This window comes from Jeotgalicoccus meleagridis (assembly GCF_903994045.1).
GTDB classification, from domain to species: domain Bacteria; phylum Bacillota; class Bacilli; order Staphylococcales; family Salinicoccaceae; genus Jeotgalicoccus; species Jeotgalicoccus meleagridis.
Window position 1 is genome coordinate 284,947 of record NZ_CAJEWD010000003.1, and the last position, 57,671, is coordinate 342,617.

48 protein-coding genes, 2 tRNA genes and 1 pseudogene (1 of these 51 running past the window's edge) are annotated in these 57,671 nt (G+C 36.2%); 22 read left to right on the forward strand and 29 right to left on the reverse strand.

Annotation, left to right across the window (positions count from 1 at the left end; translation table 11 throughout):
• Positions 1 to 1,044, forward strand: the 3' portion of a protein-coding gene (locus JEOSCH030_RS01575; protein WP_185124868.1) for a hypothetical protein. The gene continues 3 nt to the left of window position 1, outside the view; the window shows 1,044 of its 1,047 coding nt (coding positions 4-1,047); its start codon lies off the left edge, out of view; it ends in the stop codon at positions 1,042 to 1,044.
• A 60-nt stretch (positions 1,045 to 1,104) separates the two neighbouring features.
• The gene (locus JEOSCH030_RS01580; protein ID WP_185124869.1) at positions 1,105 to 2,310 is read left to right on the forward strand and encodes a hypothetical protein; all 1,206 of its coding nucleotides are present in this window, start codon (positions 1,105 to 1,107) and stop codon (positions 2,308 to 2,310) included.
• Positions 2,311 to 2,434: 124 nt separating this feature from the next.
• Here JEOSCH030_RS01580 and JEOSCH030_RS10980 read toward each other — a convergent pair.
• Positions 2,435 to 2,843 (reverse strand): annotated as a pseudogene (locus JEOSCH030_RS10980) (IS30 family transposase); the annotation flags it as partial.
• A gap of 186 nt (positions 2,844 to 3,029) precedes the next feature.
• Between JEOSCH030_RS10980 and JEOSCH030_RS01590 the strand changes: the two are divergent.
• Positions 3,030 to 5,078 (forward strand): DNA-methyltransferase, encoded by a 2,049-nt coding sequence (locus tag JEOSCH030_RS01590; RefSeq protein ID WP_185124871.1) that lies wholly within the window; start codon positions 3,030 to 3,032, stop codon positions 5,076 to 5,078.
• A 120-nt stretch (positions 5,079 to 5,198) separates the two neighbouring features.
• Here JEOSCH030_RS01590 and JEOSCH030_RS01595 read toward each other — a convergent pair whose 3' ends face one another.
• On the reverse strand, positions 5,199 to 6,374 hold the full coding sequence (locus JEOSCH030_RS01595; RefSeq protein ID WP_185124872.1) for a BstXI family restriction endonuclease: 1,176 nt from the start codon (positions 6,372 to 6,374) through the stop codon (positions 5,199 to 5,201).
• 135 nt (positions 6,375 to 6,509) lie between these two features.
• Between JEOSCH030_RS01595 and JEOSCH030_RS01600 the strand changes: the two genes are divergently transcribed.
• Both JEOSCH030_RS01600 and JEOSCH030_RS01605 read left to right on the forward strand, forming a co-directional pair.
• Positions 6,510 to 7,043 carry a hypothetical protein gene (locus tag JEOSCH030_RS01600; RefSeq protein WP_185124873.1) on the forward strand — a complete coding sequence of 178 codons (534 nt, stop codon included), beginning with the start codon at positions 6,510 to 6,512 and terminating at the stop codon, positions 7,041 to 7,043.
• A gap of 153 nt (positions 7,044 to 7,196) precedes the next feature.
• A complete protein-coding gene (locus JEOSCH030_RS01605; protein WP_185124874.1) occupies positions 7,197 to 7,466 on the forward strand; it encodes a DNA methyltransferase in 270 nt (89 codons plus the stop codon).
• Between the two features lie 109 nt (positions 7,467 to 7,575).
• On the opposite strand, the gene JEOSCH030_RS01610 is transcribed toward JEOSCH030_RS01605, so the two are convergent.
• On the reverse strand, positions 7,576 to 8,721 hold the full coding sequence (locus JEOSCH030_RS01610; protein ID WP_185124875.1) for a hypothetical protein: 1,146 nt from the start codon (positions 8,719 to 8,721) through the stop codon (positions 7,576 to 7,578).
• Positions 8,722 to 8,885: 164 nt separating this feature from the next.
• Positions 8,886 to 9,035, reverse strand: a complete 150-nt coding sequence (locus JEOSCH030_RS10935) for an abortive infection family protein (protein WP_185124876.1) — start codon at positions 9,033 to 9,035, stop codon at positions 8,886 to 8,888.
• Positions 9,036 to 9,220: 185 nt separating this feature from the next.
• Between JEOSCH030_RS10935 and JEOSCH030_RS01620 the strand changes: the two genes are divergently transcribed.
• The 12 genes from JEOSCH030_RS01620 (at position 9,221) to JEOSCH030_RS01675 (ending at position 20,803) form a co-directional block, all read left to right on the forward strand.
• Positions 9,221 to 10,678 (forward strand): hypothetical protein, encoded by a 1,458-nt coding sequence (locus JEOSCH030_RS01620; RefSeq protein ID WP_185124877.1) that lies wholly within the window; start codon positions 9,221 to 9,223, stop codon positions 10,676 to 10,678.
• A 183-nt stretch (positions 10,679 to 10,861) separates the two neighbouring features.
• A complete protein-coding gene (locus JEOSCH030_RS01625) occupies positions 10,862 to 11,959 on the forward strand; it encodes a DNA polymerase (RefSeq protein WP_185124878.1) in 1,098 nt (365 codons plus the stop codon).
• The gene (locus tag JEOSCH030_RS01630; RefSeq protein ID WP_185124879.1) at positions 11,952 to 12,311 is read left to right on the forward strand and encodes a hypothetical protein; all 360 of its coding nucleotides are present in this window, start codon (positions 11,952 to 11,954) and stop codon (positions 12,309 to 12,311) included. The genes JEOSCH030_RS01625 and JEOSCH030_RS01630 overlap by 8 nt, the downstream gene beginning before the upstream one ends.
• Positions 12,298 to 13,878, forward strand: coding sequence for a DUF5906 domain-containing protein (locus JEOSCH030_RS01635; RefSeq protein WP_185124880.1), 1,581 nt, complete (start codon positions 12,298 to 12,300; stop codon positions 13,876 to 13,878). Before JEOSCH030_RS01630 ends, JEOSCH030_RS01635 begins: the two co-directional genes overlap by 14 nt.
• Before the next feature lie 20 nt (positions 13,879 to 13,898).
• On the forward strand, positions 13,899 to 14,399 hold the full coding sequence (locus JEOSCH030_RS01640) for a hypothetical protein (RefSeq protein ID WP_185124881.1): 501 nt from the start codon (positions 13,899 to 13,901) through the stop codon (positions 14,397 to 14,399).
• A 171-nt stretch (positions 14,400 to 14,570) separates the two neighbouring features.
• Positions 14,571 to 15,953 (forward strand): recombinase family protein, encoded by a 1,383-nt coding sequence (locus tag JEOSCH030_RS01645; protein ID WP_185124882.1) that lies wholly within the window; start codon positions 14,571 to 14,573, stop codon positions 15,951 to 15,953.
• Positions 15,950 to 17,611 carry a recombinase family protein gene (locus JEOSCH030_RS01650; RefSeq protein WP_185124883.1) on the forward strand — a complete coding sequence of 554 codons (1,662 nt, stop codon included), beginning with the start codon at positions 15,950 to 15,952 and terminating at the stop codon, positions 17,609 to 17,611. The genes JEOSCH030_RS01645 and JEOSCH030_RS01650 overlap by 4 nt, the downstream gene beginning before the upstream one ends.
• 30 nt (positions 17,612 to 17,641) lie before the next feature.
• Positions 17,642 to 17,944 (forward strand): SAUGI family uracil-DNA glycosylase inhibitor, encoded by a 303-nt coding sequence (locus JEOSCH030_RS01655; protein ID WP_185124884.1) that lies wholly within the window; start codon positions 17,642 to 17,644, stop codon positions 17,942 to 17,944.
• 75 nt (positions 17,945 to 18,019) lie between these two features.
• A complete protein-coding gene (locus JEOSCH030_RS01660; protein WP_185124885.1) occupies positions 18,020 to 18,472 on the forward strand; it encodes a JAB domain-containing protein in 453 nt (150 codons plus the stop codon).
• A gap of 108 nt (positions 18,473 to 18,580) precedes the next feature.
• Positions 18,581 to 19,105, forward strand: coding sequence for a DUF1643 domain-containing protein (locus tag JEOSCH030_RS01665; protein ID WP_185124886.1), 525 nt, complete (start codon positions 18,581 to 18,583; stop codon positions 19,103 to 19,105).
• A gap of 1 nt (position 19,106) precedes the next feature.
• Complete coding sequence (locus JEOSCH030_RS01670) at positions 19,107 to 19,469, forward strand: hypothetical protein (RefSeq protein WP_185124887.1); 363 nt, start codon at positions 19,107 to 19,109, stop codon at positions 19,467 to 19,469.
• Positions 19,470 to 19,636: 167 nt separating this feature from the next.
• Entirely contained in the window at positions 19,637 to 20,803 is a 1,167-nt protein-coding gene (locus tag JEOSCH030_RS01675; protein WP_185124888.1) for a hypothetical protein, read from the forward strand.
• 70 nt (positions 20,804 to 20,873) lie between these two features.
• Here the strand turns inward: JEOSCH030_RS01675 and JEOSCH030_RS01680 are convergent, their stop codons facing one another.
• A complete protein-coding gene (locus tag JEOSCH030_RS01680; protein ID WP_185124889.1) occupies positions 20,874 to 21,098 on the reverse strand; it encodes a hypothetical protein in 225 nt (74 codons plus the stop codon).
• 174 nt (positions 21,099 to 21,272) lie between these two features.
• Between JEOSCH030_RS01680 and JEOSCH030_RS01685 the strand changes: the two genes are divergently transcribed.
• From JEOSCH030_RS01685 to JEOSCH030_RS01700, 4 genes are all read left to right on the forward strand, one after another.
• Positions 21,273 to 22,787, forward strand: a complete 1,515-nt coding sequence (locus JEOSCH030_RS01685; protein ID WP_185124890.1) for a class I SAM-dependent DNA methyltransferase — start codon at positions 21,273 to 21,275, stop codon at positions 22,785 to 22,787.
• Complete coding sequence (locus JEOSCH030_RS01690) at positions 22,777 to 24,048, forward strand: restriction endonuclease subunit S (protein WP_185124891.1); 1,272 nt, start codon at positions 22,777 to 22,779, stop codon at positions 24,046 to 24,048. The genes JEOSCH030_RS01685 and JEOSCH030_RS01690 overlap by 11 nt, the downstream gene beginning before the upstream one ends.
• The gene (locus tag JEOSCH030_RS01695) at positions 24,023 to 27,151 is read left to right on the forward strand and encodes a type I restriction endonuclease subunit R (RefSeq protein WP_185124892.1); all 3,129 of its coding nucleotides are present in this window, start codon (positions 24,023 to 24,025) and stop codon (positions 27,149 to 27,151) included. Before JEOSCH030_RS01690 ends, JEOSCH030_RS01695 begins: the two co-directional genes overlap by 26 nt.
• A gap of 304 nt (positions 27,152 to 27,455) precedes the next feature.
• Complete coding sequence (locus JEOSCH030_RS01700) at positions 27,456 to 28,445, forward strand: hypothetical protein (protein WP_208454272.1); 990 nt, start codon at positions 27,456 to 27,458, stop codon at positions 28,443 to 28,445.
• A 356-nt stretch (positions 28,446 to 28,801) separates the two neighbouring features.
• Here the strand turns inward: JEOSCH030_RS01700 and rlmH are convergent, their stop codons facing one another.
• The 19 genes from rlmH to JEOSCH030_RS01795 form a co-directional block, all read right to left on the reverse strand.
• Positions 28,802 to 29,281 (reverse strand): 23S rRNA (pseudouridine(1915)-N(3))-methyltransferase RlmH, encoded by a 480-nt coding sequence (rlmH, locus tag JEOSCH030_RS01705; protein WP_185124894.1) that lies wholly within the window; start codon positions 29,279 to 29,281, stop codon positions 28,802 to 28,804.
• Positions 29,282 to 29,584: 303 nt separating this feature from the next.
• Positions 29,585 to 30,385 (reverse strand): MBL fold metallo-hydrolase, encoded by an 801-nt coding sequence (locus tag JEOSCH030_RS01710; RefSeq protein ID WP_235962186.1) that lies wholly within the window; start codon positions 30,383 to 30,385, stop codon positions 29,585 to 29,587.
• Complete coding sequence (gene yycI, locus JEOSCH030_RS01715) at positions 30,382 to 31,125, reverse strand: two-component system regulatory protein YycI (RefSeq protein ID WP_185124895.1); 744 nt, start codon at positions 31,123 to 31,125, stop codon at positions 30,382 to 30,384. Before yycI ends, JEOSCH030_RS01710 begins: the two co-directional genes overlap by 4 nt.
• Positions 31,125 to 32,438, reverse strand: a complete 1,314-nt coding sequence (locus JEOSCH030_RS01720; RefSeq protein WP_185124896.1) for a YycH family regulatory protein — start codon at positions 32,436 to 32,438, stop codon at positions 31,125 to 31,127. Before JEOSCH030_RS01720 ends, yycI begins: the two co-directional genes overlap by 1 nt.
• The gene (gene walK, locus JEOSCH030_RS01725) at positions 32,431 to 34,281 is read right to left on the reverse strand and encodes a cell wall metabolism sensor histidine kinase WalK (protein WP_185124897.1); all 1,851 of its coding nucleotides are present in this window, start codon (positions 34,279 to 34,281) and stop codon (positions 32,431 to 32,433) included. Before walK ends, JEOSCH030_RS01720 begins: the two co-directional genes overlap by 8 nt.
• On the reverse strand, positions 34,282 to 34,983 hold the full coding sequence (yycF, locus tag JEOSCH030_RS01730) for a response regulator YycF (RefSeq protein WP_185124898.1): 702 nt from the start codon (positions 34,981 to 34,983) through the stop codon (positions 34,282 to 34,284).
• Between the two features lie 120 nt (positions 34,984 to 35,103).
• Positions 35,104 to 35,176 (reverse strand) — tRNA-Asp (locus JEOSCH030_RS01735).
• 22 nt (positions 35,177 to 35,198) lie between these two features.
• Positions 35,199 to 35,270: transfer RNA gene (locus JEOSCH030_RS01740), tRNA-Glu, on the reverse strand.
• A 134-nt stretch (positions 35,271 to 35,404) separates the two neighbouring features.
• A complete protein-coding gene (locus tag JEOSCH030_RS01745) occupies positions 35,405 to 36,691 on the reverse strand; it encodes an adenylosuccinate synthase (RefSeq protein WP_185124899.1) in 1,287 nt (428 codons plus the stop codon).
• Between the two features lie 116 nt (positions 36,692 to 36,807).
• Complete coding sequence (gene dnaB, locus JEOSCH030_RS01750; RefSeq protein ID WP_185124900.1) at positions 36,808 to 38,193, reverse strand: replicative DNA helicase; 1,386 nt, start codon at positions 38,191 to 38,193, stop codon at positions 36,808 to 36,810.
• 23 nt (positions 38,194 to 38,216) lie between these two features.
• Positions 38,217 to 38,663, reverse strand: coding sequence for a 50S ribosomal protein L9 (gene rplI, locus JEOSCH030_RS01755; RefSeq protein WP_185124901.1), 447 nt, complete (start codon positions 38,661 to 38,663; stop codon positions 38,217 to 38,219).
• Positions 38,664 to 38,665: 2 nt separating this feature from the next.
• Entirely contained in the window at positions 38,666 to 40,633 is a 1,968-nt protein-coding gene (locus JEOSCH030_RS01760) for a DHH family phosphoesterase (protein ID WP_185124902.1), read from the reverse strand.
• A gap of 2 nt (positions 40,634 to 40,635) precedes the next feature.
• A complete protein-coding gene (locus JEOSCH030_RS01765; protein ID WP_185124903.1) occupies positions 40,636 to 41,556 on the reverse strand; it encodes a DUF2232 domain-containing protein in 921 nt (306 codons plus the stop codon).
• Between the two features lie 66 nt (positions 41,557 to 41,622).
• Entirely contained in the window at positions 41,623 to 42,900 is a 1,278-nt protein-coding gene (serS, locus tag JEOSCH030_RS01770) for a serine--tRNA ligase (protein WP_185124904.1), read from the reverse strand.
• A 290-nt stretch (positions 42,901 to 43,190) separates the two neighbouring features.
• On the reverse strand, positions 43,191 to 44,423 hold the full coding sequence (gene hutI, locus JEOSCH030_RS01775; RefSeq protein ID WP_185124905.1) for an imidazolonepropionase: 1,233 nt from the start codon (positions 44,421 to 44,423) through the stop codon (positions 43,191 to 43,193).
• Entirely contained in the window at positions 44,423 to 46,078 is a 1,656-nt protein-coding gene (gene hutU, locus JEOSCH030_RS01780; protein ID WP_185124906.1) for a urocanate hydratase, read from the reverse strand. The genes hutI and hutU overlap by 1 nt, the downstream gene beginning before the upstream one ends.
• 21 nt (positions 46,079 to 46,099) lie before the next feature.
• Entirely contained in the window at positions 46,100 to 47,590 is a 1,491-nt protein-coding gene (gene hutH, locus JEOSCH030_RS01785; RefSeq protein WP_185124907.1) for a histidine ammonia-lyase, read from the reverse strand.
• A gap of 96 nt (positions 47,591 to 47,686) precedes the next feature.
• On the reverse strand, positions 47,687 to 48,130 hold the full coding sequence (gene hutP / locus JEOSCH030_RS01790) for a hut operon transcriptional regulator HutP (protein WP_185124908.1): 444 nt from the start codon (positions 48,128 to 48,130) through the stop codon (positions 47,687 to 47,689).
• A gap of 117 nt (positions 48,131 to 48,247) precedes the next feature.
• Complete coding sequence (locus JEOSCH030_RS01795) at positions 48,248 to 49,369, reverse strand: tyramine oxidase subunit B (RefSeq protein ID WP_185124909.1); 1,122 nt, start codon at positions 49,367 to 49,369, stop codon at positions 48,248 to 48,250.
• Between the two features lie 169 nt (positions 49,370 to 49,538).
• Here JEOSCH030_RS01795 and JEOSCH030_RS01800 point away from each other — a divergent pair, with 169 nt between their 5' ends.
• A complete protein-coding gene (locus JEOSCH030_RS01800; protein WP_185124910.1) occupies positions 49,539 to 50,384 on the forward strand; it encodes a MurR/RpiR family transcriptional regulator in 846 nt (281 codons plus the stop codon).
• 43 nt (positions 50,385 to 50,427) lie between these two features.
• Here JEOSCH030_RS01800 and gyrA read toward each other — a convergent pair whose 3' ends face one another.
• From gyrA to dnaN, 5 genes are all read right to left on the reverse strand, one after another.
• Positions 50,428 to 52,938, reverse strand: a complete 2,511-nt coding sequence (gene gyrA / locus JEOSCH030_RS01805; RefSeq protein WP_185124911.1) for a DNA gyrase subunit A — start codon at positions 52,936 to 52,938, stop codon at positions 50,428 to 50,430.
• 16 nt (positions 52,939 to 52,954) lie between these two features.
• Positions 52,955 to 54,874, reverse strand: a complete 1,920-nt coding sequence (gene gyrB, locus JEOSCH030_RS01810; RefSeq protein WP_185124912.1) for a DNA topoisomerase (ATP-hydrolyzing) subunit B — start codon at positions 54,872 to 54,874, stop codon at positions 52,955 to 52,957.
• 14 nt (positions 54,875 to 54,888) lie between these two features.
• Positions 54,889 to 55,992: a DNA replication/repair protein RecF gene (recF, locus tag JEOSCH030_RS01815; protein ID WP_185124913.1), complete on the reverse strand. Its 1,104-nt coding sequence runs from the start codon at positions 55,990 to 55,992 to the stop codon at positions 54,889 to 54,891.
• Positions 55,989 to 56,207: an RNA-binding S4 domain-containing protein gene (locus JEOSCH030_RS01820; RefSeq protein WP_185124914.1), complete on the reverse strand. Its 219-nt coding sequence runs from the start codon at positions 56,205 to 56,207 to the stop codon at positions 55,989 to 55,991. Before JEOSCH030_RS01820 ends, recF begins: the two co-directional genes overlap by 4 nt.
• A 199-nt stretch (positions 56,208 to 56,406) precedes the next feature.
• Entirely contained in the window at positions 56,407 to 57,540 is a 1,134-nt protein-coding gene (dnaN, locus tag JEOSCH030_RS01825) for a DNA polymerase III subunit beta (protein ID WP_185124915.1), read from the reverse strand.
• Between the last annotated feature and the right edge of the window lie 131 nt (positions 57,541 to 57,671).

Genomic DNA, 57,671 nt, shown 5'->3' on the forward strand with positions numbered 1-57,671 from the left:
GTTCTTACTGCCTGTAGTAATGAAGAACCAGAAGTTACTACAGAAAGCGAAGACAGTGAAGAAGTTGCGCGTTTGAAAGAAGAGAATGAAGAATTAAAACGTCAACAAAAAGATCAAGAGAATGATGCAGAACACGAAGGTAGTAAAGAATCTACAAAAGATCAGGATATTGACAATCAAGACACAGCAAAACGCTCTGATGAGAAGCAAGAAACTTCCAGTAATACATCATTAGCTTCTAATGATAACTACGTCAATGAGATATTAAGTCAGCCTGACTATATGAGTAAATATTCTCAAGCCAATACGGCTGATACAGAACGGTATTCAATGCTAGTGGAGGAATATATCTATCGATTAGCAGGATATTATAAATCAGGTCAAAGACATGCTAAAGATGTATTCTTTTACCTAGAAGAAGGTTCCACCCCGTACAACACTGTAATTGAAAACCAAAAGTCTGGAAACTTCGCTAATTATGAAATTGAAGAGGTTGTTGCCTATCAAGTATTTGATATTGGAGATGGTAACGTTATCGTTGATACTTATCGGACATATACTCATGCTAATACTAACGGAGTTCAAGGATCTGATGTCACATACATCATGAACAAAGATTCTTATAAAGTTTTGGGTTGGATTGAAACGGATACTTATGATATTTCTGAAGATGGTCATAAACATGGCACTTATGGATTAACCAGTTATGGTGATGAACAAGGGGATAGTTTTGCAAATCAAATGTCTACTATAGTCCAAGAATATATTGTTGCATTAGCAAGTTATTACAACAACGGCGAAGAGACTGTATTTAATTATACTGATGGAAGCGTTGAAAATACTCTTAAAAACAATTATAAAAATGGAAACTTTAATAATTATGAAAACCATGGGATGACCATACTTTCCGTCTCTAGCACAATGGATGACGATGTATTTGTAGATGTTGAAAGAGCTTATTCTCATGCTACTTCTGATGGTATAAAAAGTTCTAAAATCCAATATCATTTAGTAAATGAAAAAATAGTAGGCTGGACAGAATAACCACATTACAGAAGAAACTTCAATAGGAGTAAATACACTATATAGAAAGGGATGAAGTGAGTGAAAAAGTATTTATTATTGATTTCATTATCTTTAATCCTCACTGCTTGTAATACTGAAGAGCCGGAAACGTCTTCAGAAAACGAAGACAGTGAAGAAGTTGCGCGTTTGAAAGAAGAGAATGAAGAATTAAAACGACAACAAGCTGAACAATCGAAAGAGCAGGAAACTGAAGATGAGCAAACTGAAGAAAAATCTGAAACATCAAAGGACGAAGAAGATTCAGCAAGTGTTGAAGACACCGACTCAGAAACCAGTGATCGTTCATCATTAAACTTTGACATTGATTCTCCTGAAGTTCAAGCTTATATTAATAAAAATGATAACTATGACGATGAGGGTAACTTTATACAAGATGCCATATCAATAGGAATGACTCAAACTGATATAGAAGCTTTATATGGTACACATGATTTTATAATCCCTTCCCCATCTACTGAAGCAGCAGCGATTTATGAAAATATTGCTGTAATATATGAAGAAAGAGGACCTTATGTTGCAGATACAAACAGTAATATTAATCCTGATAAAAATAGGGTGAAGAGGGTTTTATACTTTCCAAATATGACTACTGATGCAGTGCTCAATGTAATGGGTAAACCAGACCAACAGCTGGAGAATTTAATGGGTACACAAAATTATATTTATGAAGGAGAAAGCTCTAACGATGAATGGGGGACTGTCATACTCAGCGAAATCGAAACACCTGAAGGTTTAAAAATTGGACCTCTATCAGTTTTTAAAGATGAGATATCTTCAAACGACGATAGTGCTTCAAATACTTCAAATGATAGCGATATTGATAATGAAGAAGATATACCAGTCACTGAAGCACCGAATCCAGATGCTGAAATTCAGGATAGAATGATATATGAAGGTGCAATAAATGAGTATCTAGGTCGCTTAGCGCAATATTACAATCATGATAATTACGATAATATATATTACTACCTGAAAAAGGGCAGTGCTGCCTATGATAAAATAACAGCCAACAAAGCTTCTGGTAACTTCACAGGACATAAAACAGAAAACGTAGAACTGGTAGAAATGACAGACTTAGGTGATGGTACTGTGAAATTAAATGTAAATCGTGTTTACTCACATGACAATTCAAATGGTCGAAGAATTGCTAATGTAGATTACATTGTTAATGCTGAAACATATGAGGTATTGAATTTTGAGCAGATTTCTGATGCCGCATATTAAGTATATCTATAAAGAAGTACTGCGTTTAACGTGGTATTTCTTTTTTGTCTTTTTCTCCATCTTTATTCTGTATCGAAGCCGGGTAGTCATTCACACTTTCAAAAATATTTCCCTTGAATGCTTATCTCCCCCGGTGTTCTTTATGACCGTTTAATTTCCTCTTATCATTCGTTGGCAATGTAGAAAGGTTGAATATCTGACGTTCAAACCATCGATACAGCGTACGCACTGAACAACCAATATGATGTTCTTGACGACCGACAATCACAGTCGGCGTCCAGCCTTGTACGGATTTCATCTTAGACGTAAGCCTGTTGCATTGCGGATAAGACAGTGATCCTTCGACCGCAGAGTTTATTTTTCTTGCAGCGACTGAAATAATCAAGTGCAGTATGCTCAGACCTTAGAAACGCGACGACATTATATACAGTTTGATGGGCACGTCCAATCAATCTAGATAGTTTTGAAATAAGAACATTCGGATGAAAATAGGTTTCTATTATTACTAATTTATCCGTGCTAAGATGGTGCAGGTCACTCGCAATCACTCCTATGGTTTCTTTGGTTAAAAAAACATTTTGAGTGTATCACGAGTGATTTTTTGTGTATTTAGCTTAATTTTACAATCGGCGAAATTAATAGCATCGTTAGTTTTTGGTTACTATATGAAACCATCTTATTATGATATAATATTACTCTATGAATGGAAGGAAGATAATATGGATAACGTTAAACGTGAAAAAATAAAGCAAACTCTCGAAAAGATGAAAAGTTATAAAATAGAAGATTCATTACTAGATACTATAGTATTAGACATAAGCAGAATAGCTGACAAAGAGATTACCAAAATCATTAATGAATATAAAAAAAAAACAGACATTATTATTACGACTCCTGAGAAAGAGTTACTACGTAAGTATTTACTAGGATATGATGTAGACATTTCAAATTATGATAATCTTGATTATACCAAATTATTTTTTAATAAAAATGATTATTTAGAAGAAGCTTATGCTCTCATAGAGCATGGTCTTTTTAGAAATCTTGACTCGGTCATAGGCACTATTTATTCAAGAACTACTTTAAATAATGACGTCGATTATAAATACAAAAACTATATTAGTACTATAGAGAAAAAATATAGTCAGTTACTTTACTTCAAAGTTCAAAATAATGATGAAATAAAAACAATGTTTGAATCTATCACACAGTTATACGATTCTTTAGAGAATTACCATTACTGTGCTATTGAATTCGATGAAGCATGTGATTGGAATTACATTTATAAAATTGGTCTTTACGTGGAAAATTTTAAATCTGAAAAAAAATTGAAAGCCTTTAAACAGGAAAAGCAGATTAATACAATGGTAAATTTTTTAAATGATATAACTTCTGTATCTGATGAACTAATAAACTCCATAAAGACTTTTTATAGCGGAGTCAATTATGGTTTTCAATTCCAAGATTTAATCATTACTAAAGATGGTAAGAGGAAGTTGATGGTATTACAAAAGGTCGAGCTGAATGAAAATCCGGTTCCTTGTCCTTCTTGTTTTGAAACTCTTGTTCGTGGCAACTCTTATCCTAAAATGTTGTATAAAAGTTTTGAATGCAATAATCCTACTTGTCCTTCGCGCAGCAAGATTGGAAGAGGAAAAAGGTTTGATTATTATTCGGTTAAAAGAAATAATAAGTTACTATTAAATTCAAAAGAAAATTATATAGAAAATAAATTACGTAATCAGTATCGAAAAGATATTGTAGATAATGATAGTGACTTCTTAGAATTTATGATTAATTTTTATACTTGGTCTGAAAATACTATCTCTTATATAAGTAATAATAAGTTAGATAAAAGTAATATTTTTGATAGAAAGATTGATAATATAAATATTAATAATTTCATTAAAAACGAAAGTAAATTTTATGATTTACCACTTGTTGATTTAATTACCGAGTTTAATAATAATTTAAGTGAAAAATTAAATGATATTGAATCTCTGAATGTTAATCATCTAATAAATCAATCTACAATTATAAATGGAAATTCTACTACACTGCTTAATACAAATTTGTATAAAGAAACATTCGATCTCTCAGTAACATCACCGCCATATTTTAATGCTAGGGAATACTCACAGTGGGATAACCTAATATTATACCTGTTTGACATGTTAAGAAATGCAAAAGCTGTATATAGCTCTTTAAAGAAGAATGGTGTTTATGCTTATAACATTGGGGATATAGTTGATAAAGATAATGTATATGTTACATCTAATATGTCTAGCAAACGTCAGATATTAGGATTCTACAGTATGCTAATATTTGAAATTGTTGGTTTTGATATTATTGGAAATGATATTTGGGATAAAGGTGAAGTGCAATCGAAACGTAACAGTTCCAGTAATTCTTTTCCTGGATTTTTAAGACCTATAAATTGTTATGAACACATTATTTATGTTCAAAAAAATAAAACCTTAAGTCTTCAAACGAAGGTAAAGGAAATAGATACTGTGAGGAAAATAAATTCTAAAGGTGAAAATAAATATGGACATACAGCACCTTACCCAGAAAAACTAGTGCAATTTATATTTAATAGATTAAAAACTAGTGAGCAAGAAAATATCTTAATATTAGACCCGTTTCTAGGTAGTGGCACAACCTCTATAGTTTCTGAAAAAAATAACTTTAAATCGGTAGGTTTTGAGTTAAATGAGTCATATTTCCAATTAGCGAAAGATAGAATTTATCATGCTTTAAATAATTGATATTAAAAATAAAAACGAGCAAGTAACTGATGCTAATGAACTGCCCCTCTCTAACATAGATACTTAAAAAGTAAACAATCTAAGGGCAGCATGTCGCAAATAGTACTTGCTTGTTTTTTTTTATTGATTTCTTTGTTCTTCTAAAATATCATTCTTATTTTTTCTGTTCTGATTTTTATTTAAAATACGTTCTAATAGCTCAAGTGTTTCTTCTAAGCTCATGTCTTCTTGTATAGTATTACACATCCTATGACCCCACGCTAAATTGTAAGTCCTATGATTAAATGCACCAGGTCTAAGAGCATTTACGTGCATTAATGCAATCTTTGATCTAGTATTGTCTTCTTCTTCTCTCCCTTCAACTTGTTCAGCAATTTCTAAAAATTCTGCAGGATTTAAAGAGTCTAGGCATAAAGGACATACTGGTAAGAAATCTTCATTAGATGATATTGCTCTAATATTCTTTAACTCTGAAGTATCTATCACACCGTTTGCTTCACATTCTTTTTCCAATTTAGAGAGAGTTTCGCTATACAATTCTTTATATTTTTCGTCGCTTTCATTAAGCGCTTTAACTGCCAATGGTTTGAATTTTGACTCTTCACCAAACTCTTTATAATACGCTATTAACTGTTCATCCATACCAGGAACCTTCATCAATAAGTAACTGAGTTGAAGTATTACTCTATTCATCTCATCATCAGTACAATAATCGTAGTCAAAATTCCCAAGGCCAGATTGTTTAGGCATGCCACTTTGGTAAGGTTTATAAGTACCATTGATACGCTTGATAAAATCTGGTTTTAACTCACCATTAAATTTATTATTTGATGAACTACAAATATGACTTGTTATTTGGGGAACAGTATTTTGAATAAACGCAGCATACTGTCCAATCCATTCAGGATTTCTTTTACTTTTATCGGATGATGTATGAAGTTCAGCTACCTGTTCCCATCCTTTTTTTGGTGGATATTTATTAAAATCATGTATAGATTTGTAATAAACAAAAGCATTTTCCCCCAAGGATATTCTTTCATCACTACGAGCTTTACCCTCAAAATATTCAGCTGGTTGTAATCGTACTACGTATCCATTTTGATACTTGTTTAGCTCTTCTTGCCCCTTTTCATGCAACCTATTGAAAGTATTATAACTCATAATCACTCGATAGTTTCTAGAATTCCTTCTCTTATATATACCTTTTCCACTGCGAGCTTCTCTAGTTTTATCTAACTTTTTTGTTAAAATATATGGTAATACATCATATGCAATTTTCGATTTTATTCTACTCAAGTTGACACACTCCTTTTGTTTAAGAATATCATTTAAAAAATATTAAACAATTTCAAACGCGATATTGTGAATAATAATAGTGATTTTTTAGAATTCGCTATTAACTTCTATACATGGTCAAATAATCTAGTCACTATGATTAGCAATGAAGAAAATTACTCGTCAAAATTCTTTAATCGTAAAGTTAGTCATATAGATCTTAAAAACTATAAATCAAGTAGTGAAGAGTTTTATAATCTAACTTTTTATAAACTTTTGAAATCTGTATTTGACAATACCAAAACCCATATTGATGAGATAGAAAATATAAATACAGTCCATATAAATAAAGCTACAATTATGAAAGGAAATTCAACTCACATACTTCATAAAAATTCATTTAGTGAGCTACACGACTTGGGAATAACCTCACCTCCATACTTTAATGCTCGAGAATATTCTCAATGGCCAAATTTGATTCTTTACTTGTTCGATATGTTATTTAATGCAGAGGCTATATATAAATCTTTAAAATATAAAGGAATCTACGCTTATAATATAGGAGATATAGTAGATAGAGACAATATCTATATTAATTCACAAATGTCTATTAGACGCCAAATGTTAGGATTTTATAGCATGATGATTTTTGAAATTGTTGGATTTCAGATTATAGGAAATGATATTTGAGATAAAGGAGAAGTACAGTCGAAAAGGAATAGCAGTAGTAACTCATTTCCAGGATTTTTAAAGCCTATTAATTGTTATGAGCATATTATTTATGTACAAAAATCTAAAAATAACGAAACTAATATAACTTGTCAAGTTCGTAGAATCGAAACTGTGAAAAAAATCAACTCGAAGGGAGAAAATAAGTATGGACATACAGCTCCATATCCAGAAGAGCTGGTCCAATATGTTATCAATAGAACCATTCCATATTTAAAAGAAAATATACGAATAATAGATCCTTTTTTAGGAAGCGGTACGACATCAATAGTTGCTAACAGAATGGAATACAATTCAACAGGAATAGAGTTAAATGAAAATTATTTCACCCTTTCTTGTGAACGTCTAGAAAACAACTTTGAGAATCTATCCTTTAATTTTTAAAAATCTAAATGATCAATAAGTATATTGAAAATCCTCAGAAATTTATGCTCATAGTAAATTTCTGAGGTCTTTATCTATAACTTTTTTTAAACTAAAATCATTTTTTATTTTAGTCATTGTTACTCAGCAATTCTTTTCTTCGAATAGTAATTTTTTCTTGATGTTCAAAATACTCCTCTAATGTGAAGTTTTGTTGCATCATATTTGACAATTGCCTTGACCAAAAAATATTACTAGGACGTGCGGCACTCAATAATACATTTTTTTCATCATCCCAATAATACCTATCTTTATTAACTGCTTCATCATGAGCTAAATTAAGATTACGGTCATCATATTTATCAAAAATTTCAAAGTCCTTAGCTTTTATAGGAACTACTTGTATTGGATCATATAATTCTCCTTTTTTCATAGACGTAGACGGGTGATTTTCACAATAAGTTAGGAGGTTTCCTTTAAATGCTTCGGATGAATATATGCATTTTTCCAGCACATATCGCAAACTGTTCAACACATTTTGATATTCAACTATTTCTGCTTTCATGTTTTTATCAATTTCAAGGCTAACTAATACAAAATAATGTGATACTAATTGTAGCTCAACTATTAATTCTTCGTTTAGATATTCACAAGCTGGATTAAATAGCGAGAAGTCGGTTGATTCCTTATGGCTCTGTAGTGTTTCTTGCTGGCCACCTTTAATAGAGAAGTAAATGAAGCCTTCCCAATGCTCATTTCCTTTATTTTGATAGGATGTTCCTGGTTTTCTTCTAATGATATAATCTCTGAGATTGTTCTCATTTATAATTATTTCTTTCCCTTGATAATAAACTCTAGTATTATTGATTAGTTTCTGATAGTTTTCCCTTTGTAAACGCGAAGATGAACTTCCTATTTCTGATCTAATAGAAATCATTGAGGATACCTTTTCGTCTGATCCCACGCGATTGACTAAATATTGAAAAAGCTCATTTTCAAAGTTCTGTTCATTAAAATAATCATCATTAATAAATTCAACAACGACTCCACCATCAAAAGTCATAAGATGTTTTAACTTGAGATTATTCTTTTTTACTGTCTTCCACGAAATTAACACACGGTTTGCTCTGGAAGTCCTTTTTTGGTATAACTCTGCGGGCACATTGTATCTTCCTGTTTTTCCAGTAACATTAGTAAGTTTAGTGGTTGCAGTCTTTTTTAGATGCCTTTTTAGATAACCTTTAACTTCGCCAAGTATTTTCTCTTTTTGCTTCATTAATATCCTTCCTAATTTTTGATTGTTATTATTATAATACTATAATTTACATTATTTTATAACTTTATAAAACCTCATCATCGATGATATGCTTCTCCTTATCATATGAATGTGCGTGTTAACCGAATAATTTCACTTCAAAAGGTATCATTGGAAATAATCCCTTAGAAATCAGTTTTGCTTTCCTCGTAAGTTTCCCATAAAAAATATACTACTGTTATTGCTGCCCCAACCGCAAGCCTCGCATAACGTGACGGTAGTGATTTAAAAGATTTAGTTTTTCCGTGCCCATCACCATATGCATTTCTTAACATAGATATGAAATATTTGCTTTCAGAATGCAAATACAAAAATTTGAGACTATAAATATAAAGATTTCACATTCTTTCGTAATAATACAACGGGAACCTTATATTCATACCTCTACTTCTATTCGTTGCAACTGGTTTACCTTTAAATATATATTATTATAAAGAAGATTCTAACAGGAGTGAATAAGATGAAATATATAAATCATAAAAACAATGCCTTGGAGCTAGTAATTGAATTACTTTTATCTTTGGAAAGTTCCAAGCTTATCAATGATTTCATACAGAAAGTAGAAGTTTTTGATATAAGTGAAGATGAAAATAAGAGTTCAACAGAAAATTACCTCGTTCTCAACAGCAGACATTTAAATGAGCTAGCCACAACAGATTATATTTCTGATGAAGATTTTAACATGTTAGTGATAAATCGCTTTATCGAAGATTTAAAACACTATATGTATATAGTGGAAAAGTCAAATCAAGATTACATTAGACTTCGTCTTGTTGATTATGCAGATATTACCCGTGAAACCTTAAGAAAGAAATCACTCAGAGAACTTTTTATTTTGGAAAAATTAAGTTGGCGTTACGAGGAATTCCATAGCCTTAAAAAACGTCTTTTAATGGAGGAACAACTCACTGATGAACCACAACTGTTTTCAAGAAAAGAAGCCCTGAATCGTTTATGTGGCTCTTTGAATGAAGACAAAGACGGAATCAACTCCAATAATCGTGATTTGGATGATGCCGAAAATCAATTGAAGAAAATTAATGATTTTATAGAGGGAGACAGCCCATTAAAGTTTATCAAAGTACCTCACATGTTTGTAACAGATTCAAAATCAAAAACATATCAATCGTTAAACTCTTCTCATAAATTTTACAAAAAGTACATATCACCTCTAGTTCGTCATTCAAATGAAAAAGAATACAAATATTATTACACCTCGCAAAAAACTCAGCAAAATATAGATGCCTTCAACGACTTATCAATTTTTGGAACTTTTAAAAAATTAGATGAATATTTATTAATCTTACCAGATTATGAAAAGGCCGATGATAAGCCTAAAAATACTTTTAAGAAAGCATTAAAAAGAGATAACCGACGTACACTTAACCCCATGACTACAGAGACACTATCAAAAGCAGCTAATGGTGAAAAAAAATATAATGTAAAACCGGTAGATGGTTTACTTGTGCATTGTTTCTGGGCTATCCACAATGAGAGTGATATCTTTAAATCCTTTACCAGGATGGAGAGACATAATAATGTAACTGATTATCTTGATACGTTGATTCGTTACTACATATTTATTAATGAAGAGATTTTACAGAATGTGTTACCTAAATTTGCGCAGAAGAATGAAGCCTACTATAAATCATTAATTAAAAAAAGAGAGACAGCATTGACTCTTGCCGATACTACAGAGCCAATACGTGAGGATGAAAGAACACGTCGATTTAAAAAATATACAGAGTTCCATAAAGAAGCGAAAAAATTTAATTCCTCTTTTAATGAGGTTAAAGAATTAGGAGAAAAAATTATTAAAGACCATTTTCATTACGATATCTTAAAAGAAATAATCAGCTTGTATGTCAATGCCATTGAGCAGCATCAAATTATCCTAAAAGACACTGGATTAGAATAGCTTTCAATATGGCAAGTGGAATAATTTTTTTATTTAGTTTAGCCAAACCCTTTCATATCAAGGGTTTGGCTTTTTATATGGACAATTTGATTAGCGAATTGTCCGAATAAAGCATAAGTGCTCGGATAATCATAATCAAGAAGTGAAGATATTTCACTTCAAAAATTATCAGGAGGATTTCTTATGGATCACATTAGTTTACTCGGACCGGCAGCATCACCGTCGGAACACAAAGTATTAACAACTGAAGCTGGGAACATGGAGGTAGCAAGTATGCAGGAAAGATTGAGACAGCATATTGAACAGAAGCACAAGCACCTGCAATATGATCTCGAGAGCTTAACGAAACTACAGCAAGAAGAAACAGAAGCATTTAAAGTATTGCAGAACCGTGGGTTAACACTCGATATCGATGTTTTTACCCGTGAGATGAATACTGTCATCGACAGTTATCAGCAACAAGGTAAGACGACAGAAGCACATCAACAAACGATGCGACGAGATAAAATTTTGCAGTTGCATCCTCAAACTGAAGTCATTCATCCGATATTGAGCACACAAAGCAGTCGCACTGGAAGAATTACTGTCCGTAAACCAGCACTTCAAAGCTGGAAAAGCACAGTTCGGTCGGCCCTTTTGCCCTCAACTGAAGGTTACGATTATATTTATTCTTTCGATTGCAAGGCGTATGATCCAACCGTATTAGGCGTACTGTCAAAGGACGAAAATCTGCAGCAGGATTTACGTGCCGAAGATTTCTATACGGAGCTACTCAATCAAATCGGCGAAGGGGATAAAGACGAGAATTATCGCAAAGCTTTTAAACATTTATTTCTCGCATGCTTCATTAACGGAGGCGACGTGGCATACCATTTACAGAAAAACGCTCTGCCATTAACCAGGGCGCAATGGCAGAAAATTGAAGAACGCTATGCGACAGCCGTCAAATACCGAGATGATATTGAGCAGTATGGCACTGCAAAATCATTAAACGGTATTACGTATCTATTCAAATCGGAGGATAATGCGAAGTTCGCCAAATTTATACAACATGAAGCTGCATACGTGTTCCGTCATATTTTTACGACAGTCTTCAACCAGGAAACTGCTCTAGATATGCAGGTGATTCTGCCCGTGCATGACGAGATTCTAGTAGCGGTGAAAGACTCCAAAAGCATCGGGAAAATTTGTGAAATGATGATCAATGCATTTCAAATGGTGACGGGTCAGTCGGCTTTAAAAATAAAAACGGCTCCTGTCCGAGGTGGTCACAATGAATAGCTGGAAAAAGGGCATATTCAATAACACAGAATCGTTGAAGCCCAACGCGCTATATACTGCAAAATTCATAGGCGCAGAAGAGTTCGAAACTGATGCTATTCCAAAAGTACGCTTCAGCTATACCGTTGTTGATGACAATGGTGAATATCATAATGTAAACCGATCATTTTCGGTCAAAGACAAACAGTTCATAAGGAAATGGTTACAGGCTCATAGCAGTTTCGATACTACAGACCATGAAATGCGACGAATGAAAGATTCAAAGCACCTGGTGACAATTGCATATTATAAGGACTACGCATTTATTCAAAAAGTGTATCCAATGGACGGTGATCTTCATGTCGATGCGTAAAGAATATTTTAAACACCTGTGTCGTATGCGGGCATCGTTCAATACCGAAAAGTGGACTGAGATTCTGGAGATGAACAGCGGTAAACCCGCTGCTTCATCTTCGATTGAATTAAAGGAACTGATGGAAATCCTTGGCATTAATTGTTCAACAGGAGATAGTCCATTTAGCGCCTTAGTAAAGTATTTTAACCTGCAGTATAAAAATGACGGGATACTCGATGTAAATGACACGCAGCTCAGCATTGTGGTCATGACTCTATTGCACATCCGGCAACAACAAGGTCAACTGATACTGTTCTCGGATACAGGGTGGAATACTATCAGTGAACCAGAACTCAACGAACTTATTGTTGCTGTATCTGTTGTTATCTTAGAAATTAGTCCGCCGGGTAGTTCTAAGCAAAAACAGGTGCGTGAGTACTTGGAGGTTAACGCGGTCAGTTCAGACAAAAATTTAACACGTGATTATATCCAAGTAATTAACGGGTGTTTCCATGGTCAACTCGGAAAATTAGTATCACATTCACCAGAACTTATTCCTGTAGTCAGGTTAAATGTCGATCTATCTTCTTTAACTGACCTTGAACATGTAGAGATACCACCTGTGTTTGAAAAGTTCATAATGGATGTTACTGGTCACGAAGGCAAGTATTTTGAATATCTGCTGGATGTTTACGCGGCATTGCTTGACCTATCGGCGCCGACATTAGCAAAAGGAGTAATCCTTCACGGGCCTGGAGGCAATGGCAAGAGCGTGCTGATGGACCTGTTAGAAAGTTTCTTTCTCCCTGCGAATGTCGCTGTAAAGTCACTGGACGATATCGGTAAGGAGTTCGGGTTGCAGAACTTTACCAAAGCAATGATAAATGTCTCACATGAACTGTCTTCTGCTAGGCCAAAAGCGGAATCAGTTCGTCAGCTCAAAAAGCTTCTCGATTTAAAACCAGGGGCGACTGAAGTCAATGAAAAATTCAAGAGTGCGCAGAACCGCGTGATTGATTTGAAAATGATTTTTTCATCGAACACTGTCGTGGACTTCGGTAAGGGACAAAAAGAGCCTTTGAGTCGTCGGATTATTATCCTGCCTTTCAATACCACGCCTACGATTAAAGACCCTGAACTCACAGATAAGCTGAAACAACAGAAAGAAAATATTTTAGCTTATCTGTTCCAACGGCTTCATGCGATTCACTTACGGGATGGGTTTGTAGAACCGCCTGAGGTAGTTATCCAAACAAATAACCTTTGGTTTTCCAAAAGTAGCTATATTGCGAACGATCCGCAACTGGCTGCTGAGATTTCGAACTGGTTGAACATTCACACTGAAAAACATGAAGGCGAACGGGTAGATAGGGCAGATTTGAATCGACAGCTGAAAGCCGATATCCCTGAAGCCACTTCGCATGTCTGCAACAACATAATCCAGTTCGAATTCAAGTACACAGAAGTGAAGACGAACGGTCATCGGCTCTGGGAAGGTATGAGATTAAAGTCGGACAGTCACGTAGACACTACACGGTCAGAAAGTTCTGTCGAAGATGATTATATATCCGATGAATATTATTAAGCTGTAACACTGACGGCAACATGAGTTGCCGTCTCATTAAAAATATGGAGGAAATTCAAATGAAATTAAAAGTATTAGCAGTTGTTATCGCAAGCAGAACGTATAAGGTGCAGCACGCATTAGGGCCCTCAAGAACATATACAATTCACGATTACGAGAAGAAGCATGGGTACAAAAGTATTAACCCTACAGATGTCCAGGTCGATCAATATCATATCGTGCCAAAAGTGAACGCCTTCTATATGTACACTCAAGCATTTCAGTTACAGCATTATTTGAACAAGTACTCATATGATGTAGTGCATTTCTACTTCGAATACCCGGGGATAACTCAGTACGGTAAATCTTACTGGCAACGCATGTTCTCTTTTGCTTTTGCTACTGAAAACAAGAGTGGCCTGACACCGTACTTCTTTACGCGTTCTAATTACGATATACCGTTACGTCAGGTGACAAACGGACTTTTTTACAGCATACCTTCTGTTGGGTACTCGGATTTCATGGATTCTCTGCAGTATTAAGCAGCAGAAATAAAATTTATCAATAACGAGGTGAGACATGTGGCGGAAGAAATGCAACCGTATGATTCCATCGCAAGGCTAATTGCACTTTTACTTGTAGAGCAAGCTGAGCAGGGAGAGTCACAGGCAGACGGGGTTTAACCGTCTGTCTTTTTTCTTCGCCACATAATTATGATGAGAAAATTAAATATTTCGTATGCCCGTCAGTCGTTTAAGCGTACAGAAACTGATTCATCCGTGATATGGCAGAAGCAATTAATTTCCGAATATGCCGCCAAGCAGGGGTACCGCCTTGATGCACATTTCGATGATATCAAGTCTGGTAATCGAACCGATCGAAGCGGCCTACTAGAGGTACAGCGCTTAATTAACGATGAGAAAGTCGTCAGCCTTACGGTTTATCGTATCGACCGTATTTACCGGAATTATCGACAATCTCTAGAGTTTTTTCAGTTATGTGCTGAAAAAGAAATCGTCCTTCATAGCGTTGAAGATGGCACCTTCAACTTCCAGAAACCAGAAGAAAGACTGGCTTTACAGGTTTTATCAGCTACAGCTGAGAACCAACGTGAACAATCCGTTCAGCAACGGAAAATGAATAATAAAAGAAAGTTCGAGAGCGGCTTGCCGGTGAATTATGAAGCGCCATTCGGCTATCGTTACAAAGACCATCGTTTCGTACTTGAACCTATTGAAGCTCAAACCGTAGAGTTTGTCTTCAATTCCTATATATCGGGGCAAGGCTATAAGAAGATATCGGGGCTGACGAAAACAGTACCCTGGGTCTATCGATCTCCGGCTCAAATAAAGAACATCATCATCAATCCGAAGTATTATGGTGATTTTACCGGTATTCACGGCACCTTAAAGAATTTCTTACCGGCTATTGTTTCCCAGGATTTATTTGAGCATGCACAAGCTATAAGACAACGCAGAGCTGAAGACAGAAGGTCTACCGGTACGGTCAAAGCATATCTTCGTACTAAAATTATATGTCCGTACTGCTCATCAAAACTAACGCCGCATCATAACAAAAGTCAGAAGAACTCGACAGCAAAGTATGTCTGTCAGAAGCGGTTGAGCGGTCATTATAATGATTGTCTTTTAAAAGCAGTAAATCTAAAGACCCTTGAACACCATGTACAGATGTCTGTCATAAGATTACTGTCAAGTCCTGATGAGATACGGAAATTAAGTGACAGGGTTCGCCACGAATTAAGCAATCGTCAAGCGGAGCAAGTGCAAAAGGGCAAAAGTTTTTCTAATTTTAAACAAGTGAAAGTAGATCAACTCGCAAAGGGTGAAATTTCTGTCTTAGAATTTAAGCAATGGTTAGATGACCATGTAAATAAGTTAGACAGAACTGTTCCAGATCTTAAAGTGAATACGGCTGAAGTTAAGAAATTACTTCAAGTAGATATGCGCGTGAAACAAGAAATATTCGATCTCGTCGAAAAAGTACACATTAATACCGATGGTAAACCGACAGATATTCGTATAAAGGGATTAAATAAAAACATTTTGAAATTCACAGGGGAGGAAACAGTACTATGAATGTTGCTAAGAAAATAGTTGCAGGTTATATCCGGGTGTCAACAGGACGTCAAGCCAAAGAAGGTAAAAGTCTTCAGTTCCAGGAGGAAATCATTCGACAACAGGCAAGCAGTAATGATGAAGTCATATATAAAATTTATAAAGATGAAGGGATTAGCGGCGGTAGTATTGAAAAGCGTGAAGGTTTGAAGTCGCTGCTGGCAGATGCCAAGCAAGGTGAATGCTTCAGCAAGCTTTATGTATGGGATTTGTCGAGGCTCACTCGCTCACAACTTGATCAGTATAAAATTGTAGACGAGCTGCATGCAAATAATATTGAATTACTCTCGCTGAATAATCAGGGCGCTGATTTTACCACTGCATCCGGAAGATTAATGACGGGAATCTATGGTTCGATTAATGAATACTACCGATATCAGTTGAAGGAGAATATCGCTCAGGGCATGAAAACTCGAACGAAAAATGGCTATACTTCTTCTAAAGCTGCGCTGGGTTATGACAGAGGGCGCAGCAGTAAAGAGCCTTTGCAGGTGAACGCACACGAAGCCGATATCATCCGTCTTATATTTGATTCAGCTGAGTCTGGTCAGGGTTACCGCGCAATCGCAAACTCTTTAAATCAGCGAGGATTTTTAACAAAGAACGGGAATCATTTTGATACCGTCGCTATTAAGTATATTTTAAACAATAAACTGTATTGCGGCTATGTCATCTGGGGCACTTATAAGGATTGGAATAAGAAGCGCAGAAAAGGTAAAAGTGACCCCTTAATTGTAGAAGGACAGCATGAAGCGATTATCAGTAAGGAGCAGTTTGAACGCGTACAACAAGTTCTCCAGACGCGCAGCAAACAACCTCAGTACACAGAACATGGTAACAAACTGACTGGCTTACTACGCTGTCCACAATGTCGGGGTGCGATGGAGGTATCACATAACACGTCACGCCGGAAAAATAAACCAGATGTAAGATACAAACTATACTCTTGCGCTAAAAGCCGACGGTCTGGTGCTGCTGTCTGCAGTGCCAATAGTATCCGCGCGAGTGAAATCGAGCCTATTGTTAAAGACATGTTTCTTCAGTTAATGAACAATGAAGAATTACTGATAAAAGCTGTCGGTGAAGCAAATACACTCATTGAAAACCGTAGTCAAACTATACCCATGCCTAATAAGAAACTTCAAAACGACATTGATGAACTGGTCAGTAAAATAACTCAATTACAGACTTTGTCAGAATCTGACGATAGCTTAACAGACGTTCTGGCACAGCCAATTGAAGAATACACTGCTGAACTTAAAAAGAAGCAACAACGACAAAATAAAACCATAACAGACGTAGATAAAACATATTATAAATATAGTACAGAGAATCTTTCTACCGCGCTAGAAGGGGTTAAACGAGCATTATCCGGTGAGAATACAGGTTTAATTAAAAAAGCTTTCAGTGAAATTATTGAACGCATCGAATTCAAGAAAGTAGGCCGCCAGAAAGTGGAAGCGGTGAAGATATATCTTTATCCCGATGTTGCAACATTAATCGAACAAAGAAACGAAGTCGAAGGTCCAACCGGATCTTCGGCTTTTTTATTTACTCAGGGTATCGTACTTTCATATATCGGAGAGCGTAACAAAATAAAAGTTAAAAATATATTATAAATATGGAAAAATTAAAAAGGAGGTCTCTGCATGAATACAAAATTAAAAATTTATATTAAGAAGTATTTCCCCGAGTTGTCTACGTTAACTTGGTCAGATGAAGCAGTCTCAATGTCAGGTGATGAGTTATTTGAAGATACGAAATTAAAATCATTGTACGAAAATGAATCATTAGATACCAGGCTGTACTACCCAATTGAAATTAATTCTGCCATTTTGCCATTTGAGATATATAAAGAAGAAACGTTGGTTGCCCTAGGTTACACGAACGACGAATCACAAAAAATTATATATTTCAAACATGGCGCCGAAACGCTCATTAACCACCTGTAATCCGTACACTCTACAGAGATTTATATCCTTGGAGCGTACGGATTATTTATTACTATTCAGGAAGAAGGAATGTAAATGCAAAAGAAGACTACCATCATACCTATTAATCGTATATTTCAAAGACTAGTTCAAGAACACCCTGTAGCAACGAACCAGATACGTAGCCCACGAGACGGCGCTGATATCGTGAAAGAGTTGATCAGTGACGCGGACCGTGAGCATTTTGTCGTATTGAGCTTAAATAATAAACACGAAGTGACCAGTATTGAAATCGCCCATACCGGCTCTCTGAACACATGCATTGTTCATCCTCGAGAAGTATTTAAAAATGCCCTCCTCTCTAATGCTGCTGCGATTTTCATTGCGCATAACCACCCGTCTCATCATCTTTCCCCGTCAGATGAAGATATTACTATGACCCAGCGCCTAGTTAAAGTTGGCGAAATCCTCGGAATTGAAGTCTTAGACCATGTTATCGTCAACAGCAAAAACGAATACTATTCTATGAAATCATTTGAAGATATTTAAGGAGGTGGTGACATGAACTGGATTCAAGTCGTTCAGATTGGCATTATTGTTGCAACAGAAATCATCAAAGTTGTTGAAGAGAAGAAAAAATAAAAGGAGTGTTGAATTTTGAAATCATTAAAAAGTGTACTACGTTCAGAAGGTATTTTTAGCGAAGATGACGTGCACAGATTATCACTGAAGAAAACATGGAACACGAAGCAACCGATGGTCACAGTGATTACAAAGTATCCACGATTTGAAGGTGGAGTAAAAATAGACCTCACGACACAACTCATTGTTAACAATGCGAGCGAGATGGGCTATGGGGGAGTTTATTTAATGAACTTATTTACCAACGTTAATATCAACGATGCGGTGGATGATATTGAAGTACTGACGCATGAAGATGCGGATAATTACCTGCTAAAAGCAATCGAAGACAGTAATGATATCATTTTAGCTTGGGGATCGAGTTCCTCTAAAATAACATCCCATCGAATTGAAGAAGTTCATCATCTGCTGAAGGATTTTTCTGACAAGGTTAAGATGCTGATGAATCCTTCCACGAAAAAAATATCGCATCCACTGAATCCTAAAAGCCGGAGCTTCTGGATGGTAGAACAACTAAAAGAGTTACAGAAGGAGACGTAACATGCCCTTAAATATATATTTGCTGATAGAAGATAAGACGACAGGGGAGACAATCGGGTATAGTTACTATCGTAATTTTAACGCTCTACAAGGGTATTTCGACCGGAAATTCGACCTAAAAAATGGCGATGAAGTGCTACTCTCTTTCCAAGCTATCAGTACCATTTATGACATCTTAAAGACCGTTGACTATACGTCTGAACGTGCTGAGGAATTGTTACCTACCCATGCTGACCCTGACTTTGGATCCTATGAGTATGACGAGCGATACTTTTCTTTTATATCACAAGCCACATCAGACTTTCATCATGCGAAGTATATAGATTTTAATAAATATAATCTATATTTCACCTCGAATTGGTGAATAAAAGTGCGAGTAAGACATATTAAGTCTCACTCGTATTTTTTTGTCAACTACGTAATTACGACAATATATTCAGTTTATTCAACCCAATCTTAAAATAATCTGACAATAAGTATTCATCTATCTTATAATGGTAGTAAATACAATATATAGAAGGACTGAAGTGAATGAAAAAATATTTATTACTGATATCACTATCGTTAATTCTTACTGCGTGCAATACTGATGAACCAGAAACAACATCGGAGAATGAAGAGAGTGAAGAAATCGCACGTTTGAAGGAAGAGAATGAAGAACTGAAGAAACAACAAGGTGAACAATCGAAAGAGCAGGAAACTGAAGATGAGCAAACTGAAGAAAAATCTGAAACATCAAAGCACGAAGAAGATTCAGCAAGTGTTGACGACACCGACTCAGAAACCAGTGATCGTTCATCATTAATTTTTGACATTAATTCTCCTGAGGTTCAAGCTTATATTAATAAAAATGATAACTATGACGATCAAGGTAACTTTATACAAGATGCTATATCAATAGGAATGTCTCAAACTGAAGTTGAAGACCTATATGGTAAGCATGATTTCACAATGATGGATCCGGGAAGTGTAGCTGCTGTTTATGAAAATCTCGCGGTTCTCTATTCAAGTCAAATGCCTCATGGTGACGGTTCAGATAGTACTGACAGCAGTATCGACCCAGATTCCAACAGTGTAGAAATGATATTGTACTTTGCGAACATCACATCAGAAGAGCTTAAAAATGCACTCGGCTCTCCAGATAATCAACTTCAAAATTTACAAGGTAATCAGAATTATATCTACGAAAGTAATGGATGGGGAAACTTAATATTTAGTGAAACTGGAACACCTGACGGTACAAAAATAGGTACTATGCGTGGACGTGAGGTCAATACCGCAAACCAGGAAACAGTAAATGAAGAAGATATACCAGTCACTGAAGCACCGAATCCAGATGCTGAAATTCAGGATAGAATGATATATGAAGGTGCAATAAATGAGTATCTAGGTCGCTTAGCGCAATATTACAATTATGATAATTACGATAATATATATTACTACCTGAAAAAGGGCAGTGCTGCCTATGATAAAATAACAGCCAACAAAGCTTCTGGTAACTTCACAGGACATAAAACAGAAAACGTAGAACTGGTAGAAATGACAGACTTAGGTGATGGTACTGTGAAATTAAATGCAAATCGTGTTTACTCACATGACAATTCAAATGGTCGAAGAATTGCAAACGTAGACTATATTGTTAATGCTGAAACACATGAAGTATTAGATTTTGAGCAAATTTCAGATGCTGCACATTAATATTTTTCTATTAAAAAATATCTAAAAAGAAATACTGCGTTTATTCGCAGTATTTCTTTTTTTTCTGCTTCTATGACTGGGCTAAATCTTCAAAGTAACCATCGGCTTTTAATTCTTTCAAAAGCTCCGCATCCCATCGCTTCTCTTCTGTAGTAGACATCGCCTCTTTGTACGAACGATATCCGACAGCAAGAGCTGCTTCTTTTAGGCTGACACTATAAGTGGTCATGTGGTCTACCACTCGATCATCCACATTACCGTATCCCTTTACATAACTACGTTCTCTTATATCCATATTATTACCTCCGTTATCATCTTGCATACACTATACCCCAATGGTCAAAATAGGTCAAATTATGTGGTTTGACTCCTGTATAAAACGATACATGCGCGATCAGGAGGTGATGCTTACAATTGCATAGTTTCTATTATAGAATTGAGGTAAATCACTATATAGGAGCGATACATTATGGCAAGCATTGGATTTGAAGAAAAGCTCTGGCAAGCTGCAGATAAGTTACGCGGCAGTATGGATGCGTCAGAATACAAGAGTGTAGTACTGGGACTTATCTTCCTGAAGTATGTTTCAGACTCATTTGAAGAAAAGCACGAAGAGTTGTTACAAGATGAATATGCTGATGAAGAAGATAAAGATGAATATATGGCAGAGAATATATTCTGGGTACCGAAAGAAGCACGTTGGACATACATAAACAGCAATTCTAAAAAACCTGAAATCGGACAGATCATCGACAAGGCAATGATTGCGATAGAAAAAGAAAACGAATCATTAAAAGGTGTGCTACCTAAAGATTTCTCACGTCCTGGGTTAGATAAATCTAAGTTAGGTGGAATTATCGATATATTTACCTTCCCAGTAGGTGACTCAGAAAGTAAAAAACAAGACGTTCTCGGTAGGGTGTACGAGTATTTCATCGCGAAATTTGCGAGTGCGGAAGGTAAAAACGCTGGGGAATTCTACACACCTGCATCAATTGTGAAATTGTTAGTTGAAATGATTGAGCCATATAAAGGTAGAATCTATGACCCATGCTGTGGTTCAGGTGGCATGTTTGTACAAAGTGAACGTTTCATTGAAAATCATCAGGGCCAACTTGGTGATGTTGCGATCTACGGACAAGAATATAACTTAACAACTTGGAAGTTAGCAAAAATGAACTTAGCAATTCGTGGTGTAGATAATAATCTAGGTGACACACATGCTGATACTTTCCATTACGACCAGCATAAAGGATTAAAAGCAGACTACATTCTTGCGAATCCCCCGTTTAATTCAAGTGACTGGGGTCAAGAAAGAGTTCTGGATGACTATCGTTGGAAGTATGGGTTACCACCTAAAGGGAATGCTAACTATGCGTGGATACAACATATGGTCTCTAAATTAGCACCTACGGGCACAGCTGGCTTTGTATTAGCTAACGGATCAATGTCCACAAGTTCAACTGCAGAACTTGAAATTAGAAAAAATCTGATTGAAGACGATTTAGTAGAATGTATCGTTACTTTGCCAGGACAGATGTTTTATTCCACACAGATTCCAGTATGTTTATGGTTCTTAACAAAAAACAAAGAGAAAAATGGAAAAAATGAACGTAAAAATGAAATATTGTTCATCGATGCAAGAAATATCGGCCATATGGCTACGCGTACGCTTAAAGAATTCTCAGATAAGGATATTACAAAAGTAGCGAGTACTTTCCATGCTTGGAGAGGTACAAGCGATGATCAGTATGAAGATGTAAATGGCTTCTGTAAAGTTGCCTCATTAGATGAAGTTAGAAGCCACGAATATATCCTAACACCAGGTAGATATGTTGGTTTAGCTGATGTTGAAGAAGACTCTGAACCATTTGAACAGAAAATGGAAAGAATTACTGCTGAACTGAGTCAACAGTTTGTAAAGTCTAAAGAACTCGAGGACAAAATTCGGAAGTCACTGGAGGGATTAGGTTATGGAGTATAATTTAGAAGATTTAATAAAAAGTGTATCTGTTAAACATAATTTTCCAAATGACCAAATCATTTTTTTAAATACTTCCGATATTGAAGATGGCACAGTGCTGAATCACAGTTATAGTGATGTAAAGACCTTACCAGGACAAGCTAAAAAATCAATAATGAGAAATGACATTTTATACAGTGAAATACGACCAAAAAATAAACGATTCGCTTTTATAGATTATGATCCCGAAGAATATGTGGTTTCAACTAAATTAATGGTATTGAGAGTTAACGATACTGCTCAATTACATCCAAAATATTTATATTATTATTTAACAAATAAACCTATTATTAATCACTTACAAAATTTAGCAGAATCACGTTCTGGAACTTTCCCACAGATAACATTTAATGAGTTAAAAAAATTGAAAGTGAACCTACCGACTATAGAAAAACAGCACAAAATAATTTCTTTTATGGATTCAATCAATGGTCTAATCACTAATAATAACCAATCGATTGCAAACCTCGAAGAATTATCCCAAACACTTTTCAAAAGATGGTTTGTTGATTTTGAGTTTCCTGACGAGAATAGAAATCCGTATAAATCGTATGAAGGAGAGTTCCAATACCTAAAAAATCGAAAACTCCCATTAAGTTGGACGATAAATACTATAGCTGATAATGCTTCAGGAGGCATAATAACAGGGAAAACACCTAGTACCAAGATAAAAGAAAATTATGCTCCCCACGGCATTCCTTTTATTACTATTCCAGATATGCATAAAGATGTTTTCGTGTTAAATACTGAAAGATATATTAGCGAACTTGGTATGAGTAAATTAAAAAACAAAATTTTACCAAAAAATTCTATAAGTGTTAGCTGTATTGCAACTCCAGGATTGGTAACTATTACTTCAAAAGACAGCATAACTAACCAACAAGTCAACAGTTTTCAGCCAAATAAAAACAAACTCTATTATTTATATTTCACCTTAAAGAGAATGAAAGGATATATTCGCGACTTAGGCAGTGGAGGAAGTGCAACACTCAACTTAAATAAAAGCCAATTTTCAAAGATTGAAGTAGTTTCGCCAACAGACGATATTTTAGATAATTTCAATAAGCTAATAGAACCAAACTTCCATAAAATATTAAATTTACAGAAGGAAAATATGAATTTATCACATTTAAGAGATACACTTCTCCCCAAGCTAATGTCAGGAGAAATTGAACTCCCAGATGAACTGGAGGTAGATGAACATGCAGAGCTTCTTCAATGAAGATGATTTAGAACAGTTATCGCTAGAGTGGTTCAAAGAACTCGGTTATGAAATTAGACATGGTAATGATATCAGTCATGTGGGGCTCGCATCAGAACGCGATAATTATGAAGATGTCATTTTAGATCAACGTTTAGGTGCGGCATTAAGAAAAATTAATCCTGATGTAGCTGATGAAGCAATTAAGCAAGCCATTCATCTAATTTCTATTGAACAGTTTCCAAGTTTAATTGAAAATAATCGTACGTTTCATGAATATATGACGAATGGAATTGAAGTGGAGCACTACAATGAAGACGGGGAAACCTTAGTTGATTTAGTAAATATCTTTGATTTTAAACATCCAGAGAATAATGACTTTTTAGCGGTGAAACAATTAGTAGTAGATAAAGGGAACATTCAAAAAATTCCTGATATCGTACTTTTTGTAAATGGTCTAGCATTAGTCGTCATCGAACTTAAAAACGCGACGAATGAATCTGTAGGGATTTATCAAGGATTTAATCAGCTTCAAACTTATAAAAGTAAAGTACCGCAATTATTCAATCACAATGCCTTTGTAGTGACGTCTGATGGACTGAATACTAAAGTCGGTTCATTAACGGCTGATTATGATCGTTTTATGCATTGGCGAACAAAAGATGGTGAGACTGAAGCCACACTGTCTATCCCCAGTTTGGAAGTCCTGATCTCAGGAATGTTAAATAAGCATGTTTTATTAGATATGCTTAAAAACTTTATTTTATTCCAAGATAAAGGTGATGGCAAAGTCGCTAAGATAGTTGCTGCATATCACCAGTACTATGCAGTAAATAAAGCAGTAGAGAGCACGCTTAAGGCCTCGTCAGATGAAGGTGACGGTAAAGCGGGGGTAATTTGGCATACTCAAGGTTCAGGTAAAAGTCTAACGATGGTCTTCTTTAGTGGAAAACTCATTCAAGAGATGAATAATCCCACAATAGTCGTACTGACAGATAGAAATGACCTGGATAACCAGTTATTTGGAACGTTCTCAGATTCTAAAGGCCGACGCGGAAAAGGATTACTTCGACAATCACCGAAACAAGCAGAAAGTACGAAAGATTTGATTGACTTGTTATCTGTTGAATCCGGAGGCATTATATTTACGACCATGCAGAAATTTGCACCCGAAGAGGGTGAGGCATACATGCGTACTTTATCTAATCGGAAGAATATTGTCGTAATGGCAGACGAGGCGCATCGGACTCAATATGGCTTTAGTGCAAAAATTGGTACTGAAGGTGAAGATATCACATATGGGTATGCCAAGTATTTAAGAGACGCGTTACCTAATGCATCATTTGTTGGATTTACAGGGACACCTGTGGCCTCGACTGATAAAAATACAGAAAAAGTATTTGGGGATTATATTGATATTTACGATATGACGCAATCAGTCAAAGATGGCTCTACAGTTAAAATATATTATGAGAGTCGCATTATCCCTTTAAATATGCCTGATGACGTTAAAATCGACGATGCTTATGGAGATATTACCGAAGGACAAGAAGACAATGTAAAAGACCGATTGAAGTCTAAATGGTCCCGTGTGGAAGCACTAGCTGGTTCTAAACCAAGAATTGAAACGTTAGCTAAAGACATTATCGAGCATTTTGAAACACGACAGAAAGCGATAGAAGGTAAAGGTATGATTGTAGCGATGAGCAGACGGATCGCTGTCGAATTGTATGATGAAATTGTCCGGCAAAAACCGGAGTGGCATTCGGATGATGATAACAAAGGGGTCATAAAAGTGGTGATGACAGGTCAATCGAGTGATCCTGAAAATTTCCAAAGACATATTGGTCCAAAACAGCGTAGAGTGACATTGGAGAAAAGGATGAAAGATGAAAATGATGAACTTAAATTAGTCATTGTTCGTGATATGTGGCTGACTGGTTTTGATGTTCCGTCACTCCACACAATGTATATTGATAAACCGATGCAAGGGCATAACCTCATGCAGGCGATTGCCAGAGTGAACAGAGTGTTCAGGGATAAACCGGGTGGCTTAATCGTAGATTATATCGGCATCGCAGATAGCCTGAAAGAAGCCTTAAAAGAGTATACTGCTGACGACCGAGACCAAACAGGTATTGATACAGAAGTAGCGATAGAATTGATGCTGACCAAGTATGATATTTTACAGGACTTATTATACGAACACGATTATGCAGGATATGAGTCTGAGAATCGTAGCGAACGTTACGCTGCTTTCAATGACACAGTGAACTATGTACTGGCACTAGGAGACAGTGACAAGAAATTATTTATCAATACAGTGACTGAGCTAGCTAAAGCATACGCACTCTGTGCAACTGAAGCAGAAGCACAAGAACTGAACAGTGAAATAGCATTCTTCAAATCTGTTAAATCAGGTGTACTAAAACTAATCGCTCCACCCGGTCCAGGGGGGCAGAGAACGAAGACATCTGCTGAAATCGAAGCAGAACTGAACCAATTAGTTTCTAAATCAGTCGTAACGGATGAGGTCGTCGATATCTATAAAACATTAGGATTAGAGAATCCAGACATATCGATTCTTTCAGATAAATTTTTAGAAGACGTTCAGGCCTTGCCACAGAAAAATGTTGCGGTAGCCTTACTGGATCGTCTACTAAAAGGGAAAGTGAAATCTTTAATGCGGACCAATGCGACACAGTCGAAGAAATTCTCTGAGATGCTTGATAAAGCGGTCAATCAATACAATAAGCGGTCCATTGAAACCTCAAAAGTGATTGAAGAGCTGATTGAACTTGCAAAAAATATAGATAAAGCTGCAGCAGAAGGCGAAGCCCTCGGATTAAACGCAGATGAAATTGCATTCTACGATGCTTTATCCTCACATGACACGGCAAAGGATGTACTAGGTGACGAGAAGTTAAGAGCCATTGCGCACGAGTTAACGAAAGCAATTAAAAAAAATATGAGTGTAGACTGGCATAAGCGGGAAAGTGCACAAGCCAAAATGAGAGTAACTGTTAGAAGGTTGCTCAAGAAGTATGGCTATCCACCGGATCTTCAGAAGATAGCAGTTGATAATGTAGTTGAACAAGCAGAATTGATGGCTAGTGAGATGTAAACAATATTTTTTATTATTAGTTTTGACTATTGTCAAACTGTATAATAATAATCATTAATGGAATAATTCAGATTTCGAAAATTATTTGAAAAAAGGTATGATTAATGAAGTCATATATTTTTACAGAAAACTTAATAACATCTCCCCTTTTGTATAGAAGCATGGGGGACCTACATAATTTTAGATACGAGCAACTTTAAACCAAGACTCTAAATTTCAGTGATTAATAATCAAATTCAATACTGTAGATTATAAAATGGTAATAAAATAAATCTATATAAATACATGAAGGAGAAGGCAGATGGTGCGGGTCATAATTTATTTTTCTATGCTATGTATTTTACTACTGAGTGCATGTGCTAATGATGATCAAATGGATGTTACTGAAGAAGAAACCATAGATGATAGTGTTTCTGAGAGTATTTACTCGAATGAAGATGAAAAATTAGAAATATATGCTATAAATACTGCTAAGGCTGTTAGAGCTGCACTGTTTGATACTAATATAACTAAAGGTTGTTTTACTAATGAACAGACCGGTGAATGTGAATATCTTCCTATAAAACCTGAAGAATTTCTAAAGATTGCTCCTTGGTTAGATTTATATGAAAATGATATTGTAATAAATAATCTTTCCGAAGATAATAAAGATTTTTATGCGAAGTCACTTTTTGCAATGAGAGAGCATAAAGACCTACTTGAATCCGCAAAAGGAGAGATGTCGACTTCATTTGATGAAGTCTATGAAAATAATGACGAAAAAGATCCAGAGGAAAGATTTTTAAGAATTGTAGGAGACCACTTCCCAGAATCTATTATGGACAGTAATTTTATACCAATTGATGAAGTTGCAGATCCAAATTATGAATTACTCGATATTCCTAAACCAGTAAAACAAGTGTCTTCAACTGATAAAGAAAATCCTACAAGATCAATCAATAACTATACTGGAGATGATGATCGGAATATAGTATTGGAAGATATCATTCTAGAAAATTGGAAAGATGAATCCTCAGACTACTTAGATATCACCTTAGATGGTGAAGATAAGACATTTTCTATTCTTTACACAAATGAAGAATTAATTAACGAAATGTTTGACTACCTAAAAGGGGATAGGCCAAATCTAAAGAACTCTTGGGAAGGTTTAATAGAATCGCACAGGGAAATAAGTGAGTTTTTATATGAAAATGGCGGTGAAGGATACACAATTGAAGTATTAAACCCAAGAAATACAGAACGCTCTCTGGTTATTATAAAAGACGGTGAATATACTTATCGTGTTGATGATTAATTAAAAGTTGTTAAATTTATAAGGTAATAGCATCCACTTCTTTAAAATGTATCAATAAATTATGAGACTCCTCCATCTTCATTGAAGAGTCTCATCTATCTTTAATACCTTTCAGTTACTGTATCTCTAATAACAAAAACACGCATCAACGGTGATAAGCTTCTGGTGGTTACCACATGTACGTATCGTGTCTCAACACGCACTACTTGTGATAAGCTTCAAATCATCATAAATAATTTTAGGAAACACGCACTAACGATGATACGCTTCTGGTTACCACATGTGCGTATTGTGTCTTAACACGCACTACTTGTGATAAGCTTCAAATCATCATAAATAATTTTAGGAAACACGCACTAACGATGATACGCTTCATTCCTCAATATCTTATTCACTCTAAACAGCTGTTCTAAAATCATCACCTTCATCATCTGATGAGGATAGGTGAGGGAGCCGAATGAAATTTCTTGGTTGCTTCTTTTCTTCATTTCTCGACCAATACCATTGCTGCCTCCGATTACAAAAACAACGTCGCTTTTGCCGGTATTCATCCAAGTTTGATATTGTTTAGCCAAACTCTCACTTGTATATTCTTTTCCTTCGATTTCCAAAGTCACCACATGCTGCGAGTCTTTGATCTTCGATAAAATTCTTTCGCCTTCTTTATCTTTAATCATTTCTATATCTTTTTCACTCGCATTATTCGGTTCTTTTTCATCAGCAACTTCTATCAATTCTATTTTTGCATATTTACTTATTCTTTTTTTATACTCTTTAACAGCATCTATCCAATATTTTTCTTTTAATTTCCCCACTGTAATCACTGTAAGTTTCATCTTTTTCTCCTATTATTAAGTTTTTATTTCCATTATACAAAACTGTGGAAAATATCGTATATATACTGCAATATTATGAGTTATTCACGACTTATCCACAGGTTGTGAATAACTTTCTCACCATTAAGCGCGTCATTATCGTCTTTTTTTGGGTCTATACCTCAGTTTTTTATGCATATATTAATAATCCACATACTTTTCCACGTTATTCTCACACTTATCCACAAACTCTAAACATACTTGTGGATAAGTCGTGGAAAGCTCAAAAAAATAGCCAAATTGCTAAGCAATCTGGCTAAATATTTATATTTGGTAAATTTCTGTTGGAACTGCTTTGTCAGTATCGTATATCAATACATCGTTATTTGTATCGATGTCATACTGGTTCAAAATTTGTTCAACACTCATGCGTGCGAGTTCTTTAATATTATTATCTAAGCTGAGATGTCCTAAGTATATACGCTTAGTGTTATTAGTAATTACATCTTTCATTGCATGTGCAGCGTCTTCGTTTGATACGTGTCCGACGTCTGATAGGATGCGTTGTTTTGTATTCCATGGATAACGTCCCATACGTAACATATCTACATCGTGATTGGACTCAAAGACAAAGACATCACTTTCTTTAATAATGCCTTTCATAGTATCCGATACATAACCCGTATCTGTGATTAACGATATTTTTTTATTCTCTTTAGAAAATGTATAAAACTGTGGATCAATCGCATCATGTGAAACATTGAAAGATTGTACATTCATACCAAATAAATCTTTTTCTTCCAGAGGATTAAAGTGAAACTTTTTCTCTGGGTTAATCAAAATATCTTTTCGCTCAATTGCATCCCAAGTTTTTTCGTTCGCATAAATCGGGATATCATATTTTTTAGAAATCACTTTTAAGCCTTTAATGTGGTCTACATGTTCATGTGTAATAAAAATAGCATCTATATCTTGGAGTGATCTCCCAATTTGATTGAGCGTCTCATTAATTTTTTTACACGATAGTCCAACGTCTACTAGTACACTACCTTGTTCTGATTCTATAAATGTACTATTTCCAGTTGAGCCACTAGCTAATACGCTCATCTTCATAATACTACTCACTCTCTCTCAATAATATCTTCTGTCTGACTTAGTGCATCAACATACAAGACGCGTTCTAAATCGCCGTCCGTAATTTCAAATTGCCATTTTGGCCGCATCATGATTTGATTTTCTTCTTCTAAGATGATGTAGTAGCCAAGTTCTGCGCCTTCTATAACAGCATTTTCTGTTATTTCTTCGTTTAAGTATAATTCTTCAACGATGACTTTAGGTGGTCTCACAGTCGTCGGGCTTGAGTATTCATTTACTTCAATATTCTCTATGTAGCCTTGGGTAACTGTTTGACTTTCTTCACTGAAAAATAAGCGGGCAGCTTCGTTTGAAAAGATAGGGTAATTTTCATAGTGTTGATTAAAAATTATCGAATCTTTTTCGCTCATTACTTCATCATAATAGTACTCATTACCTTTGTAAACTGAACTGTTTTTAAATGTTGTTAAACCTTCAGGTGCAAAGGTTACACCTTCTGAAACTGGAATTGTTATTAGCTTTTTTTCTTTATCTTCAGAAATTTTTTCTTCATTTTTAATTTTTGCAGGTTGCCCAACTAATATTTGCATTTCCGCGCTCACAGCATCGTCTAGGGCGGAAGTGTCGATATTCGTTTCATCTAAGACATCAGTGGTCTCTGCTAATCTTTCGACTTCCGCGTTTGATTCATTGTAGAGAATATAAAGTAAGATTAAATTGATCAATAAGAAGGCTGCTATAAAAATAGATTTCGATAATTTCCAATCCATTAAGACAGACCTCCCTTATTGAACTTCATCCATACACCGTCGTATTTCACATACCACTGTGGCGTATAATCGATAAATTCAAAGTCAGTATCATCATCTGCATAAGTCATCTCGTATCCTAAGACGATTTTGGATACTTTTTGTAAGTCTAACTGATCATCTAGTGCGATTTGATAACGGACATTTTCTATGTCTAGTAGTTCTACATCTTTACCATCTGACACCTTAGCGTTGGTTCTTATTAAAGGTCTATTGTACTCATAAACTGAGTTAGAGCCATACTTAACAGTTGTTTGTGATGCAATACTGTTAGAGAATATGACACGTCCTTTGAGGGTAGTTCTAAATGTTGCTGAACTGTCTTCTGCATTAAAATCAAACAAGATATTATTCTGTGATAAACCATTATGAGAGTTCAAGAAGTAATAAATATCTTGTAAGGTTCTATGAGAATCATCGGTCGCTTGAGTCGCTTCGTTTAAGTTAGTATAACTATACTCAAAGGTTTCTGGATTAAAGGTCGCAATGTGATTTTCACTTTCAAAAATAGAGACATCTTCGGATTGCTTACTTTCGTTTGGCGTATCCATAAACATAATGCTATTGATGACATCTGTATTAATTTGAGAGAGCATAAAGTTTTCAACCTTCATCGTCCCAGGTGAGGACGGACCATAAATCGACGTCATATTACTAGATGTGTTTTGATTAGTAATAATACCTGTATAGGCTTCAAAACTATCTATATGTTCATCTACTAAGCCTTTTAAAAATCCTGCATCGATATCTGTTTCGACAATCGCCACTCTTGACCGGCTTTCATCGAGTAGGTTAAAGATGACATTATCTTCTTTAATATCAACGACAATACGATCAAAATCAAAGTCTGGAATTGTTGAATCATGATTCAGACCCAACATATAAAAGAGTGATTTAGAAGGCATATCAGAAAAATAGTCGATAATTAGAAACTCTTCTTCACCAGTTTCTTCCCCTCGCACGCTCAAGTGGTTCGTCGTATTGTATATATTCATATCGGTTAAGTTAGAACCTGCTAATTCTTCTCTAACACCGATGAGTACTTCGGGATTTGTCGTTCCTTTAATTTCTTCACCATTGACTCTAACCATCTGATAGGTCGACATAACCTCTTCAAAACTTACTCTTTCATTTTGACCGACGTTATTAGTACCTTCTAAAGTAGTGTCAATCTCTGAAAACTCTGGTTCATAACTCCAAACCTGGTAAGTTAAAACAGCACTCACTGCAACAAGAATCAGGAGGATAAATGATCTGATTAAACCTCTATACATCCCACTCATCCTCCTCTATCACTTCACAAGGTAAGTTGATAAAGATAGTGGTCCCTTCATTTTCTACACTATTTGCCCAAATTTTACCGTTATGTGCTTCAACGATTTCTTTAGTAATGGCAAGACCAAGTCCTGTACCACCCATCTTACGTGCTCGGCCCTTATCGACACGGTAGAAGCGTTCAAATATACGCTCCACCTTATTACTTGGTATACCAAGTCCATAGTCTTTGATGCGCACTGTCATCCGGTTATAGAGGGTGTTTTGTTTAAGGTGAATATCAACACGTTTAGGATTACCGTGTTGGTACTTAATCGCATTTGATAAAACATTATCAAGCACTTGTCCCATCTTATCGACAGAGATATCCGTAAAGAGTGGGGCATCTGGAATATGACGTGTAAAGATAACATCATCTTTATGCGTCATTTCAAAACGGTCAATAATTCTATTGATAAATAGTTTGAAATCAACAACTTCTGTTTGTATTTCTTCTGCTTCATTGTCCATTCGAGACAGCTGTAGTAGATCCTCTACTAAGCGGCTCATACGATCTGTTTCTTCTTTTGTTACTGATAAGAACTTCGGTGCAATTTCTTCATCTTTCCATGCACCTTCTTGAAGTGCTTCTAAATAACTTCTCATAGAAGTTAGTGGAGTACGAAGCTCATGTGAAACATTCGCAACGAATTCTCGTCGCTCTGCATTGATGCGTTCTTGTTCTGTAACGTCATGCAGTACAGCGATATAACCATTGATAAAGCCTGTATCTGTGACGATAGCAGAGAAGTTAACGCGTAGCGTTATAACGCCTTCTTGAGTGTCTCTAAAAATCAAGTGACTTTCATTTGCTTCTTGAATAATATTCTCGAGGCTTAAATCTTCACCTAACTTTAAGATCTCTAACATATCTTGTCCTTGTAAATCTTCAGCAGATATATCTAAATTCATCATTCCTATCGCCATATCGTTAACGATACGAATACGACCTTTTCTATCTGTTGCAATAATTCCATCAGACATGTGAGTGATGACAGAGTCCAGTCGTTTTTTCTCACTTTCTGTATTTGCTTGTGCTTCCTGCACACGTTTAGAAAGTATGTTAAAACTACCAGCAAGCTGTCCAATCTCATCATCACTGTAAATTTGTACACGTGATGTATAGTCACCTTCTGACATAAGGAGGGCTTGGTTTCTCATATCTGTAATTGGTTTTGTAATTGTTCTAGCAACAAATATCCCAAGTATACTTGTAATTACTAGAGAGAAGAAGGTTGCAATGATAAAGATGTTGTTAATTGATTCAAGCTGTACATACACACCTTCAATATTTGATTCAACGTAAATAACACCGACAACTTCATCGTCGATGATTAAGGGCTGATTAAGAATCCACACGCGCTGATTGTCTTTATCGACGTTAACAAAAATCTCATCATTGACGATACCTGAATTTAAGGCATCCTCAGAAAGCTTATCGTTAATCCGTGAGCCAACTAGTGATTCATTTGATATACGGCTCGTCCCGATAAGGACGTTATCTGCATTGATATATCGTATTTCCTCAATATCAGGACGGTTACCATAATCTGCTAGAAGCGTTTGGATTTGATCGTACATTTCAGCACGATTATCACCAACGTCATCATTAATTTCTTTAATTCTCGTATCAATAATGGCGACTTGTGATTCAATACTGTTTTTGAAGTTACCGACCAAATCACGCTCTAAGCTATTTGTAAAATACAATCCGATAATTTGCATACCGATAATAATCAAAAGCATATAGATGATTACCAGTTTAAATTGTAAGGACTGCAGCTTCTTAAAAAACTGCTTCATCTAGTCATCACCTTTAATAAAGTAACCCACACCACGACGTGTCATTATATATTCAGGATGACTCGGGTCATCTTCAATTTTTTCACGGAGGCGGCGCACAGTAACGTCTACAGTTCTCACATCACCAAAGTAGTCATATCCCCATACTGTTTCTAGTAAATGTTCTCTAGTCATGACTTGAGACTTGTGTTTAGCAAGATACAAGAACAGTTCAAATTCGCGGTGAGTCAAATCAATATCTTTACCAAATTTCTTAATTGCATAAGAATCTGGAATGACTGTTATATCTCTAATATAAATATTTTTATCTTCAGGTTCTTCTTCCTTATTAGCTACAGCATGATTTCTTCTTAAGTTAACTTTAACTCGAGCAATTAACTCTCTAGTTGAAAAAGGTTTTGTTACATAATCATCTGCACCGAGTTCAAGTCCTAATACTTTATCTATTTCAGAGTCCTTAGCAGTCAGCATGATAATCGGCATATCATGTTTTTTCCTAACTTCTCGACATATCTCCATACCATCCATACCTGGTAACATGATATCCAGTAGTACTAAATCGGGCACGGTCTCCATTATTAAATCTAATCCATCATTGCCGTCATAGGCACAGTGGACTTCATATCCTTCTTTTTCTAAATTAAATTCTAGAATATCTGCAATTGGTTTTTCATCATCAACAACAACAATTTTCTTAGCCATCTTCATGTTCCTCCGTTTCCGCTCATACAAGAGTATACGTAAACTTATCCATCTTTAAATGTATCATTTTTTCATAAAATAAAAAAGCCTGCTAGCTTATTTGCTACAGACTTTACCAGACGGTCTCGACGGGAATCGAACCCGCGATCTCCTGCGTGACAGGCAGGCATGTTAACCGCTACACCACGAGACCAATATATATTTTTTTAAAAAAGTGACCCGTACGGGACTCGAACCCGTGTTACCGCCGTGAAAGGGCGGTGTCTTAACCGCTTGACCAACGGGCCATATTAATAAGCTAGGAATAGCACAAGATATATTATACCATGATGGTAATTTTTAATACAAGACTTTTTTTCTTATTTATAAAAAATTTGATAAACTCTCCCATCCGCTTGGATGAGGAGAGTTTATCAATATATTATGACCAGAAGTTTTTAAGAAGATTTGTCTGGTTACGATCCGGACCAACTGAGAAGATTGAGATGTTTACGCCACTTAATTTTTCAATTTCTTTTAAGTAGTTATAGGCATTCTCTGGGAGCTCATCTAAGTTTTTAACACCTGTAATATCTTCTGACCAACCTGGCATTTCTTTATAGATTGGAGTTGCACGTTTTAAATCTTCTAATGTTGCTGGATATTCAGTAATTTCAACACCATCAATTTCATAAGCAACACAGATTTTAACCGTATCTAAACCGCTTAGAACATCGATTGAGTTTAGTGATAGATCAGTAATTCCACTCACACGACGTGAATGACGTAAAACGACTGAGTCAAACCAACCGACACGACGTGGGCGTCCTGTAGTTGTACCATACTCACGACCAACTTCACGGATATGGTTACCATCTTCATCAAATAATTCTGTTGGGAATGGACCATCTCCAACACGTGAAGTATATGCTTTACATACACCGATTACATTTTTAACGTTGTTAGCAGCAACACCACAACCTACTGTTACGTTACCTGCTATTGGGTTACTAGATGTTACAAACGGATAAGTTCCGTGGTCTATATCTAACATCACACCTTGTGCACCTTCAAATAGCACGTTTTGACTAGCTGTAAAGGCATCGTCAAGAAGTTTAGATGTATCACATACGTATGGTGCTAGACGTTCTGCTGCTTTTGTATATGACTCAAATATTTCATCAAAAGTAAATCCATCATGGTCATACAAAGCTTTTAAAGTATGATTTTTAAGTTTTAAGTTTTCTTCTAAACGGCGCTTAAAGACCGTATTATCGATTAAGTCAGCGATACGGATACCGATACGTTGTACCTTATCCACATAAGAAGGTCCGATACCACGCTTAGTTGTTCCAATCTTATTATCTCCACGTGCTTCTTCTTCTAGCTCATCTTGTAAGATGTGATAAGGTAAAATCACTTGTGCACGATTTGAGATGCGTAAGTTATCAACACCTACGCCACGTTCGATTAATCCATCAAGTTCTTTTATTAAAGAAATTGGATCGATAACAACACCGTTACCGATTACTGCAAGTTTGTCATCGTAGAATATTCCAGAAGGTACTAAGTGAAGTTTGTAAGTTTCTCCACCAAACTGAATTGTATGACCTGCATTATTACCACCTGAAAAACGTGCAATAACGTGTGCATCTTCAGAAAGGAAGTCTGTAATCTTACCTTTACCTTCATCTCCCCACTGTGTTCCAACAACTACTGTTCCAGACATATGATTGCCCCCAAATGATTGATTATTTTAACCGTTACCTATCTTACCAATATATCCAGCAAAAATCAAGAAAGTCCGAACGTTTTTCTTGTTACTTTCGAAAAACATTCGGACTTTTAAGCTGGTGGTATATAATTATCACCAAAATCACGAGTATCTTGGTCGAAAAAGCTAGAGTAGGACTTATTAAAGATTAGCTTAACAGTACCGGTTGGACCGTTACGATGTTTCGCTAAAATAATTTCAATTTCATCTTGTACACTCTGTGCGCCTTCTTCATCATCTTCTCCGTCTCCGCGATTATAATAATCATCACGGTATAGGAAAGCGACTATATCTGCATCTTGCTCAATGGAGCCTGATTCACGTAAATCACTCATCATCGGTCTTTTATCCTGCCTTGATTCAACACTACGAGATAACTGACTTAAGGCGATGACTGGACACTGCATCTCACGTGCGAGCCCTTTAAGCATACGAGAGATCTCAGATACTTCTTGCTGTCTATTTTCGCCTTGGCGACTTCCAGAGCCTTGGATGAGTTGTAGGTAGTCAATGATGACCATATCAAGTCCATGCTCCTGTTTTAACCTTAAACATTTCGCACGAATTTCATTCACTCTTATACCTGCTGAGTCATCAATAAAGATTTTAGAATTAGCAAGTGTCCCAATCGCTGTCGTAAAGTTGTCCCAATCTTGATGATCCAAAGAACCTTGACGAAGCTTAGTCGCATCGATCATACCTTGACTCGATATCATCCTACTAACCAATTGATCTGCTCCCATCTCTAGAGAGAAAACGGCAACAGTATAACCATCAGGTGATGTACCAACATGACTCGCAATATTTAAAGCAAATGCTGTCTTACCCATGGAAGGGCGGGCAGCTAAAATAATTAAGTCGTTACGCCCAAAACCTGAAGTCATAAAATCAAGATCTCTAAAGCCTGTAGGAATACCAGTAATACCAGTATTATTTCCTGCTAGTGCTTCAATTTGTTCATACACTTCATGGACGACATCTTTCATCGATTTAAAGCCATCATTCCGACGTCCTTCAGACACACCCATAATGCGTGCTTCTGCTTCAGATAAAAGGTCATTGATATCCACATCATTTTGGAAACCATCATTTGCAATCTCATCTGCAACTCTAATTAATTTGCGACGAAGTGATTGACGTGCAATAATCTCAGCATAGAACTGCCAGTTTCGACTAGTTGGAGTCACACTCGCTAGCTCTGCTAAATAACGCGGATTGACAGTTTGAAGCTTATCCATCGTTTTTAAACGGTCGATAATAGTGACAGTATCAAGTTCAGCATTCTCTTCGGATAAGAGCATCATTGCCCTAAAGATATCCTGGTGTTCAGGACGAAAGAAATCCTCAGGTTCTAAAATTTCTGTCACATTTAAAAAGATGGAGGAATCGATAAAGATTGCCCCAAGCACCGCTTGTTCTGCATCATTATCGTGCGGCATTCGGCGATTCATTTCCATTATCGATTCCTCCATTCATAAATTTACTGTTCAACAACGTGTACTTTTAACTCGGCTTCAACTTCATGATGAAGTTTAATATTTACCTTGTGATAGCCTAAGCTCTTGAAAGGTTCAGGCATATCTAGTTTACGCTTATCTAATTTGATATCGTGTTGTTTTTGATATGCTTCAACAACTTGTTTAGAAGATACTGAACCGAATAGTCGGCCATCTTCTCCAGCTTTTGTTTTAATTTCTACTTCTTTACCTTCTAGTTCAACTTTAAGATCTTTTGCTGCTTGAAGTTCCGCAGCTTCTTCTTGGCGAACTTCTTCTTTTTGAGCTTCTAATTTCTTCAAGTTAGCTGGTGTTGCTTCTTCAGCTAGATTTTTTTTGAAGAGAAAGTTATGTGCGTAGCCCGTTGCTACTTCTTTAACTTCACCTTTTTTACCTTTATTTTTAACATCTTGTAAAAAGATTACTTTCATCTTTATTCACTCCTATTTTTAATAAAAGCATCGATCGCTTCTTTAAGTTCATTATATGCTTCATCGATAGATTTTCCTTCAAGTCGTGTTGCAGCATTGGTTAGGTGTCCGCCACCATTCATCTCTTCCATAATGATTTGAACATTAACCTTACCTAAAGAACGGGCTGAAATACCTATGGTATCATCTTCTCTAATTGCCATCACAAATGATGCTTGTACGCCTTCAATTTGTAAGAGCTGATCTGCAGCTTGAGCGACAGTCACTGGGTGATAAGTCATTGTATCGTCCGCTTTAACAATGGCAATTCCATCATTAATCTCAGCTGATTTAATTAAATCACTTCTTGCGATAAAGGTATCAATATCATCTTTTAAGAAGGTTTGCGCAAGTACTGGATCTGCACCACTGCTACGTAAATAACTTGCAGCGTCAAAGGTACGAGAACCTGTTCTTAGCGTGTAGTTTCTTGTGTCCACAATAATACCAGTCAGCATAATTGTCGCTTCGATACGTGACAGTTTCTTCTGGTTGTTTTGGTATTCAAGCAATTCAGCCACCAATTCACTCGCACTTGAAGCATAAGGCTCCATGTAGACAAGTAGGGGACTAGAAATCATATCATCTGCTCGTCTGTGGTGGTCGATTACAACTTTTCTAGTTGCTTTATTTAAGATATCTTCATCTAGTACCATTGATGGACGATGAGTATCGACGATAACAACCGTCGTATTAGGTGTCATCTTATCCCAAGCATCATCACTGTTAATAAAGATGTTGTAGAGATCTTCACGAGCTTCAACTTCCTTCATTAAGCGAGAGAGCGTGTCATCAATATCTTCATCATTTAAAATGATATGTGCTTCAATATTGTTGGAACTCGCAATTTTTGCGACCCCAATTGAAGATCCTATGGAATCCACATCTGGGTTTTTATGTCCCATGATAATTACATTCTCACCCTCTAAAAGAATATCCCTTAGAGCATGTGCCATCACACGGGCTTTAACACGCGTTCTTTTTTCCATCGGATCCGTCTTACCACCATAGAATCTGGCACTTCCATTGATCGTCTTAATGGCAACTTGGTCACCACCACGACCTAAAGCAAGATCCAAGCTCGATTGTGCAAGTTCTCCGACCTCGATGTAGTCTGCAGAACCTTCACCGATACCAATACTTAAAGTAATTTGGGCACCATGTGCATTAGAACTTTCACGAATTTGATCAAGGAGTCCAAATTTTGTCTCCTCAATTTTTTCTAAACTTTTTGCCGACATGACCATGATAAAACGATCGTTTGAAAAACGTCGTAAATAAACATGATTTTCTGTTGCCCAGTCATTAATTGTGTTGGTCAAACTATTATTTAAATCACTTTTTAAAGCTTCAGTCATATTTTGAGTCATATCATCGTAGTTATCTAAAAATAATATGCCGATGACTGGATCTTTATCCTCTAACTTTTGAGAGAGTAGTTTTTCATCTGTAATATCTAGTAATAACAGAGAATTGTGATCTTCATAATAATGCACTCGATAATTCTTATCTCCATACGAAGTATCAATCGAATGAATGTTGTTTGATTTTAAGGTCGTCATGATGTTTGGAAACACTCGGTTAACAGGTGCATTGTGAAATTCTTCTGGAATTTCGTCATAGATAAAGTTATTCATCCAAGAGATTTCCTCATCATCGTTTAACAAGATAATACCTAGAGGTAGATTATCTACTACATATTGTCTTGCACCTGCTAGGTCCTTAGATAGTTCCACCATTCTATATTCATTAAGGGCTAACCATCTCTGTAAATAGATATATACCAAGACAAGGATGGTGATGCTGACAATAATGGCAATCACACCAAACACGGTATAATTGACCACCATAGCAATGCTAAGTATTGAAATGTGTAATGCTAGTACGATAAAAGGTATGAGCATTAATTTTTTATCTAACACTTTAAACATTGCTATTTCCTCCTCAATTCCATGATAAGTCTAATTCTAAAGATCATTTCGAACAGTCCAATAAATATTGTGATTGGTCTAAGAATTGCTAGTGGTATCAAGATGAGAATTGCAACTGCTTTATTTACTTTCTTACTGAGTAAAAAGTAATAAGAGAAAGCAAGACCATGTATAAATATTGCCGATTCAACAATAATAGAGATATTGCTATATAGAGAAATTGTACTTTCTTCAAAAGAGCCACTGAATAGTGTAATCAAGATGATGATGATGTAGAGATGTAGTAGAATTCTAGGCATCATCCACTTATCAAAACTTCTATAAGGCCACATTTTAGAACTTTCAAGTGGCAACACTCTTACAATCAAGATGATGTATAGCGCTAAAAAGAAGGCGCCAATCACTAAAAAGGCTGGTAGATTTTGATAGTAAAGATCCATGGATTGTAAAATCAAATCCGGCTCAATTGCATCGGGTGTTAAATCACTGACAGCTGTCAGCTGTTCTCCGTACCATTCTCGAAATCTTGTGTAGATATCAGAGAGTGGACGCAAAAATCCCAACATTTGTAACACAACTACAGCAGCCATTGTGCTGAGTGCAAGTGTAAATGTGGCATAGAAAATCGTAATTTCTTGAGATAATTTTTTCTCTAACGTATAGGAAAGTAAGCTAGTTACCATGTATAAAATTAAGAAACAAGTCGCTGCGAGCGGAGATAAAAAAAGCAATGCTGGAATTAGGAAACTGAAAAACAGAATCCAATAATTCGTGTTCGATTGCTGCTTAAGTTTTAACAGTAAGTATACCGCAAAAGGCATCACTACAGTCCCAAAGACTAGAGTGATTTCCGTAAGCATTATATAAGCTGTAACAGCGAGCAGTGTAAGGGCTAGGGTGCCCACAGATATTTTATTATTCAATGTTACACTCCTCTTTTATAAATAAATGCTCCTATTGATTGTAAATAGGAGCATTTAGTATTTATATTATAACCTTTCGAGCTTCTCCTGACCACCCATATATGGTCTCAAAACTTCTGGAATTGTAATTGTACCATCCTCATTTTGATAGTTCTCTAAAAGTGCTGCCATGGTTCTTCCAACAGCAAGACCACTACCATTTAAAGTGTGTAAAAGTTCTGGTTTTGAGTCTTTATCACGCTTAAATTTGATATTACCACGACGCGCTTGGAAGTCAGTCATATTAGATACTGAGCTGATTTCTTTATAGTCATTATAACTAGGTAACCAAACTTCTACATCATAAGTTTTAGAAGAACCAAAACCGATGTCTCCTGTACATAAAATAACTGTACGATGAGGAATCTGTAGTAAGTTTAAAATATTCTCAGCGTGTTCTGTCATTTCTTCTAAAGCATCCCATGAATCTTCAGGACGTTCTAAGCGTACCATTTCGACTTTGTTAAATTGATGTAGACGGATGAGTCCACGAGTGTCACGACCTGCTGAACCCGCTTCACTTCTAAAACAAGCAGTTTGTGCTGTAAATTTAACAGGCAGATTTTCATCTTGCAATGTTTCATCCTTATGGAAGTTAGTGAGAGTTACTTCAGAAGTTGGGATAGTGTACATCTCTTCATCTTCAATCTTGAACAAGTCCTCACCGAATTTTGGTAATTGTCCCGTCGCATACATAGCATCCGCACGAACAATTTGAGGTGTCATCATCTCTCTATAACCATTTTGATTGTGCACATCTAACATAAAGTTCATTAAAGCACGTTCTAAACGTGCACCATCACCAGTATGATAAACGAAACGTGCACCAGACACTTTAGCAGCACGATTGAAATCGGCAAGCTGTAAGTCTTCTAAAATATCCCAATGTGCTTTCGCTTTGAAATCAAACTCTCTTGGCTGACCTGTACGTCTAATTTCAACGTTTTCAGAATCATCCTTACCTTCAGGTACATCATCATGAATTAAATTAGGAATGCGAGACATTTTATCGTGAAAATCTGCTTCTACTGTATTTAGACGGTCATCAATTTTTTTGATATCATCTCCGACTTGACGCATTTCAGCGATGACATCATCTGCATTTTCCTTATTTCTTTTCTTTTGTGCAATTTCTTCAGAAACTTTATTACGTCGACTTTTAAGTTCTTCTGTCTCCTTGATTAATGAACGTCTTTCCTCATCAAGTTGTAAGATTTCATCGATTTCTGCAGGGTCCATGCCACGAAGTTTCACCTTATTTTTAACTGTGTCTGTGTCTTTTCTTAATAGTTTAATGTCTAACATAATTATGACCTCCAATTATTTTTTGCTAAAAAGATAACAAAAAGACCACGTCCCGTGAAAGGGACGTGGTCTACGCGTTGCCACCCTAATTAGCATTATTAATAATACTATCTCTACTTTGATAACGGCTATTGCCGACTACTTTATTTAACGAAGGCTAGAAATTCACAAGTTCACGGATCATTTGCACCACCATGACCTCTCTTTAACATTCCCTTGCTACTGCTTCCTTCAAAGTAGTATTTATGAACTTGTTGCCATTTTATAATGTCTTTTAAAAAAAGGCAAGTTTAGATCATTAGTCCAGGACGCTCAAAGATTAATTTACCATCAGCAAATACTTGATATGCATGGTTTACACCGTAATGGTAGGGGATATACTCATGATTTGGTGCATCCCAAATGACCAGGTTCGCATTATCGCCAACCTCTAATGTGCCTCGGTCTGCATCGATTGCGTGAGCAGCATTAACTGTCACTGCATTCCAAATTTCATTAGGCGTCATCTTCAATTTAAGTGCCGCAATTGCCATGATCATTTGTAAGTTATCTGTGACACAACTACCTGGGTTGTAATCTGTCGCAAGTGCAACTGCACCACCATTGTCAATCATGCCACGAGCATCTGCAAAATCATTTTTCCCGAGATAAAAAGTTGTTCCTGGTAAAAGTACAGCTACTGTATCTGACTCAGCTAACTGTTGTTTACCCGCTTCACTCGCTGCTACTAAATGATCCGCACTAATCGCACCTTGATCAATCGCAAGCTCTAAGCCACCAAGAGGATCAATTTCATCGGCATGTATTTTAACTTTAAAGCCTTTGTCCTTAGCAGCTTCCATATATTTTTTAGATTGTTCAACTGAAAACACACCCGTTTCAGTAAAGATGTCTGCAAAGTCTGCATAGTCTTTTGCTTCATCCAATAAATCTATCATTTCATCCAGAAAAACATCTGAATCTTTTCCTTTAGGAATCGCGTGTGGTCCTAAAAATGTATGACGCATTAGAATAGGGAAGTTATCTTCAAGTTTTCTTGATACTTTCAACTGTTTTAATTCATTATCACGGTCCAGTCCATAACCACTCTTACTTTCTACCGTTAAAACACCGTGTTGGATCATTCTTGTGATATTGGTAGCTGCTTTGTTATAGAGCTCATCAAAACTTGCCTGTCTTGTACTTTCGACTGTATTTAAGATGCCGCCACCTTTTTCTAAGATACTTAAGTAGTCCATACCTTGTCTTTTTAAGGTCATTTCATGTTCTCTTGAACCGCCATGGACAACATGTGTATGGGGCTCAATTAGGGCAGGTGAGACAATTTTATCATGTGCATCAATGGTTTCACTTGCTTGATAGCCTTCTGTCTTAGGTCCTCTATAAACCATTTTTCCATCTTTAATAACAATCATTGCATCGTCTATTATAGTTAATTCATCCATTTCTTTACCTTTTAGAGCATGTTCACTTTTTTTAGGTAAAATTAAAGATTTGATATTAGTGATGATTAAATCATTCATTACTTATTCTCCTTTAGCATTGGAATATTAACACCTTTTTCTTTAGCTGTTGCAATTGCAATGTCGTAACCAGCATCTACATGTCTAACTACTCCCATACCCGGATCAGTCGTTAGTACACGTTCTAATCGGCGTGCTGCACGGTCGCTACCATCTGCTACGACCACCATGCCAGCGTGTAGTGAATAACCCATGCCAACACCGCCACCATGATGAACGCTAATCCAAGAACCACCTGCTGCGGTATTTACTAAGGCATTCAGTATTGCCCAGTCTCCAACAGCATCACTGCCGTCCTTCATGCTTTCAGTTTCTCTGTTTGGACTCGCCACAGAGCCTGAATCTAAATGGTCTCGTCCAATGACAATTGGTGCTGAAATTTCTCCTGTTTTAACCATGTCGTTCAGTGCAAGTCCCATCTTGACGCGCTCACCATAACCTAACCAAGCAATTCTTGAGGGTAAGCCTTGGAAAGCAATCTTTTCTTCGGCCATATCTAACCAGCGTAACAATTTTTCGTTGTCAGGAAAAAGTTCGCGCATCTTTTTATCAGCTGCTGTAATATCATTTGGATCTCCGCTTAAAGCGACAAATCTAAATGGTCCTTTACCTTCACAGAAGAGTGGACGAATATAGGCAGGAACAAATCCCGGAAAATCGAATGCATTTGTGACCCCTCTATCAAAGGCTACTTGACGAATGTTATTACCATAATCAAAGACAACTGCACCTTTATCCTTAAACAAAAGCATGGCTTCGACGTGTTTCGCCATGGAAGCACTGGATAGCTTGACGTACTCTACAGGGTCCGCATCGCGTAAAGCTTTTGCTTTTTCTAAAGAATAACCTTCAGGTATATAACCGTTAAGAGGATCATGGGCAGAAGTTTGGTCAGTGACAACATCGATTTTAAAATCACGCTTTAAGATTTCATGGTGAATTTCTGCTGCATTACCGATTAAACCGATTGATAATGGTCTTCCTTCATCTCTCGCTTCCTCTGCTAATTTTAGGGCCTCATCTAGAGAGTCTGTCTTAACGTCTAAGTAACGAGTGTCAATTCTTTTATCAATACGACTTTCATCAATTTCTACACATAGGGCTACACCTTCGTTCATGGTTACAGCGAGTGGCTGTGCACCACCCATACCTCCAAGACCTGCTGTAAGTGTAATCGTGCCACGAAGTGTTCCATCATAATTTTGATTAGCCAATTCAGCAAATGTTTCATAAGTCCCTTGAACAATACCCTGTGAACCAATATAAATCCATGAACCTGCCGTCATTTGTCCGTACATCATGAGACCTTTTTTATCGAGCTCATTAAAGTGTTCCCAAGTTGCCCATTTTGGAACTAAAACAGAGTTCGACATCAGTACCCTCGGTGCCTCTTCATGTGTTTTAAATACCGCAACTGGTTTACCTGATTGAATTAGCATTGTTTCATCTTTTTCTAAGTTTCTTAAAGTATTCTCAATCGCTTCAAAAGACTCCCAGTTCCTTGCAGCTTTACCGATACCACCATAGACCACTAAATCTTCAGGTCGTTCTGCGACTTCTGGATCTAGGTTGTTATAGAGCATACGAAGTGCTGCCTCTTGTTCCCATCCCTTACATTCAATTTCTAAACCTGTTTTTGCTTTGATCTCTCTCATCATGTCATCCCCTTTAATTATTTATAAAACTTCCCTTAAAGCATTGGATAAGTCATTTATCTCTATAGAAAAATTACGATCTCGATCGATGAAATCTGCAATGAGTCTGTATTCCTTAAACTTATCTAAGGTTTTAGGTGATAGTTTATCTTGTCCTTTAATCTCTACTGCTGTTAAAGCGATAAATAACTCAGTTGCTAGCACGTTTCTTGTATTATTGATAATATCTCTTGCATGCCTTGCCCCAATTGTTCCCATAGATACGTGATCCTCTTGGTTTGCTGATGATGGAATAGAGTCGACACTTGCAGGGTGAGCGAGTGTTTTATTTTCGGATACTAAACTTGCTGCAGCGTACTGCAAGATCATTGCTCCAGATTGGAGACCTTCTTCTGGACTTAAAAAGGCGGGTAAGTCTCCATTTAGTGATGGATTTACTAATCTTTCAATCCGTCTTTCTGAAATATTCGCTATTTCTGCTACACCGATTTTTAGTAAATCCATAGCAATCGCAATCGGTTGACCGTGGAAATTTCCTCCAGAAAAAACTTCATCTTCACTAAAAATAAGTGGATTGTCGTTAGCAGCATTCATCTCTATTTCTAGTTTTTCTTTTACATACTTTAGAGTCTGTAAAGATGCCCCGTGAACTTGTGGAATACATCTTAATGAATAAGCATCCTGAACCCTAATTTCACCTTGATTCGTCGTTAATTTTGAACCATCAAGATAGTCGAGCATTTTTTCGGCTGCATAAACTTGTTCAGGATAACCTCTAGATTCATGAATTTGATGGTTGTAAGCATCAACAATGCCGTTTAAAGCCTGATGGGTTAATGAAGCAATCCAAAAGCTGTCCTGCATCATTTTATCCGCTTCAATGTAATTCACTACACCTTGAGCTGTCATAGGCTGAGTTCCATTGATCAAGGCTAGACCTTCTTTTGCCTCTAGAGTGATTGCTTCTATTTCAAGTTCATCTAAAACCAGATGCGTTTCTTTTCTTTCTCCTAAATAGAAGACCTCTCCTTCTCCAATGAGAGTCAGTGCCATATGAGAAAGTGGCGCTAAGTCACCTGAGGCACCAAGCGATCCTTGTTCGGGAACCACTGGAATAATCCGCTTATTAATATATGTTTTTAATTGGTCAACTAAGTGACACGTTACTCCTGAATGTCCTTTTAACATCGTGTTCAGTCTAAACACCATCATCAAGAGTGCAACAGACTCATCAAAAGGTGTGCCAACACCACAGGCATGAGAGCGAATGAGATTGACTTGTAAATCCCTTACTTTTTCCTTAGAAATTAATACGTCACAAAAGAGTCCAAATCCTGTTGTAATTCCGTAGATTGTCTTTTCTTCATCAATGATATTTTCAACTACTTTTCTTGATGCTTCCACACGCTGATAAGCATCATTTGTAATAGCGACCTGGCTATCTGTATTTCCCAGGAAATCTTTAACTTCTTCAATTGTTAAATTTTGTCCATCGAGCTGTAACACCGACATAAAATCCCTCCTATTTTTCAACAAAAAAAGACACAAAAATCCCATATAGGATTCCTATGTCTCTAATAACTAATATCTATGACAATGTATTAAATTTTAAATATGATTAATGCCTAAACCTAAAGCTTCATGTTCCTTACCTCTGATTGGTGCCCCTATGGTACCGTAAAAACATACAGCGATCCATTCGCCTTCAGCTTTTAAATCATAAGGATTTCCTCTGACGATCGAAAACCTCAAGCCGACTGTACGCATAATCTCACCAACACTTAAATCACCACGGGTTACACCTTGTAATGCTTCTAATATGGCATGGTATAAAGAATGAGTCTCACGATAAACGTCCTCATTAATAATCCCACCGCGTTTTGCTGCGGTTTCGACAGAAGCAATTACCTTACTTAAATCCATGGAACCTACCTTACCCGTCATTACTTTAAAAGACTCGAAATGGGGTAAAATATTGAGAGCTGTCGCCTCATCTGTTAGGGCGACTAGGGTAGTGAACTTTCCAAAATCACGATGCTTAACTGAAGTCATATCAAACTACCTCATATCACTAATAACTAATTTCTCCATTCAGTATAGCGCTTTCATTTTCAGAACACAAGAAAGATTGTCTTTGTTTTCAAGTTAAGATGGACGTGTATTTTTTACTTACTTAGTTAAATAAGAGTTCTCCCATAAAGGCAATTTAGTTCCTAAACCTTTTTCCAAAGCATTTTGATAAATTCTATATCCCCATGCCGCATCTTCAGTAGGTAAGCCACCAGTTAACATCACTATAACTTCATCTTCTGATTTTCTACCTTCTTTATTTCCAGCAATAATATCGCCTAGGTCATCGACTGAACTGCTATCAAAATCACCGCTGTTAATCATTTTTAGTAATTGATAAGTCATCGCCCAATCGATACTATCTAAGCCTGCTGGATGATTTAAGCCATCCTCTAACCATTTTTCATGCATGGCCCATAAATCTGAAACTAGACGACTATTTCGATAAAAATCTTCTTCCAAATCTGCTGATCCAGTCAAAATAATTAAAGTCCCTGGTTTTATACTATCCGTATTTATTTTAGGTTTTACTGCTCCAGAAGTTGCAACAGTAATGATATCCGATTGTTCTATAGTCTGATCTAAATCATCAAATGCTTCAACTTCCACGCCATGCTTATCAGCTAATTTTTTTGCAATTTGTTGACCTTTTTCTAAATTGATATCATATAAAACAATTTTTTCAATGCCATCAACTGCTTTCATAATGGCATCTATACAGGACTGATTAATTGCGCCACCACCGACCACACCAATTACCTTCGCATCTTTCTTAGCAAGATGTTTTGCAGTGACCCCAGGAACCGCCCCTGTACGCACTGAGGAGACTAAATTACCAGCCATGATAGAAAGTGGGGCACCAGTGTCTTTATCGTTTAGGGTAAAAGTATGAATGGATCTCGGTAAGCCTTGTTCAATATTAGCAATATTTGAACCGTACCACTTATTACCGACAACATTGAAGTCACCACCTAAGTAAGAGATCAGTGACATAAAGCGTCTGTCAGGACCCTTAGTAGGGATATTAGGAAATTCCTCATTTTCATTAAACCAAAGCATCAAACCATGATCATTTCTCTTAGGACCACCAAGTAAATAGTCACCTTTACTTAAAAGTACAAACATTTCCTCTAGTGTTTCGATACAACTTTTCATATCTAAGGCGCCGGCTTCAATCATCTCTTCTTCAGATAGGTACAAGAACTCAACTTTACTAGACAAAAAAATCACTCCTAATTTTTAAGAAAATGGAATTTATATTCCTTTCAGTTACTACAATTTAACAAATAAAAAGGAATGAGTAAACTTTTTAATATTATAAATGGAATATTTATTCCTTATGATATAGTGTAAAATAAAGTTTATAAGATTTAACTGTGAGGTGGAGGCCATGACTGACAATATAATTAAAAAAATCATCGAAGAAAAAGATAAGATGAGTAAGAAGCAAAAACAGTTTTGTGAATTTGTCCTAGATAATTATCAAAACCTTGAAATATACACTATAAGTACTATGGCAGAAAAATCAGGAGTAGGCACAACGACCATATTAAGAACGATCAATGCTCTTGGCTATGACAGTCTGAATGATTTTAAAGTTGCAATCCATGAGGTGAGAATCGATAGTCACGCACCAACTTGGTGGCAATTTGAAGATGAAGAAAAAACAGATAAGATGAGTCAGGCTAGAAATGTCTGGAAAGATATTAATTTACTACAGCAACATTCTATGGATAATAACTTAGAAGAATCAATATTAAAGACAATCAATCTATTTAAAGACACTAGAAACATAAATATATTTGGACTAAGAACTTCAAGATCAGTCGCAATCTATCTTGAAAACTCTATTAATCAATTTTATCCAAAATGTAATCAGTTGAGTTATGAACCTCATTTTATATTCGATAGATTGTATCATGTGAATCAAGATGAAGTGTTGGTACTTATTGCCTTATCTCAATATACTCAATTAACTTATCAAGTTGCAGAATATGCAGTTGAAAAGGGGATCCCAATTATTTTAATAACGGATAACCCGAACAACACTATAATTCCTATGGCGACAGTGACCATGAAACTTGCACATTATGATAAGCATTATTCTTTAGTCCCTGCAATTTCATTAGTCGAAACATTAGCAGTTGTGCTTGGAAGTAATCTCGATGATGATAGACAAAAAATACTTAGAGAAGTTGGTTCTCTAATAGCCGATAAAGATATTACCCAGCTATGAGCGAAAAAAAAGCTGAGATATGAATTCATATCTCAGCAAATTTTTATTCTTCTTCTTCAGAATCTTCTACAGAAACTTCAACGTCGTCTTCTGCATCTTCATCTAAATCTTCTTCAGCAATTTCACTTTTCACAACTGCTACTGTTCCGACATCTTGATCTTCATCAAGTCGGATAAGTCGTACGCCTAGAGTGCTACGGCTCGTGATGGAAATATCTTCAATGGCTAGACGAATAATGACACCTTTTTCAGTCACAATCATCATATCTTCATCCCTATCAACTGAAGCGATAAAGACCAACTTACCATTCTTATCATTCAAGCGTGCAGTTTTAACACCAAATCCTCCACGGTTAATTGAACGATACTGATCTTCGTGTGTCAGTTTTCCGTAACCTTTGTCAGTCACCACTAGAACGTATTGATCATTCTCTAATACGTCGACACCAACTACTTGATCATCATCTCTAAGCTTAATTCCTCTTACACCAGCAGCGGTACGGCCCATGGTTCTCACTTGTGTTTCTTCAAAGCGCACTAGGGAACCGTCTCGTGTACCGAGTATGACTTCTTTAGATCCATCTGTTAGACGGACACCAAGTAATTCATCTTCTCCTCTAAATTGAATCGCAATCTTACCATTTTTGTTAATCTGCTTAAATTCATCTAGAGCGGTGCGTTTAACTAAACCATTTTTCGTTGCAAACAGTAGATTATAACCTGTAGTTTCTTCCTTATCCTTAACCCCGATCATGGTTGAAATTGACTCATCTTTTTCAATCTCAATCATATTGACAATCGGTAAGCCTTTAGATTGTCTAGAGAGTTCAGGAATTTCATAACCTTTCAGACGGTATACACGTCCTTTATTGGTAAAGAACAGAATATAATCGTGAGTGCTCATAGTGACAATCTGACTCACAAAGTCTTCATCAATAGTATTCATACCTTGTATACCGCGTCCTCCACGGTGTTGTGAGCGATAAGTGGATACAGGTAGACGCTTGATGTAGTTGTTATGACTTAAAGTCACTACTATGTTTTCACGAGGAATTAGATCTTCATCTTCTATATCAGAGATATTTCCGATAGTAATCTCTGTACGACGATCATCTCCATATTTCTCGCGAATTTCTGTGAGTTCTTCTTTGATAACTTGAATTAATTTATTATCGTCATCAAGTATTGATTTTAAATACTCAATCGTTTTCATTAATTCATCATGTTCCGCTTGGATTTTATCTCTTTCTAATCCTGTTAAACGGCGAAGTCTCATATCTAAGATTGCTTGAGCTTGTCTTTCAGAGAAATCAAATTTCTCCATCAAGCCATTTTTAGCTTCTTCATCATTTTGAGAGGCACGAATTAGCTTGATAATCTCATCGATATGGTCAAGCGCAATTAATAAGCCTTCTAAGATATGCGCACGGTCTTCAGCACGTTTTAATTCATACTTAGTACGACGAGTCACAACTTCTTTTTGATGCTCTAAGTAGTGATACAGTACTTCTTTTAGACCAAGTACTTTTGGTTCTCCGTTAACTAGTGCAAGGGTATTAACTCCAAATGAAGTTTGTAATGGTGTTTGTTTGTAGAGATTATTTAGAATTACATTGGCATTCTTATCTTTACGAATCTCAATGATAATTCTAACGCCTTCTTTTAAGCTGGTCTCATCTCTTAAATCTGTAATACCTTCGATTTTTTTATCGCGTACAAGTTCTGCAATTTTTTCTACGAGTCTTGCTTTGTTCACTTGATAAGGTATTTCAGAAACGATAATTCGTTCTTTACCATTTTTCATTTCTTCGATTTCACAACGTGCACGCATAATAATTGATCCACGACCAGTTTCATAGGCACGTTTAATACCACTTTTACCGATGATTAAGCCTGCTGTGGGGAAGTCTGGACCTTGTACTATGTCCATCAACTCAAGCGGCGTCACATTCGGATTATCCGCAATTTCAAGTACAGCATCAATAACCTCACGTAAGTTATGTGGTGGAATGTTTGTTGCCATCCCTACCGCAATCCCACTTGAACCGTTAACTAATAGGTTAGGGAAGCGTGATGGTAGAACTGATGGCTCTCTTTCATTCTCATCATAGTTCGGTTGGAAATCCACTGTATCTTTGTTGATATCACGCATGAGTTCCATGGAGATTTTACTCATCTTAGCTTCGGTGTAACGCATTGCCGCCGCACCATCACCGTCCATAGAACCAAAGTTACCTTGTCCATGAACGAGTGGATAACGGTAAGAAAAGTCTTGAGCCATACGTACCATTGCATCATAAATTGAAAAGTCACCATGTGGGTGATATTTACCCATAACATCTCCGACAATACGTGCAGATTTTTTAAATGGCTTATCTGAAGTCATACCGTTGTCATGCATACCATAAAGAATTCTACGATGTACGGGTTTCATTCCATCTCGAACGTCTGGCAGTGCACGTGAGACGATGACACTCATGGCATAGCTTAAAAACGAGCTGCGCATCGTTTTTGTTATATTAATCTGTTGAAATTTTTCATCATGGTCAGCCATAATTCAAGTCTCCTTTTTAAACGTCGAGATTTTCTACATATCTCGCATTTTCTTCGATAAAGTTACGACGATGCTCAACAATATCCCCCATCAACATTTCAAATGTCTGGTCTGCGGCAATCGCATCATCCAGTTCCACTTGTAATAAGGTTCTATTCTCAGGATCCATCGTTGTTTCCCATAACTGATCGGCATTCATCTCACCAAGACCTTTGTATCTAGAAATTGAGATCTTAGGTGATTCTGGTAATGTACTACGAAGTACATCGAGTGCTTCATCATCATAAACATAGTGTTTTTTCTTACCTTGTTCCACCTTGTATAGTGGTGGCTGGGCAACATAAATATAACCATGTTCAATCAGTGGTCTCATAAATCTAAAGAAGAAAGTTAAGAGTAGTGTTCTAATATGCGCACCATCGACATCCGCATCGGTCATGATGACTACTTTGTGATATCGTGCTTTTGTAATATCAAATTCATCACCAATACCACTACCGAGTGCGGTTACCATGGAACGAATTTCATTGTTCCCTAGTATCCTGTCTAAACGTGCTTTTTCAACGTTTAAAATCTTACCTCTAAGCGGTAGGATTGCTTGATGCTTAGAATCACGCCCTGATTTTGCTGAACCACCAGCAGAGTCACCCTCTACGATGAAAAGCTCACTTTTAGCAGGATCTTTACTTGAACAGTCAGCAAGCTTACCTGGAAGACTTGATACCTCAAGTGCTGATTTACGACGTGTCATCTCACGTGCCTTTTTAGCAGCAACTCTAGCATGCTGGGCAGTGATACCTTTATCAACAATTAAACGTGCAGTTTGAGGATTTTCTAATAAAAATCTCTCGAAACCTGCTGAGAACAATTGATCTGTAATTGTTCTTGCTTCACTGTTACCAAGTTTAGTCTTAGTCTGACCTTCAAATTGCGGGTCTGTGTGCTTGATAGAGACAATAGCAGTAAGTCCTTCTCTAACATCTTCACCAGATAATCTCTCATCAGCCGCTTTGATGATGTTTTGTTTAGTTGCATAACTGTTAATGACTTTAGTTAAAGCACGCTTAAAGCCATCCTCATGTGTCCCACCTTCGTGAGTGTAGATGTTATTGGCATAAGTTAAGAGGGAAGTCGTGTAACCCTGGTTATACTGAAGGGCAATCTCAACTTCGATATCATCTTTTTCATCATCCATATAGATAATTTCATCATGAAGTGTCTCTTTTGTTTTATTTAGTTCTTCGATGAAAGACTTGATACCACCTTCATAGTGATACTCATATCTAACCGCTTCATCTTCTCTTTCATCGATTAAGTTAATGTTTAAGCCCTTGTTTAAAAAGGCTAATTCTTTAATACGTTTTTGAAGTATTTCAATGTCATAAACTGCAGTTTCTTTAAAGATTTCTTCGTCTGCTTTAAAGCGGATGACTGTTCCAGTTTTGTCCGTTTCACCGATTACTTTCAAGTCAAAATCTGGTACACCACGTGTATAGCTTTGATGATGAATTTTACCATCTTTATGAACGTATACTTCAAGTGTTGAACTTAGTGCGTTAACAACTGATGAACCTACACCATGTAAACCACCAGATACTTTATAACTTGAACCATCAAATTTACCACCAGCATGGAGTACTGTAAGAATTACTTCTACTGCCGGACGTCCCATCTTCTCTTGAATATCGACTGGAATTCCACGACCGTTATCCGTGATTTTAATCCAATTATCTTTTTCTACAACGACATCAATTTTACTCGCATAACCTGCAAGTGCCTCATCGATACTATTATCAATAATTTCCCAAACCAAGTGGTGTAAGCCTCTAGATGAGGTAGAACCAATGTACATTCCCGGTCTTTTTCTTACCGCTTCAAGACCCTCAAGTACTTGTATTTGACTAGCACCATACTGATCTATATTTTCTTGAGCCATGATTTCACCTTCCGTTATTCTTCGATTTTAATCCGACCATTTTCTATCTCGTATAACTGCATATCATCCATGATGGCATGGTTGATATCACTGATTGAGGTTGTTGTAACAAAGGTTTGCACTCGGTCTCTTTTAGAGGTCAAAAGATGCGCCTGACGCACTTCATCTAACTCACTTAAAACATCGTCCAATAAGAGCACCGGATATTCTCCGACCTCTTCTTTGATCAATTCTAATTCTGCAAGTTTAACCGACAGAGCAGTGGAGCGCTGTTGACCTTGTGAACCATATGTTTGGACATCAAAATCATTTATAGTAAAAGCAATATCATCCCTATGTGGTCCAACTAGAGATGTGCCCCGTTCAATTTCCTTCTCCAAGTTATCCATCAACAAGTCGAGAATCTCTTTTTCGAGTTCCTCTGAATCTTTATGCTCGTATTTAATATTAGGCTTATAAATCACCCTTAAATCTTCTTTGCCATTAGAAATATCACTATGAATTTTCAAGGCATGTTTTTCAATCGTATTAATAAACTGCTCTCTCTTTAAAATGATCCGACTTGCATGCTCTGCAAGTTGCTCATTTAATACTTCAATCATCAAGCTATCTACCTGACGCGTTTTTAAATATTGATTTTTTTGAGCTAAGACCTTGTTATAAGACGATAAATTGCTCAAATATACCTTGGATATTTGTCCACATTCCATATTTAAAAATTTTCTTCTAACTTGAGGTGAACCTTTGACGATATTGAGGTCTTCTGGGGCAAAAAGCACTGTATTTAAATGGCCAATATACTGAGAAAGCTTAGCTGACTCTAGATGATTTACTTTAGCTCTTTTACCACCCTTACCAATTGATATCGATAGGGGAAGATTAGATGAACTTGTCGTAATCTGACCATTAATAAATGCTTCTTCCTGATTAAATTGAATGAGCTCCTTGTCCTTTGAAGTCCGATGACTCTTTGCCAATGATAAAAAATAAATCGCTTCTAAAAGATTCGTTTTACCTTGAGCATTCGGGCCAATAAATATATTTAATTTCGGATGAAAGGATAAAGATAAGTCATCGTAATTTCTAAAATTAGAAAGCGTAATGCTATTTAGGATCATTGATCAGTGTACTTAATTTTGTATTCGCCAACACCAGTAATGACTAACTCATCACCATCGTGAAGTTTCTTCCCACGACGATTTTCCGCTTCCCCATTTAAAAAGACTTCATTTTCACTTAAGAACCATTTCGCTTCTCCGCCTGTTCCTATGATGTTTTGATACTTCAAAAACTTTCCAAGCGTAATTAAGCCGGTCAGATGAATCGTTTCCATAGATATAACCTCCTAGAACATACTCATCTATTATACTACATTTTCAATACTTTTTCACTTTATCAAGCAAATAAAAGCGCATAGAGCGTTTTAAATGAAAAAAGGTGTTTACCTACCTAGATAATAAAAAAAGTGACCAGAGGCCTTTTTTAAAAGAAAAAAGACATGGTCACCAAATATTTTAAGTGAAATTTATAAGTTAATAAGTTCTAATCGGTAAGATCAATTGCACTACTTCATCTGAATCACTCGGTGTAATAGTGAATGGTCTCATGGTACCGAAGAATTCAATTGATACTTCTTCAGACTGAATCGCACGTAAAGCATCCATCATGTATTTAGAGTTAAAGGAAATCTTAATATCTTCCCCTTCAGTATGTGAGGCATTAACCTCTTCATTCACTGTACCGACTTCAGGAGAGTTAGAAGCGAGTTCAACTTGAGAATTTTCTACAGTCATGCGAATCACGTTATTTCCACCTTCTCTTGCAAGAAGTGAAACACGGTCTATGGCATGATAAAACTCATCGTTGTTCACTGTTACTTTAGTCTCATAGTTTTCAGGGAAGAGTCTAGTTGTATCAGGGTAGTTACCTTCAAGTAAACGAGAAATAAATCTCATATTGCCATAAGTAAAGAGTACTTGGTTTTGAGATAAGTTAATTTCTACATCATCTTCTGAATCAGATAAGATCTTACTTAATTCAGATAAAGACTTACCAGGAATAATTGCACTAGACGCATCTGTATTAAATGTTTTATCTAATAATTTTCTTAATGCAAGGCGGTGAGAGTCTGTTGCTGTAAATGAAATATGATCATCTTTAAAAATCCAGTTAACACCTGTTAGAACAGGACGTGTTTCTGAAAGTGAGACAGCAAAGTTTGTCTGATTAATAATTGTTTTTAACACAGCTGATGATAAGACTAAACTATCTGCATCACTTACTTCTGGTAGAAGTGGATATTGATTTGCATCTTGTCCACTTAAATTAAATTCTGATTTACCGGCGGTAATTTTAGTAGAAAATGATTCGTTAGTTTCTAAGTCCACAAATTCACCGGAAAGTTTTTTAATAATATCCACGAAAAAACGACCTGTTAAAACAACAGAACCTGTTTCTTCAATTTCTAGTATTTCTTCATTATTAATTTCTGTAGGAATGGTAATTTCAATAGATATTTCTGAATCACTACCTGTAAGTACCATCTGATCATCTGAAACATCGATTTTAATACCATTTAAAATTGGTAAAGTTGTTCTCGGTGAAATAGCTTTTAAGCAATGGTTTAGTTGTTCGATGAAATATTGTCTTTTGATACTGATTTTCATAAGTACGTACTCCTTATTTATATAAATATATATTAATAAAATAACAGTAATAATAGTAGGCCTTGTGAATATGTGGAAAAGTCCCTTAGTTATATAGCTATCAACTTATCCACATGTGCATAAAGTGTTAA

What these genes read in the sequence shown, in the direction of transcription:
- JEOSCH030_RS01620 (WP_185124877.1), top strand. Translation starts at nt 9,221, where the DNA reads ATGAAATATATAAATCATAAAAACAATGCCTTGGAGCTAGTAATTGAA.
- rlmH (WP_185124894.1), bottom strand. Translation starts at nt 29,281, where the DNA reads ATGAAACTTACAGTGATTACAGTGGGGAAATTAAAAGAAAAATATTGG.
- JEOSCH030_RS01625 (WP_185124878.1), top strand. Translation starts at nt 10,862, where the DNA reads ATGGATCACATTAGTTTACTCGGACCGGCAGCATCACCGTCGGAACAC.
- hutH (WP_185124907.1), bottom strand. Translation starts at nt 47,590, where the DNA reads ATGTCGGTGTTACAGCTCGATGGACAAAATTTAACAATTGAAGAAGTT.
- gyrA (WP_185124911.1), bottom strand. Translation starts at nt 52,938, where the DNA reads ATGGCTGACCATGATGAAAAATTTCAACAGATTAATATAACAAAAACG.
- recF (WP_185124913.1), bottom strand. Translation starts at nt 55,992, where the DNA reads ATGATCCTAAATAGCATTACGCTTTCTAATTTTAGAAATTACGATGAC.
- JEOSCH030_RS01630 (WP_185124879.1), top strand. Translation starts at nt 11,952, where the DNA reads ATGAATAGCTGGAAAAAGGGCATATTCAATAACACAGAATCGTTGAAG.
- JEOSCH030_RS01610 (WP_185124875.1), bottom strand. Translation starts at nt 8,721, where the DNA reads ATGAAGCAAAAAGAGAAAATACTTGGCGAAGTTAAAGGTTATCTAAAA.
- walK (WP_185124897.1), bottom strand. Translation starts at nt 34,281, where the DNA reads ATGAAGCAGTTTTTTAAGAAGCTGCAGTCCTTACAATTTAAACTGGTA.
- JEOSCH030_RS01640 (WP_185124881.1), top strand. Translation starts at nt 13,899, where the DNA reads ATGAGTTGCCGTCTCATTAAAAATATGGAGGAAATTCAAATGAAATTA.
- serS (WP_185124904.1), bottom strand. Translation starts at nt 42,900, where the DNA reads ATGTTAGACATTAAACTATTAAGAAAAGACACAGACACAGTTAAAAAT.
- JEOSCH030_RS01600 (WP_185124873.1), top strand. Translation starts at nt 6,510, where the DNA reads ATGATTAGCAATGAAGAAAATTACTCGTCAAAATTCTTTAATCGTAAA.
- JEOSCH030_RS01690 (WP_185124891.1), top strand. Translation starts at nt 22,777, where the DNA reads ATGGAGTATAATTTAGAAGATTTAATAAAAAGTGTATCTGTTAAACAT.
- yycF (WP_185124898.1), bottom strand. Translation starts at nt 34,983, where the DNA reads ATGGCTAAGAAAATTGTTGTTGTTGATGATGAAAAACCAATTGCAGAT.
- dnaN (WP_185124915.1), bottom strand. Translation starts at nt 57,540, where the DNA reads ATGAAAATCAGTATCAAAAGACAATATTTCATCGAACAACTAAACCAT.
- JEOSCH030_RS01590 (WP_185124871.1), top strand. Translation starts at nt 3,030, where the DNA reads ATGGATAACGTTAAACGTGAAAAAATAAAGCAAACTCTCGAAAAGATG.
- JEOSCH030_RS01695 (WP_185124892.1), top strand. Translation starts at nt 24,023, where the DNA reads ATGAACATGCAGAGCTTCTTCAATGAAGATGATTTAGAACAGTTATCG.
- JEOSCH030_RS01660 (WP_185124885.1), top strand. Translation starts at nt 18,020, where the DNA reads ATGCAAAAGAAGACTACCATCATACCTATTAATCGTATATTTCAAAGA.
- JEOSCH030_RS01650 (WP_185124883.1), top strand. Translation starts at nt 15,950, where the DNA reads ATGAATGTTGCTAAGAAAATAGTTGCAGGTTATATCCGGGTGTCAACA.
- JEOSCH030_RS01760 (WP_185124902.1), bottom strand. Translation starts at nt 40,633, where the DNA reads ATGTTTAAAGTGTTAGATAAAAAATTAATGCTCATACCTTTTATCGTA.
- dnaB (WP_185124900.1), bottom strand. Translation starts at nt 38,193, where the DNA reads ATGGAAATGAATCGCCGAATGCCGCACGATAATGATGCAGAACAAGCG.
- JEOSCH030_RS01655 (WP_185124884.1), top strand. Translation starts at nt 17,642, where the DNA reads ATGAATACAAAATTAAAAATTTATATTAAGAAGTATTTCCCCGAGTTG.
- rplI (WP_185124901.1), bottom strand. Translation starts at nt 38,663, where the DNA reads ATGAAAGTAATCTTTTTACAAGATGTTAAAAATAAAGGTAAAAAAGGT.
- JEOSCH030_RS01685 (WP_185124890.1), top strand. Translation starts at nt 21,273, where the DNA reads ATGGCAAGCATTGGATTTGAAGAAAAGCTCTGGCAAGCTGCAGATAAG.
- JEOSCH030_RS01635 (WP_185124880.1), top strand. Translation starts at nt 12,298, where the DNA reads ATGTCGATGCGTAAAGAATATTTTAAACACCTGTGTCGTATGCGGGCA.
- JEOSCH030_RS01820 (WP_185124914.1), bottom strand. Translation starts at nt 56,207, where the DNA reads ATGGAAACGATTCATCTGACCGGCTTAATTACGCTTGGAAAGTTTTTG.
- JEOSCH030_RS01675 (WP_185124888.1), top strand. Translation starts at nt 19,637, where the DNA reads ATGAAAAAATATTTATTACTGATATCACTATCGTTAATTCTTACTGCG.
- yycI (WP_185124895.1), bottom strand. Translation starts at nt 31,125, where the DNA reads ATGGATTGGAAATTATCGAAATCTATTTTTATAGCAGCCTTCTTATTG.
- JEOSCH030_RS01720 (WP_185124896.1), bottom strand. Translation starts at nt 32,438, where the DNA reads ATGTATAGAGGTTTAATCAGATCATTTATCCTCCTGATTCTTGTTGCA.
- JEOSCH030_RS01670 (WP_185124887.1), top strand. Translation starts at nt 19,107, where the DNA reads ATGCCCTTAAATATATATTTGCTGATAGAAGATAAGACGACAGGGGAG.
- gyrB (WP_185124912.1), bottom strand. Translation starts at nt 54,874, where the DNA reads ATGGCTCAAGAAAATATAGATCAGTATGGTGCTAGTCAAATACAAGTA.
- JEOSCH030_RS01800 (WP_185124910.1), top strand. Translation starts at nt 49,539, where the DNA reads ATGACTGACAATATAATTAAAAAAATCATCGAAGAAAAAGATAAGATG.
- hutI (WP_185124905.1), bottom strand. Translation starts at nt 44,423, where the DNA reads ATGAATGATTTAATCATCACTAATATCAAATCTTTAATTTTACCTAAA.
- hutU (WP_185124906.1), bottom strand. Translation starts at nt 46,078, where the DNA reads ATGAGAGAGATCAAAGCAAAAACAGGTTTAGAAATTGAATGTAAGGGA.
- JEOSCH030_RS10935 (WP_185124876.1), bottom strand. Translation starts at nt 9,035, where the DNA reads ATGTTAAGAAATGCATATGGTGATGGGCACGGAAAAACTAAATCTTTT.
- JEOSCH030_RS01645 (WP_185124882.1), top strand. Translation starts at nt 14,571, where the DNA reads ATGATGAGAAAATTAAATATTTCGTATGCCCGTCAGTCGTTTAAGCGT.
- JEOSCH030_RS01680 (WP_185124889.1), bottom strand. Translation starts at nt 21,098, where the DNA reads ATGGATATAAGAGAACGTAGTTATGTAAAGGGATACGGTAATGTGGAT.
- JEOSCH030_RS01745 (WP_185124899.1), bottom strand. Translation starts at nt 36,691, where the DNA reads ATGTCTGGAACAGTAGTTGTTGGAACACAGTGGGGAGATGAAGGTAAA.
- hutP (WP_185124908.1), bottom strand. Translation starts at nt 48,130, where the DNA reads ATGACTTCAGTTAAGCATCGTGATTTTGGAAAGTTCACTACCCTAGTC.